68 protein-coding genes (1 of these 68 running past the window's edge) are annotated in these 56,231 nt (G+C 41.4%); 22 read left to right on the top strand and 46 right to left on the bottom strand.

Features of this window, described 5'->3' with window-relative positions:
- From rpsA to ESA94_RS20640, 3 genes are all read left to right on the top strand, one after another.
- A protein-coding gene (gene rpsA, locus ESA94_RS20650; RefSeq protein ID WP_129132860.1) for a 30S ribosomal protein S1 crosses the window boundary here: on the top strand, positions 1-109 show its final stretch. 1,790 nt of this gene lie to the left of the window's left edge; 109 of the gene's 1,899 nt are visible here — the last part of the coding sequence; the start codon falls outside the window, past its left edge; it ends in the stop codon at positions 107-109.
- 219 nt (positions 110-328) lie between these two features.
- The gene (locus ESA94_RS20645) at positions 329-835 is read left to right on the top strand and encodes a shikimate kinase (RefSeq protein ID WP_164972815.1); all 507 of its coding nucleotides are present in this window, start codon (positions 329-331) and stop codon (positions 833-835) included.
- The gene (locus ESA94_RS20640; protein ID WP_129132858.1) at positions 828-1,211 is read left to right on the top strand and encodes a DUF423 domain-containing protein; all 384 of its coding nucleotides are present in this window, start codon (positions 828-830) and stop codon (positions 1,209-1,211) included. Before ESA94_RS20645 ends, ESA94_RS20640 begins: the two co-directional genes overlap by 8 nt.
- Positions 1,212-1,215: 4 nt before the next feature.
- On the opposite strand, the gene ESA94_RS20635 is transcribed toward ESA94_RS20640, so the two are convergent.
- Positions 1,216-3,129, bottom strand: coding sequence for a sensor histidine kinase (locus ESA94_RS20635; RefSeq protein WP_129132857.1), 1,914 nt, complete (start codon positions 3,127-3,129; stop codon positions 1,216-1,218).
- A gap of 102 nt (positions 3,130-3,231) precedes the next feature.
- Here ESA94_RS20635 and ESA94_RS20630 point away from each other — a divergent pair, with 102 nt between their 5' ends.
- Positions 3,232-5,778, top strand: a complete 2,547-nt coding sequence (locus ESA94_RS20630; RefSeq protein ID WP_129132856.1) for an FtsK/SpoIIIE family DNA translocase — start codon at positions 3,232-3,234, stop codon at positions 5,776-5,778.
- A gap of 177 nt (positions 5,779-5,955) precedes the next feature.
- The gene (locus ESA94_RS20625; protein WP_240671116.1) at positions 5,956-6,621 is read left to right on the top strand and encodes a LolA family protein; all 666 of its coding nucleotides are present in this window, start codon (positions 5,956-5,958) and stop codon (positions 6,619-6,621) included.
- A gap of 75 nt (positions 6,622-6,696) precedes the next feature.
- Here ESA94_RS20625 and ESA94_RS20620 read toward each other — a convergent pair whose 3' ends face one another.
- Positions 6,697-7,953 (bottom strand): aminotransferase class I/II-fold pyridoxal phosphate-dependent enzyme, encoded by a 1,257-nt coding sequence (locus tag ESA94_RS20620; protein ID WP_129132855.1) that lies wholly within the window; start codon positions 7,951-7,953, stop codon positions 6,697-6,699.
- Positions 7,954-8,096: 143 nt separating this feature from the next.
- On the opposite strand from ESA94_RS20620, the gene pafA reads away from it, so the two are divergent.
- From pafA to ESA94_RS20600, 4 genes are all read left to right on the top strand, one after another.
- Positions 8,097-9,749: an alkaline phosphatase PafA gene (gene pafA, locus ESA94_RS20615; protein WP_129132854.1), complete on the top strand. Its 1,653-nt coding sequence runs from the start codon at positions 8,097-8,099 to the stop codon at positions 9,747-9,749.
- Positions 9,750-9,868: 119 nt separating this feature from the next.
- Positions 9,869-12,274, top strand: a complete 2,406-nt coding sequence (gene lon / locus ESA94_RS20610) for an endopeptidase La (RefSeq protein WP_129132853.1) — start codon at positions 9,869-9,871, stop codon at positions 12,272-12,274.
- A gap of 179 nt (positions 12,275-12,453) precedes the next feature.
- Positions 12,454-13,518 (top strand): type IX secretion system protein PorQ, encoded by a 1,065-nt coding sequence (porQ, locus tag ESA94_RS20605; RefSeq protein WP_164972814.1) that lies wholly within the window; start codon positions 12,454-12,456, stop codon positions 13,516-13,518.
- 57 nt (positions 13,519-13,575) lie between these two features.
- Positions 13,576-14,109, top strand: a complete 534-nt coding sequence (locus ESA94_RS20600) for a hypothetical protein (protein ID WP_129132851.1) — start codon at positions 13,576-13,578, stop codon at positions 14,107-14,109.
- Between the two features lie 56 nt (positions 14,110-14,165).
- Here ESA94_RS20600 and ESA94_RS20595 read toward each other — a convergent pair whose 3' ends face one another.
- From ESA94_RS20595 to nusB, 5 genes are all read right to left on the bottom strand, one after another.
- On the bottom strand, positions 14,166-14,858 hold the full coding sequence (locus ESA94_RS20595; protein ID WP_129132850.1) for a CPBP family intramembrane glutamic endopeptidase: 693 nt from the start codon (positions 14,856-14,858) through the stop codon (positions 14,166-14,168).
- Positions 14,855-15,457, bottom strand: a complete 603-nt coding sequence (gene coaE / locus ESA94_RS20590) for a dephospho-CoA kinase (RefSeq protein WP_129132849.1) — start codon at positions 15,455-15,457, stop codon at positions 14,855-14,857. The genes ESA94_RS20595 and coaE overlap by 4 nt, the downstream gene beginning before the upstream one ends.
- 96 nt (positions 15,458-15,553) lie before the next feature.
- Complete coding sequence (gene yajC / locus ESA94_RS20585; protein ID WP_129132848.1) at positions 15,554-15,886, bottom strand: preprotein translocase subunit YajC; 333 nt, start codon at positions 15,884-15,886, stop codon at positions 15,554-15,556.
- Positions 15,887-15,897: 11 nt separating this feature from the next.
- Positions 15,898-16,347: a DUF1573 domain-containing protein gene (locus tag ESA94_RS20580; RefSeq protein ID WP_129132847.1), complete on the bottom strand. Its 450-nt coding sequence runs from the start codon at positions 16,345-16,347 to the stop codon at positions 15,898-15,900.
- A 49-nt stretch (positions 16,348-16,396) separates the two neighbouring features.
- Positions 16,397-17,287 carry a transcription antitermination factor NusB gene (gene nusB, locus ESA94_RS20575; protein WP_240671115.1) on the bottom strand — a complete coding sequence of 297 codons (891 nt, stop codon included), beginning with the start codon at positions 17,285-17,287 and terminating at the stop codon, positions 16,397-16,399.
- 178 nt (positions 17,288-17,465) lie between these two features.
- On the opposite strand from nusB, the gene ESA94_RS20570 reads away from it, so the two are divergent.
- From ESA94_RS20570 to groL, 4 genes are all read left to right on the top strand, one after another.
- Positions 17,466-21,527 carry a T9SS type A sorting domain-containing protein gene (locus ESA94_RS20570; protein WP_129132845.1) on the top strand — a complete coding sequence of 1,354 codons (4,062 nt, stop codon included), beginning with the start codon at positions 17,466-17,468 and terminating at the stop codon, positions 21,525-21,527.
- Positions 21,528-21,584: 57 nt separating this feature from the next.
- Positions 21,585-22,130 carry a hypothetical protein gene (locus ESA94_RS20565; RefSeq protein WP_129132844.1) on the top strand — a complete coding sequence of 182 codons (546 nt, stop codon included), beginning with the start codon at positions 21,585-21,587 and terminating at the stop codon, positions 22,128-22,130.
- 175 nt (positions 22,131-22,305) lie between these two features.
- The gene (locus ESA94_RS20560; RefSeq protein ID WP_129132843.1) at positions 22,306-22,587 is read left to right on the top strand and encodes a co-chaperone GroES; all 282 of its coding nucleotides are present in this window, start codon (positions 22,306-22,308) and stop codon (positions 22,585-22,587) included.
- Positions 22,588-22,723: 136 nt separating this feature from the next.
- Positions 22,724-24,361, top strand: coding sequence for a chaperonin GroEL (gene groL / locus ESA94_RS20555; RefSeq protein WP_129132842.1), 1,638 nt, complete (start codon positions 22,724-22,726; stop codon positions 24,359-24,361).
- Between the two features lie 195 nt (positions 24,362-24,556).
- Here groL and ESA94_RS20550 read toward each other — a convergent pair whose 3' ends face one another.
- A complete protein-coding gene (locus tag ESA94_RS20550; protein ID WP_129132841.1) occupies positions 24,557-24,928 on the bottom strand; it encodes a VOC family protein in 372 nt (123 codons plus the stop codon).
- A 169-nt stretch (positions 24,929-25,097) separates the two neighbouring features.
- Here ESA94_RS20550 and ESA94_RS20545 point away from each other — a divergent pair, with 169 nt between their 5' ends.
- A complete protein-coding gene (locus tag ESA94_RS20545) occupies positions 25,098-26,777 on the top strand; it encodes a tetratricopeptide repeat protein (protein ID WP_129132840.1) in 1,680 nt (559 codons plus the stop codon).
- A 189-nt stretch (positions 26,778-26,966) separates the two neighbouring features.
- Entirely contained in the window at positions 26,967-27,110 is a 144-nt protein-coding gene (locus tag ESA94_RS21540) for a hypothetical protein (RefSeq protein ID WP_164972813.1), read from the top strand.
- 145 nt (positions 27,111-27,255) lie between these two features.
- Here the strand turns inward: ESA94_RS21540 and ESA94_RS20540 are convergent, their stop codons facing one another.
- The 27 genes from ESA94_RS20540 to ESA94_RS20410 all read right to left on the bottom strand — a co-directional run bounded on the left by ESA94_RS20540 (position 27,256) and on the right by ESA94_RS20410 (position 45,521).
- Complete coding sequence (locus ESA94_RS20540; protein ID WP_205756032.1) at positions 27,256-27,732, bottom strand: DNA adenine methylase; 477 nt, start codon at positions 27,730-27,732, stop codon at positions 27,256-27,258.
- Between the two features lie 93 nt (positions 27,733-27,825).
- The gene (locus tag ESA94_RS20535) at positions 27,826-28,158 is read right to left on the bottom strand and encodes a hypothetical protein (RefSeq protein WP_129132839.1); all 333 of its coding nucleotides are present in this window, start codon (positions 28,156-28,158) and stop codon (positions 27,826-27,828) included.
- Positions 28,155-28,517: a hypothetical protein gene (locus ESA94_RS20530; RefSeq protein ID WP_129132838.1), complete on the bottom strand. Its 363-nt coding sequence runs from the start codon at positions 28,515-28,517 to the stop codon at positions 28,155-28,157. Before ESA94_RS20530 ends, ESA94_RS20535 begins: the two co-directional genes overlap by 4 nt.
- A 63-nt stretch (positions 28,518-28,580) precedes the next feature.
- Positions 28,581-29,324, bottom strand: coding sequence for a hypothetical protein (locus ESA94_RS20525; RefSeq protein ID WP_129132837.1), 744 nt, complete (start codon positions 29,322-29,324; stop codon positions 28,581-28,583).
- A complete protein-coding gene (locus ESA94_RS20520; RefSeq protein ID WP_129132836.1) occupies positions 29,324-29,566 on the bottom strand; it encodes a hypothetical protein in 243 nt (80 codons plus the stop codon). The genes ESA94_RS20525 and ESA94_RS20520 overlap by 1 nt, the downstream gene beginning before the upstream one ends.
- Before the next feature lies 1 nt (position 29,567).
- Complete coding sequence (locus ESA94_RS20515; protein ID WP_129132835.1) at positions 29,568-29,753, bottom strand: hypothetical protein; 186 nt, start codon at positions 29,751-29,753, stop codon at positions 29,568-29,570.
- A 22-nt stretch (positions 29,754-29,775) separates the two neighbouring features.
- Positions 29,776-30,159, bottom strand: coding sequence for a hypothetical protein (locus ESA94_RS20510; protein WP_129132834.1), 384 nt, complete (start codon positions 30,157-30,159; stop codon positions 29,776-29,778).
- A gap of 4 nt (positions 30,160-30,163) precedes the next feature.
- Positions 30,164-31,546 carry a hypothetical protein gene (locus tag ESA94_RS20505; RefSeq protein WP_129132833.1) on the bottom strand — a complete coding sequence of 461 codons (1,383 nt, stop codon included), beginning with the start codon at positions 31,544-31,546 and terminating at the stop codon, positions 30,164-30,166.
- Positions 31,546-31,971: a hypothetical protein gene (locus ESA94_RS20500; RefSeq protein ID WP_129132832.1), complete on the bottom strand. Its 426-nt coding sequence runs from the start codon at positions 31,969-31,971 to the stop codon at positions 31,546-31,548. The genes ESA94_RS20505 and ESA94_RS20500 overlap by 1 nt, the downstream gene beginning before the upstream one ends.
- Complete coding sequence (locus ESA94_RS20495; RefSeq protein WP_129132831.1) at positions 31,971-33,074, bottom strand: hypothetical protein; 1,104 nt, start codon at positions 33,072-33,074, stop codon at positions 31,971-31,973. Before ESA94_RS20495 ends, ESA94_RS20500 begins: the two co-directional genes overlap by 1 nt.
- Positions 33,071-33,562 (bottom strand): hypothetical protein, encoded by a 492-nt coding sequence (locus ESA94_RS20490; RefSeq protein ID WP_129132830.1) that lies wholly within the window; start codon positions 33,560-33,562, stop codon positions 33,071-33,073. The genes ESA94_RS20495 and ESA94_RS20490 overlap by 4 nt, the downstream gene beginning before the upstream one ends.
- A complete protein-coding gene (locus tag ESA94_RS20485) occupies positions 33,562-34,419 on the bottom strand; it encodes a nucleotidyltransferase (protein ID WP_129132829.1) in 858 nt (285 codons plus the stop codon). Before ESA94_RS20485 ends, ESA94_RS20490 begins: the two co-directional genes overlap by 1 nt.
- A gap of 2 nt (positions 34,420-34,421) precedes the next feature.
- A complete protein-coding gene (locus tag ESA94_RS20480) occupies positions 34,422-34,919 on the bottom strand; it encodes a LysM peptidoglycan-binding domain-containing protein (RefSeq protein ID WP_129132828.1) in 498 nt (165 codons plus the stop codon).
- Complete coding sequence (locus ESA94_RS20475; RefSeq protein WP_129132827.1) at positions 34,916-35,203, bottom strand: hypothetical protein; 288 nt, start codon at positions 35,201-35,203, stop codon at positions 34,916-34,918. The genes ESA94_RS20480 and ESA94_RS20475 overlap by 4 nt, the downstream gene beginning before the upstream one ends.
- Positions 35,203-35,427, bottom strand: a complete 225-nt coding sequence (locus ESA94_RS20470; protein WP_129132826.1) for a hypothetical protein — start codon at positions 35,425-35,427, stop codon at positions 35,203-35,205. Before ESA94_RS20470 ends, ESA94_RS20475 begins: the two co-directional genes overlap by 1 nt.
- Positions 35,417-35,887, bottom strand: a complete 471-nt coding sequence (locus ESA94_RS20465; RefSeq protein ID WP_129132825.1) for a hypothetical protein — start codon at positions 35,885-35,887, stop codon at positions 35,417-35,419. Before ESA94_RS20465 ends, ESA94_RS20470 begins: the two co-directional genes overlap by 11 nt.
- Positions 35,884-36,855 carry a hypothetical protein gene (locus ESA94_RS20460; RefSeq protein ID WP_129132824.1) on the bottom strand — a complete coding sequence of 324 codons (972 nt, stop codon included), beginning with the start codon at positions 36,853-36,855 and terminating at the stop codon, positions 35,884-35,886. Before ESA94_RS20460 ends, ESA94_RS20465 begins: the two co-directional genes overlap by 4 nt.
- A gap of 8 nt (positions 36,856-36,863) precedes the next feature.
- Complete coding sequence (locus ESA94_RS20455; protein ID WP_129132823.1) at positions 36,864-37,481, bottom strand: DUF6046 domain-containing protein; 618 nt, start codon at positions 37,479-37,481, stop codon at positions 36,864-36,866.
- Positions 37,481-39,178 (bottom strand): tape measure protein, encoded by a 1,698-nt coding sequence (locus ESA94_RS20450; protein WP_129132822.1) that lies wholly within the window; start codon positions 39,176-39,178, stop codon positions 37,481-37,483. The genes ESA94_RS20455 and ESA94_RS20450 overlap by 1 nt, the downstream gene beginning before the upstream one ends.
- Positions 39,179-39,337: 159 nt before the next feature.
- Entirely contained in the window at positions 39,338-39,766 is a 429-nt protein-coding gene (locus ESA94_RS20445; RefSeq protein WP_129132821.1) for a hypothetical protein, read from the bottom strand.
- 20 nt (positions 39,767-39,786) lie between these two features.
- Positions 39,787-40,230, bottom strand: a complete 444-nt coding sequence (locus tag ESA94_RS20440) for a hypothetical protein (RefSeq protein ID WP_129132820.1) — start codon at positions 40,228-40,230, stop codon at positions 39,787-39,789.
- A gap of 30 nt (positions 40,231-40,260) precedes the next feature.
- Positions 40,261-41,397 (bottom strand): DUF2586 family protein, encoded by a 1,137-nt coding sequence (locus ESA94_RS20435; protein ID WP_129132819.1) that lies wholly within the window; start codon positions 41,395-41,397, stop codon positions 40,261-40,263.
- 96 nt (positions 41,398-41,493) lie between these two features.
- Complete coding sequence (locus tag ESA94_RS20430; RefSeq protein ID WP_129132818.1) at positions 41,494-42,219, bottom strand: hypothetical protein; 726 nt, start codon at positions 42,217-42,219, stop codon at positions 41,494-41,496.
- Between the two features lie 8 nt (positions 42,220-42,227).
- Positions 42,228-42,698, bottom strand: a complete 471-nt coding sequence (locus ESA94_RS20425; RefSeq protein WP_129132817.1) for a CHAP domain-containing protein — start codon at positions 42,696-42,698, stop codon at positions 42,228-42,230.
- A 34-nt stretch (positions 42,699-42,732) separates the two neighbouring features.
- A complete protein-coding gene (locus ESA94_RS20420) occupies positions 42,733-43,119 on the bottom strand; it encodes a hypothetical protein (protein ID WP_129132816.1) in 387 nt (128 codons plus the stop codon).
- 88 nt (positions 43,120-43,207) lie between these two features.
- Positions 43,208-44,278 (bottom strand): hypothetical protein, encoded by a 1,071-nt coding sequence (locus ESA94_RS20415; protein WP_129132815.1) that lies wholly within the window; start codon positions 44,276-44,278, stop codon positions 43,208-43,210.
- A 64-nt stretch (positions 44,279-44,342) separates the two neighbouring features.
- Positions 44,343-45,521 (bottom strand): head maturation protease, ClpP-related, encoded by a 1,179-nt coding sequence (locus ESA94_RS20410; protein WP_129132814.1) that lies wholly within the window; start codon positions 45,519-45,521, stop codon positions 44,343-44,345.
- Between the two features lie 157 nt (positions 45,522-45,678).
- Here ESA94_RS20410 and ESA94_RS20405 point away from each other — a divergent pair, with 157 nt between their 5' ends.
- The 7 genes from ESA94_RS20405 to ESA94_RS20375 all read left to right on the top strand — a co-directional run bounded on the left by ESA94_RS20405 (position 45,679) and on the right by ESA94_RS20375 (position 52,068).
- Positions 45,679-46,134 (top strand): hypothetical protein, encoded by a 456-nt coding sequence (locus ESA94_RS20405; protein ID WP_129132813.1) that lies wholly within the window; start codon positions 45,679-45,681, stop codon positions 46,132-46,134.
- On the top strand, positions 46,131-47,705 hold the full coding sequence (locus ESA94_RS20400; RefSeq protein ID WP_129132812.1) for a hypothetical protein: 1,575 nt from the start codon (positions 46,131-46,133) through the stop codon (positions 47,703-47,705). The genes ESA94_RS20405 and ESA94_RS20400 overlap by 4 nt, the downstream gene beginning before the upstream one ends.
- 1 nt (position 47,706) lies before the next feature.
- Positions 47,707-48,144: a phage protein Gp36 family protein gene (locus ESA94_RS20395; protein WP_129132811.1), complete on the top strand. Its 438-nt coding sequence runs from the start codon at positions 47,707-47,709 to the stop codon at positions 48,142-48,144.
- A 109-nt stretch (positions 48,145-48,253) separates the two neighbouring features.
- Positions 48,254-49,600 (top strand): phage portal protein family protein, encoded by a 1,347-nt coding sequence (locus ESA94_RS20390; protein WP_129132810.1) that lies wholly within the window; start codon positions 48,254-48,256, stop codon positions 49,598-49,600.
- 23 nt (positions 49,601-49,623) lie between these two features.
- Complete coding sequence (locus ESA94_RS20385; protein ID WP_129132809.1) at positions 49,624-50,910, top strand: minor capsid protein; 1,287 nt, start codon at positions 49,624-49,626, stop codon at positions 50,908-50,910.
- 67 nt (positions 50,911-50,977) lie between these two features.
- Complete coding sequence (locus tag ESA94_RS20380) at positions 50,978-51,538, top strand: hypothetical protein (RefSeq protein WP_129132808.1); 561 nt, start codon at positions 50,978-50,980, stop codon at positions 51,536-51,538.
- The gene (locus ESA94_RS20375) at positions 51,538-52,068 is read left to right on the top strand and encodes a hypothetical protein (RefSeq protein ID WP_129132807.1); all 531 of its coding nucleotides are present in this window, start codon (positions 51,538-51,540) and stop codon (positions 52,066-52,068) included. The genes ESA94_RS20380 and ESA94_RS20375 overlap by 1 nt, the downstream gene beginning before the upstream one ends.
- Here the strand turns inward: ESA94_RS20375 and ESA94_RS20370 are convergent.
- The 11 genes from ESA94_RS20370 to ESA94_RS21635 all read right to left on the bottom strand — a co-directional run.
- A complete protein-coding gene (locus tag ESA94_RS20370) occupies positions 52,065-52,313 on the bottom strand; it encodes a hypothetical protein (protein ID WP_129132806.1) in 249 nt (82 codons plus the stop codon). The two genes, ESA94_RS20375 and ESA94_RS20370, sit on opposite strands and share 4 nt — an antisense overlap.
- Positions 52,314-52,322: 9 nt before the next feature.
- The gene (locus ESA94_RS20365) at positions 52,323-52,646 is read right to left on the bottom strand and encodes a hypothetical protein (protein WP_129132805.1); all 324 of its coding nucleotides are present in this window, start codon (positions 52,644-52,646) and stop codon (positions 52,323-52,325) included.
- Positions 52,647-52,719: 73 nt separating this feature from the next.
- A complete protein-coding gene (locus ESA94_RS20360; RefSeq protein WP_129132804.1) occupies positions 52,720-53,049 on the bottom strand; it encodes a hypothetical protein in 330 nt (109 codons plus the stop codon).
- A 112-nt stretch (positions 53,050-53,161) separates the two neighbouring features.
- Positions 53,162-53,599: a hypothetical protein gene (locus tag ESA94_RS20355; protein ID WP_129132803.1), complete on the bottom strand. Its 438-nt coding sequence runs from the start codon at positions 53,597-53,599 to the stop codon at positions 53,162-53,164.
- Positions 53,592-53,813 carry a hypothetical protein gene (locus ESA94_RS20350; RefSeq protein ID WP_129132802.1) on the bottom strand — a complete coding sequence of 74 codons (222 nt, stop codon included), beginning with the start codon at positions 53,811-53,813 and terminating at the stop codon, positions 53,592-53,594. Before ESA94_RS20350 ends, ESA94_RS20355 begins: the two co-directional genes overlap by 8 nt.
- Positions 53,814-53,849: 36 nt before the next feature.
- Positions 53,850-54,575, bottom strand: a complete 726-nt coding sequence (locus tag ESA94_RS20345) for a hypothetical protein (RefSeq protein WP_129132801.1) — start codon at positions 54,573-54,575, stop codon at positions 53,850-53,852.
- Entirely contained in the window at positions 54,550-54,840 is a 291-nt protein-coding gene (locus ESA94_RS20340) for a hypothetical protein (protein ID WP_129132800.1), read from the bottom strand. The genes ESA94_RS20345 and ESA94_RS20340 overlap by 26 nt, the downstream gene beginning before the upstream one ends.
- A 192-nt stretch (positions 54,841-55,032) precedes the next feature.
- Complete coding sequence (locus ESA94_RS20335) at positions 55,033-55,293, bottom strand: hypothetical protein (protein WP_129132799.1); 261 nt, start codon at positions 55,291-55,293, stop codon at positions 55,033-55,035.
- Between the two features lie 12 nt (positions 55,294-55,305).
- Positions 55,306-55,731 (bottom strand): hypothetical protein, encoded by a 426-nt coding sequence (locus ESA94_RS20330; RefSeq protein WP_129132798.1) that lies wholly within the window; start codon positions 55,729-55,731, stop codon positions 55,306-55,308.
- Positions 55,728-56,024 carry a hypothetical protein gene (locus ESA94_RS20325; RefSeq protein WP_129132797.1) on the bottom strand — a complete coding sequence of 99 codons (297 nt, stop codon included), beginning with the start codon at positions 56,022-56,024 and terminating at the stop codon, positions 55,728-55,730. Before ESA94_RS20325 ends, ESA94_RS20330 begins: the two co-directional genes overlap by 4 nt.
- A gap of 25 nt (positions 56,025-56,049) precedes the next feature.
- Positions 56,050-56,231 (bottom strand): hypothetical protein (locus ESA94_RS21635; RefSeq protein WP_205756031.1); only part of this gene is annotated, 182 nt, incomplete at its 5' end.

The raw sequence follows: 56,231 nt of genomic DNA, 5'->3' as shown, positions 1-56,231 counted from the left end.
AGTAAAAGACGTACAGAGCAAAGTTGAGAAAGCTACACTTGGTGATCTGGGTGTTCTTGCTGATCTTAAGAAAAAGCTCGATGGCGGTTCTGATGCTGCTGCTGAGTAAGACAGTAACAACTGATCTTTATACAGGCCCATCGTTGAAAAACGATGGGCTTTTTTTATGGTGAATAGAGAATTGTGAATGGTGAGTTGCAGTGTTGCCGATCGTTGCAGTTCACTCACTATGCACCATTCACTTGCACATGATAAAATATGTAAGCTGAACTCACCATTCACAATTCACTCATCCCTCCATATCTTCGCAACAAACAACAACATCTTCATGCGGTACTTCATTATTGGGTTTATGGGCAGTGGAAAAACGTATTGGGGTAAGCAATGGAGTGAAGCAAGTGAATTGCCTTTCTTTGATCTTGACGAAGAAATTGAAAAGAAAGAAGGCAAATCCATATCAGCGATTTTTGCTGAGAAAGGCGAAGAAGCTTTTCGAAAAATGGAAGCCGATATGCTTGCTGTGTTTTATAAAAAAGACAATTTTATTTTAAGCTGCGGTGGAGGAACGCCCTGCTTTCATAACAATATGAAGCAGATGAATAAACATGGTGCAACCATTTATCTGCAGAGCACAGTAGCAGAGTTAGTGCAACGCCTACATGCAGAAAAAGAAACAAGACCGTTGATTGCTGGTATGAACGATGATGTGCTGGCCGAGTTCATTAGCAATAAACTGAACGAACGGAGTTCGGTTTACAGCCAGGCCATGTATCATTTACCAACACGGTATATGCACACCGATAACTTTCAAAAAATTATACGCAGACATGGGTAAGCCAACTTTATCACTTGCATTTTTACTGGGTGCGCTTGCTGTTGCATTGGGTGCATTTGGTGCACACGCTTTAAAGGAAATGGTGGATGAAAAATCCATTCAAACTTATCAAACAGCAGTACAGTATCATTTCTACCATGTAATTGCACTCGCACTAACCGGAGTATTGTTGAACAGTAATGCAAACGGCTGGTACAGGCGTGCAGCAGGTTTATTTATTGCAGGTATTATATTTTTCAGCGGATCGCTTTATACGCTTACTTTTTTAAAAGCAGCAGGTGTAACCGGCATGAACTGGTTGGGAGCAATTACACCAATAGGTGGTGTATGTTTTATTGCCGGCTGGCTTTGTTTGTTTGCAGGAACAAGAAAGTAAACAGTTACAACGGTACTTCCAGTATAACACGGGTTCCGTTTGTGGCACTGATGTTGAAGCTGCCTCCAATGCTTTCCATGCGTCGTTTCATATTTTTTAAACCATTGCCAAACTGGTTTAATTTTTCTGCATCAATACCTTTTCCATTGTCTGCAATTTCAACAATCAGTTGATTCCTGTCGGTGAAATGAACATCCACCGTAACTTCTGTTGCTCCCGAATGCTTCATTACATTGTTGATGGATTCCTTCAAAACAAGGAAGATATTTCTACGCTTTACACCAGAAACTTCCAGCTTAGGTAAATCAACAGGTGTATTAATACGGTACAACATATCGAAGTTATCGAGATACTCCGATGCATAAGAGCGGATATAAGCAACAAGACTATCAACAGTATCGTTGCCGGGGTTCATACTCCAGATGATGGCATTCATCTTCGTCATCAGTTCATTGGCGTTGTAAGAGATACGGTCTATCTCTTCTACGGGACGATCCTTTGTCTTCTTCCGTGCAATTTCGCTCAGCAGACGAATGGCAGTTACACCACTTCCAAGTTCATCGTGCATATCTGCGGAAATACGGCTTCGCTCATCTTGCTGTGCACTTAATACCGCAAGTTGTTTTGCGTACTCCTGTTTTTCTGCTTCAAGCTTCATTGCTTCATCCATCTTCACTTTTTCAATCAGTTCAATTTTGTTTTTATACACGAGGCCTAACAGGAAAAAGATCAGTTCAAGAAAAACACCCAACTCAAAATAAATAAGCGATTGACGGAAGAGGGGTGCATCGGGAAACAGATTAGAGCTTGGGTTACTTATTAAATATTGCGACATGCCGCCAAACAGCAGATTCGAAATGTTTCCCGCCAGCAAATAGTTCATTAACTTATTACGCTTTACAATACCGAGTATGAGGTACATGATGCCGAGGAAAATAAGAAAGTACTTACTTGAATTTTCTACTGCCACAAGGTTTGGATAGGCCGATCCTGTAAAGTACAAGATAGAAAACACGGCAAGGAATACAACAAGTGCAATTTCTGCAATAACAAACATCTTGTTAAGTGTAGGGTACTGTTTTGGTGTATTTAAAAACATGCGTGTAAAGCCGATGTAAAAAACATAACCGCTTATCTGTAAAAAATAATCTAAGTACTCTTCGTAAAAAAAGTTAAACGGAGTTGATCGTTCGTGCAAGGCAGCTTTTAAAAACAACAACGATCCAATAAGCAATGCATAAATAGAGTAGTAGAGAAACGAGCGTTTAAGGTTTTGTACATAGTTGGCAAACGAATACAACATCATCATCAGCAACAAACCGCAAAGCAGGTATGTAAACACATTTACACCATACCATTCGTTGTGGTTGTTACTTATATGGTCATCTAAATAAATCGGATTAATCAGGTAAGGCTTAAAAAGAATAACATTGGTGCGGGCATAGCGGCAACTTACCAGTATCTGCATTTCGGTTCCCGGCTGTACAGTAAAATACCGGTAAGCGTTTTCATTTTTATCAGGCACAACCTGGCCCGGAAGTTCCTTCCACGGATAATCGTTGTTAAGCCGGGTATAAAGAATACATTCTTTGGCATAAATACCGGGAGTAATAAAAAAGTCACGGGGCTTGTCTTCATCATTTTTGATCCAGAAAAGAAGGTACACTTTCGAATCGATCATGTATTGTTTAGCAACCCTGCGCTTTGGTTTTTCGTTAAGGTGCATAAACATGATGCCACGTAAAATCTGCAGATCTGTGTTATTGTTAGAGTCGATAAATACATGCATGTTCTTATCGAGGTAATGCAGGTTTTTTACCGCAGAGGTGTAGATAACAGAGAGGCTCGTATCCTCATGGGCAAAGCTTTTTGTAAGTGATACAAAACAGAGGAGAATGAGCAGCCAGTATTGTTTCATGAAAAGTGAGCAGTAAGTTGTGTGGTAAGATAGAAATTTTTTGCAGAAACAGACCGAGTTTTGGCAGTTGTTGGGTTACGGGCATTCTTTATCTTTGTTTTTATGGCCGGAAACCGCATGAAAGAGAAGAAGAAAAAGGAAAACCCTGTGCAGGAACTGAAACAGGAAAAAGAGGAGCAGGTATCTGTAAAAGAACTTGTGAAAGATGAACGCACCCATAAGATTGCAGGGATTGCCTTTTTAATTGTTTCTCTTATTTTATTTTTTGCATTTACATCTTACCTCTTTACCTGGAAGGAAGACCAGGATAAAGTATTGCAAAATGCCGCAGGTGTTTTGTTTAACGATGAATTGTTTGTGTCGAATCTGCTTGGTCGATTTGGTGCATGGATTTCGCACCTGTTTTTTTACAAGGGATTTGGTGTTGCATCGTATCTTATTTGCAGTATCTTTTTTATTGCCGGCGTAAATTTTCTATTCGGTAAAAAAATCTTTTCACTGCCACGCAATTTGAAATATGTGCTGGTTGGTTTGTTAGTGTTACCGGTGAGTTTTTCTTTTTTTCTCAATGCATCCGGCTTTCCATGGGGCGGCGCATTTGGTAATTATGCTGCCGGTTGGTTAAGTGGGTTTCTAGGTAAAACAGGTACCGGATTGTTATTATCATTAGCTGCTATTTCTTACATCATCTGGCGTTTTAACCCTGTATTTAGTTTGCCTGCACGTAAACCAAAAGAAGTAACTGTAGAGCCGCTACCCGAAGATATTATTGAACGTATCGATTTAAATGAAGCCCCGGTAAAAGAGAAGCCGGCACCCGTTAATCAATTAAAGAAAGAATCGGGTTTTACGCCATTGCCGTTAACGCAGGAAGAGGAAAATCCACTACATACTTTTTCTGTTACAGAAAAAGAAGAGTTGCCTGCTTATGATGAGGAGGAAGAAGAATACGAAGAAGAAGAGACAGAAGAAGCAGATGAGCCTGTTGAAATGACGATTCCTGTTGCTGATAAACCGGTACGGCAGGCAAAAACGGAAATACCGGTTGAAGGACCGGCATTGGAAATTAAAAATGTAGCGGAAGAGGAAGAAGAGGATGACGGTGTTGATGAGCCCGGTGAAAAAAGAATAGTAGAAAATCTGCCTCCTTACGATCCGTTTCTTGATCTGAAAGATTATAAATTTCCATCCCTCAATTTGCTGGAGAACCACGGGAGCGAAAAAATTGTACAGGATCCGCACGAGCTGGAGAATTATAAAAACCAGATCATTACTACTCTCCGCAATTACGATATTGAAATACAGAAAATATTTGCAACGGTTGGTCCAACTGTAACCTTGTATGAAATTGTTCCTGCAGCAGGGGTACGTATCTCCCGTATTAAAAACCTGGAAGATGATATTGCATTGAGTCTTGCTGCGTTGGGTATACGTATCATTGCACCAATACCCGGTAAGGGAACCATTGGTATTGAAGTACCGAATGTGAAGAAGACAGTGGTAAGCATGAAAACCTTATTGTCTTCCGAAAAATTTCAGCACAACAACTTTGGGTTGCCGATTGCCATTGGTAAAAAGATCGATAATGAAAACTTTATTGTTGATCTTACAACTATGCCGCACTTGCTCATGGCGGGTGCAACGGGCCAGGGTAAATCTGTTGGGTTGAATGCGATACTTGTTTCACTGTTATACAAAAAGCATCCATCACAATTAAAGTTGGTGTTGGTCGATCCGAAGAAAGTGGAGTTGAGTTTGTACCGGCATATCGAAAAACATTTCTTAGCCAAACTGCCGGGCGAAGATGAAGCCATCATTACCGATACCAAGAAAGTGATCAACACACTCAATGCGCTATGTATTGAAATGGATAACCGCTACGATCTGCTGAAAGAAGCCGGTTGCCGTAACCTGCGGGAGTACAATGAAAAGTTTGTGGCCCGTAAACTCAATCCGCAAAAAGGGCATCAATACCTGCCGTTTATTGTATTGGTGGTGGATGAGTTTGCCGATCTGATTATGACGGCGGGTAAAGAAGTTGAAATGCCCATTGCCCGTTTGGCACAGCTGGCCCGTGCAGTTGGTATACACCTCATCATTGCAACACAACGTCCATCTGTAAATATCATTACCGGTACAATTAAGGCCAACTTCCCTGCAAGGATTGCGTTTAAGGTATCGTCTAAAGTCGACAGCCGAACCATTCTTGATACGGGTGGAGCCGAACAGCTGATTGGTAAAGGTGATATGCTTATCAGTTACAATGGCGAGTTAACCCGTTTGCAGTGTGCTTTTGTTGATACACCCGAAGTGGACGAAATTGTTTCATTCATCAGCAAACAAAGAGGTTATCCGCAGGCATTTTTGTTGCCGGAGTATGTGGATGAAAAGGATCTGGAAGGAAAGGATTTCGACTTGAGCGACAGGGATGCGTTGTTTGAAGATGCGGCCCGTTTAATTGTACAGAACCAGGTAGGTTCAACATCGCTGTTACAACGCCGGATGAAGCTGGGCTATAACCGTGCCGGCCGTTTAATGGATCAGCTGGAAGCTGCAGGCATAGTTGGACCCAGCCAGGGCAGCAAAGCAAGGGATGTGTTAATTAAAACCGAGGCCGAGCTGGACCAGCATTTGCAAATGATGGGGTAAGGGGTTGAAACAAAATCTTTTCTCCTGCAGATGCCTATCTTTGCAATCGCCTTTGAAACAATCACCTTTAGAAATTATTAAGTTTTAGCATTGCAACCAACGCAGCTTTAAATAAATCTGAAGCTGAAACAGGATGCACAATCGATCCATAAAATAAAACAGATAATGAACGTTAGAATGAAGACAATTGCAACAGTATTGGTGAGCGCATTTATTACAGTTGCGGGAATGGCACAAACCCAAACCCTGGGTAAAAGCGATCCTGCTGCTAAAAAAATTCTCGATGCAGTAAGCGCCAAGTTTAAAACATACAAAGCAGTACAAGCTACGTTTACTTTTAAAAGTGAAGATGCTAAAGGCAAAGTGCTTGGTGTTAAAAAAGGCACGCTTTACACAAAAGGAAACAAGTATCGTGTAAGCATTACAGGAGGTCAGGATATTTTTTGTGATGGCGTAACCGTATCTACTTACGACAAAGCGGCAAACGAAGTAACCATTTCAAAGTTTGAAGCTTCTGCAAGTTCAATTACACCGCAAAAACTCTTTACTAATTTTTACGATAAAGATTTTCTGTACAAATTAAATGGCGAGAAAAAAGAAGCAGGTAAAACACTGCAGGAAATTGAATTAACGCCCGTTGATAAATCGAAATCGTTCTTTAAAGTATTGGTATGGGTTGATAAAGCAACACAAACCATTTACAGTACAAGAGTAATGGAAAAGAGTGGTAACAAATACACGTACACTGTTGGTTCACTTAATGGCAATGCCAACATTACCGATGCACAGTTTGTGTTTAATAAAGCAAAATACCCCGGCGTTGAGGTAGTTGATCTGCGATAACAAATTCAGCGTTTGAATAAAAAGAAAAGAGGCGGTTGCATTGCAACCGCCTCTTTTTATGTTGTAGCATGATGATTATGCATTTGCCATATCAGGTATAGCTTCTACTTTGTAAGCACCTGCATCGAGCTTGGCTTTTGTTTCGGAGAATGCTGTAAGTGTTTCTTCAATGTCTGCATCGGTATGTGCAGCAGAAGGAATTAAACGGTAAATGATGTGGCCTTTTGGAATTACAGGATACACAACAATGGATGCGAAGATGTTGTAGTTCTCACGCAGATCCATTACCATTGCTGTTGCTTCTTCAACACCACCTTTCATGTAAACCGGCGTAACAGGGCTATCGGTTTTGCCAATATCAAAACCTCTTTCTTTTAAACCATTTTGCAGTTTCAGTGCATTGCTCCAGAGTTTTTCTTTTAACTCAGGCATTGTACGTAACATTTCCAAACGCTTAAGGTTACCAACAACAATCGGCATTGGTAAGCTCTTTGCAAATATTTGTGAGCGGATGTTGTAACGGATATAATCAATAATTACACGTGGGCCTGCTAAAAAAGCACCAATTGATGCCATTGATTTTGCAAATGTGCTGAAGTAAAGATCAATACCATCCTGGCAACCTTGTTCTTCACCTGCACCGGCACCTGTTTTACCAAGTGTACCAAAACCATGTGCATCATCAACCAACAAACGGAATTCGTATTTCGCTTTTAAATCACAAATTTCTTTCAATCTGCCCTGGTCGCCCGCCATACCAAACACACCTTCGGTAATTACAAGAATACCACCCGCACCTTGTTTTTCAATCAAAGCACTTGCACGTTGCAATTGTTTTTCGCAATCTTCAACATCGTTGTGCTTAAACACATAACGATGGCCGGGATGTAAACGCAAACCATCAATGATACATGCATGACTTTCGGCATCGTACACAATTACATCATGGCGGCCGCATACGGCATCAATGGCACTCATAATACCCTGGTAACCGAAATTCATCAGGATGGCATCTTCCTTCATTTCAAATTCTGCCAGTTCTTTTTCCAGTTGTTCGTGCAGGTTTGAGTTACCACTCATCATACGTGCACCCATTGGGTAAGCAAGGCCCCATTGCTGAGCCGCTTCGGCATCAACTTTTCTTATTTCGGGGTGGTTGGCAAGACCCAGATAGTTATTAAGACTCCAAACGATTTTCTCTTTGCCACGGAACTTCATTCTGCTGTGAATTTCGCCTTCCAGCTTGGGGAACGCAAAGTAACCATGTGCACGTTCTCTGTGCTGGCCAATAGGTCCATAGTTCTTAATAAGCTTCTCAAAGATATCTGCCATATAAAGAAATTGTTAAGTGTGAAAAATTGCCGCAAAGGTAAGGATTTAACCCCGATTGATGAAGCGATTCAACAGCTTCCCTTCCTGTAAAAATGCTTTGTTTTGAAGCTGCCAACGGTATATTTGCCTTTCAAATCAATCATATGCGTTTTTTCTCTTTTATTGCTGTTTTTACATTTGTATTTCAGCTTCAGGCACAGCAAACTGCAACGTCTAAAACTCCATCTGCAACCACTGTACAACGCCCCAAATTGGTAGTGGGTATAATGGTTGATCAGATGCGTTGGGATTATCTCTATCGTTATTACGACCGCTATGCTGCAAACGGCGGTTTTAAGCGGATGCTTAACCAGGGTTTCAGTTGCGAAAACACGTTTATTCCTTACACGCCCACAATTACCGCTTGCGGGCATACCAGTGTTTACACCGGAAGCGTACCCGCAGTGCATGGTATTACAGGAAATAGTTGGTACGATTATGAGGTTGGCCGTATGATGTATTGCAGCGAAGACAAATTGGTTAAAACGGTTGGCAGCACTTCTAATGCAGGCGAAATGAGTCCACGTAATATGCTTACAACAACCATCTGCGACGAATTACGTTTAGCCACCAACTTTCGCAGCAAAGTAATTGGTATTGCTATTAAAGATCGTGGAGGTATTTTACCCGCAGGGCATAGCGCTAATGCAGCATACTGGTACGATTCTAAAAATGGTAACTGGATCACTTCTACTTATTACATGAACGATTTGCCACAGTGGGTAAAAAATTTCAACGATAAAAAGTATGTTGATGCATTTTATGAAAAAGGATGGAACACTGTTTTTCCAATAAACACGTATGCGCAAAGCACCAAAGATGAAAACGAATATGAAGCCAAACCATTTGGCAGCGATCAGAAAGGGTTTCCGTACGATTTTAAAAAGTTTGTTGGCAAAAATTATGGAGCCATTTCATCAACACCTTACGGTAACACTTTAACAATGATGATGGCAAAAGAAGCTGTTGCAAGTGAAGAATTGGGCAAAGATGCCATCACCGATTTTCTTGCAGTAAGTTTTTCATCATCCGATTATATTGGCCATGCATTTGGCCCAAATTCAATTGAAGCAGAGGATGGTTTTTTACGTTTGGATAAAGACCTTGGCGAACTCTTCGATTATCTTGATAAAACAGTAGGTAAAGGACAGTATGTAAGTTTTCTTACTGCCGATCATGGTGTGGCACATGTGCCCGGTTTTTCTATCGAACATAAATTGCCCGGCGGAGTAGTGGATGATAATAAACTTGTAAGCGATCTAAACAAACAGTTATCTGCAGCTTACGGTGCAAACAATATTATTTTGGGTGTTGCTAATTACCAGGTAAGTCTTAATCATAAATTAATTGATTCTGCTAAACTTGATCGTTCGGCTATTGTACAAATAGTAATGAACTATGCAAGAGCAATTAAAGGTGTTGATCGTGTATTTGAAATAGATGAATTAACAGAGCAGCCGATGAATGCAGTGGTGAAAGACCGTTTAAGTAATGGCTGGCATCCAAAACGCAGTGGTGATATTCAAATTATTTTAGCGCCAGGCTGGATCGATGGTGGTGCTACAGGAACAACACATGGTTTGTGGAATCCGTACGACAGTCATATTCCTCTTGTATGGTATGGTTGGGGTATTAAGCCGGGCAAGAGCAACCAGGAAGTGTATATGACAGATATTGCGCCAACCATAGCCGCAATGTTACGCATACAAATGCCGAGCGGTTGTGTTGGAAAGCCTATTTTACCTGTTCTGCAATAGCAGTAAGCATGAAGATTTTGCAGTTGCCGGATGGCTGGCATTAATATTGGCAGTATACAGAAATTATAAGAGAGCCCCTTTATAAGGGGCTTATCTGTCAAATTGACTAAAAGAATTGTATGAACGAAAAGAGTTTGTTTTTGAGGCCGGGCGATGAAGATGTTGATTTTTTACCCATCATCCCATTAAACGAAGCAGAGTCCGATGGCGACGATATAGCAGATTTTCCCGCAGAACTGCCGATTCTTCCATTACGAAATACCGTGTTATTTCCGGGTGTTGTATTGCCCATTACTGTTGGCAGAGATAAAAGTATACAGGCTGTAAATGAAGCGTACAAAACAGATAAACTGGTTGGTGTTGTTGCACAAAAAGACAGCAATGTTGAAGACCCTACCGTTAATGATCTGGAAGATGTTGGTACAATTGCCAAAGTTGTAAAGCTTATTAAAATGCCCGATGGCGGCACAACGGTTATTATACAGGGTAAAAAGCGTTTCAGCATCAACAGCATTACTGCAGAAGATCCGTTTTTTAAAGCAAGCATCGAAGTGTTGAGCGAAGAAGCAACACCGGAAGATGATAACTTTAAAGCAATAGCAGGTTCAATTAAAGATATGGCGGCGCAGATCATTCAACTTTCGCCGAATATTCCAAGTGAAGCTTCGATCATTCTGAAGAATATTGAGAACCCTGCTTTTCTTGTACACTTTGTAAGCAATAATCTTAACAGCGATATTAAAGAGAAACAACAGTTACTCGAAACGCAGAATATCCGTCAGCGTGCAGAATTGTTGTTATCGTTATTGCAAAAAGAATTGCAATACACCGAGCTGAAGAATAAAGTAACCAACAAAACAAGAACAGAGTTAGATAAACAGCAACGTGATTACTTTTTACAGCAGCAGTTAAAAAGTATTAAAGAAGAATTAGGCGGCGACAGCAACGACCTGGAGATACAGGAAATGAAGAAGAAGGCCGAAATAAAACAGTGGAGCGAAGCTGCAAAAGAAATGTTCCGCAAAGGTGTTGAAAAGCTGGAGCGCATGCATTCATCAACGCCTGATTATTCGGTGGTGTACAATCATCTTGATCTGATGCTTGATTTGCCCTGGGGCGAATACAGCAATGATCAATACGATCTGAAAAAAGCAAAGAAAGTTTTAGACCACGATCATTACGGTATTCAAAAAGTAAAAGAACGTATTCTTGAATACCTGGCTGTATTAAAACTGAAGGGCGATATGAAAAGCCCCATCCTTTGTTTGCTTGGCCCTCCCGGTATTGGTAAAACATCGTTGGGTAAAAGTATTGCAAGTGCACTTGGCCGTAAGTATGTACGTATAAGTTTGGGTGGTTTGCACGACGAAAGTGAAGTACGTGGTCATCGCAAAACATATATTGGTGCAATGCCCGGTCGCATCTTACAATCGTTGCGCAAAGTAAAAACATCGAACCCGGTAATGATCCTAGATGAGATCGATAAGATCGGTAACGATTTTCGTGGCGATCCTTCAAGTGCATTGCTGGAGTTACTGGATCCTGAACAGAACCATACCTTTTACGATAACTATCTCGAATTGGAATATGATCTGAGTAAAGTATTGTTTATTGCTACAGCAAACAGTCTTGCATCTATACAACCTGCTTTGCGTGATCGTTTGGAAATAATTGATCTGAGTGGTTATGCAGTGGAAGAGAAGATAGAGATCGCCAAAAACTATCTTGTTCCCAAACAAAAAGAAGCACATGGCTTGCAGAGGTTTTCGTTTAAAATAAGTGATGCTGTACTGCGTAAAGTAATTGAAGAGTACACAAGAGAAAGTGGTGTGCGTGAGTTAGACAGACAGCTGGCTTCTATTATGCGTTCGCAGGCGAAAGAATATGCATTGAAAGAAAAGCTGAAACCTACACTTACAGCTAACGATATTGAACGCATATTGGGCAAAGCACGTTACAGTAACGAGCTGTACAAAACCGCAAACATGGCTGGTGTAGCCGTTGGTTTAGCATGGACTGCTGTTGGTGGCGATATTCTGTTTATTGAAACAAGTTTAACCGATGGCAAAGGTGAGTTGCGCTTAACCGGTAATCTCGGTAATGTAATGAAGGAAAGTGCTACAACAGCATTGAGCTATTTGCAGGCGAATTATAAAAAGCTCGGCATTGATCCCGAAGATTTTCAGAAGAAAAATATTCATCTGCATGTGCCAGAAGGTGCAGTGCCGAAAGATGGACCGAGTGCAGGCATTACCATGTTGTCGGCTATCAGCAGTGCGTTTACTGGCCGCCGGGTAAAACCATTTCTTGCAATGACCGGAGAGATTACGTTGCGAGGGCAAGTGTTACCTGTTGGAGGTATTAAAGAAAAAATTCTGGCAGCAAAACGTGCCGGCATTAAAGAAGTGATTCTTTGCTGGCAAAACGAAAAGGATGTACAGGAGATCAATTCGCAATACATTAAGGGTATGAAGTTTCATTATGTAAAAACAATGCAGCAGGTGCTCGATCTTGCATTACTGTAATTTTTTTAGGGGTTAATGAACCAATTCTTCTCCGTCCTGTTATAAATACAAACGAACACGAAGTTCATTCATGTTGGTTGTTTTAAGGATCAAAAGCATTCCCCCATTTTCATGGGGGATTTTTTATGTCAACTTCTAACCGTACGGTTTTCTGTTTAAATTACAGCATTATAAATGCTATGCGTGCTGCTGTTTGTTTAATCTTTTTACTGTGTATTACTGCTCACCTACCTGCACAAACGCTGGGCGGGCAGAGTGCTTATAACTTTTTAAAGTTTCCGGCATCGCCACAGGTTTCGGCATTGGGTGGTATTAATGTAAGTAATGAGTCGAACGATCTTTCACTGGCATTCAGCAATCCTGCACAACTCGATTCGGCTATGCACACGCAGATGGTTGCCAACTTTAATGCATTATATGCCGGCGTAAAAAATCTGCATTGGATGTTTGCGTATCGTAATCAGAAACTGCAAACAAATTTTGCAGCAGGTATTCTTTATTTCGATTATGGTGCTACCCAGCAAACCGATGCTTCGGGCAATGTTGAAGGCGTGTACCGCCCACGGGATTTTGTTGTACAGTTGATGGCAAGCAGGGAATATCTTACCCGTTGGAAGTATGGAGTTGCATTGAAGTTTTTAGCAAGCAATTATGGTCCATACCGTTCTTCCGCAATAGCAGCTGATGTTGCGGTTTTGTATAAAGACACAGCCAATTTGCTGCAGGCAAGTGTTGTTGCTGTAAATATGGGTGGACAGTTGAAGCGATATAATCCTGCTGAACCGGAAGAGCTTCCTTTCGATTTGCAGGTTGGTATTTCAAAACGATTGGCAAAAGCGCCGATCCGTTTTTCATTAACAGCACATCATCTGCATCGGTTCAACATTATGTATAACGATACATTGTTTAATAATGAGAATGGTTTTGAAAATGCATCAGCAAAGAAATTTACATTCGACAAACTGTTTCAGCATTTTGTTTTTTCAACACAACTTTTAATTGGTGGAAGGGTAGAAGTAACTGCAGGTTTTAATGTATTACGAAGCCAGGAGTTGAAAGTAAGTACAGGCGGTAACGGCTTAACCGGCTTTTCATTAGGTGCAGGTGTGTTGTTTTCGAAACTGCAGCTGCGTTATGCACGAACTTATTTCCAAAATAATGTTGCTTATAATCAGTTAGGATTAACGATGCCGTTAAATCAATATTTCGGTTTGGGCAGTTGGGGAGAGAAGGCTGGATGGTGAGGGCGTTTTGAGTTTTTAGATGGTAGCAGCTGTGTCAAAATCAATAATGAATGTCAGATGAAGAAAAAAGTAGTTTCAACGTCGTACATGAAATGCATATTGACGGTATTAGTATTAATTACCTGCTATGAACAATTGCTTGCTCAGAAGCAACTGAAAAAGGAATGTTTTGAGGCAGAAATTAATTCAGAGAATGTATTTACAAAAATAGAAATTGTTCCTTCTTTCATTGGAGGTTCTAATACATTTAAAAGTTATTTAAATAGCTCAGGTGGATTTGGTTTTCTTTCCAATGAATTATTGAATAAGGATTCAATTTATTTTGATACTGCTCGTGTGAGATTCATAATCAGTAAGTATGGTGTGATGAGTAATTTGTCGGTTACAAAGTGTCATTCGGAATCGTATAAGAAAGAGGTTTATCAGGTCATAAGAGGGTCGGCATGTGGTTGGATTCCGGGAAATTTCAGCGGCAGAAACATTAATGGGTGGGTGCAGATTGACATATATTTTCAGTTAAAACGATGCCAGGATAATTCTATACAAAAAACTGTATCATATAAGCAATATGACTACAAAACAGACGATTAAAATGCTTGCTGAAAAAGGTATTATAGTCAAATAAGTCAAGGCTGTACTTGGGAATCTCACCCTTCGGGGGAGTTTGAGGGGGCTGCATCTTTCTTTATCTTATCCCCGAACAGTAACTCCACAAGTACGTTGTAAATAAAATGAGCGATCATGGGCAGTAGCAATCCTCCGCTGAGTAACACCAGCAATTGAAAACCGATGGCAAATGGAATGATTTGTACAATTGCTTTTTCGCCTTGTGTACCATGGCCGAAAGCAAATACCACTGCACTGAGTACTGCAGCTATCCACCACACATTCTCTACATAACTTCCAACCATTTGAAACAACACGCCACGATAAATATACTCTTCGCAAAATGCAGCTACCACGCAAGCAAGAATCCAAACAAAACGTTCAAGGTTTGTATCGGGTAAAATATGATGAAGCGTTCCACTGTCTTCTTTCTCTTTCGAAAATTTTTGCGATAGCCATGCAATCGTCAATGCAATAGCAATTAAACCAACTGCTGCGCCAACCGATTGCAACGTAAACGAACTTTTAAACACAATGATGATTTCTTCACTACGTGCCGCAAAAAAAGCAAGCGTACACAAAATAACCTGCATAATAACAGACTGCAGATACACCGGAATTTTCGCCAGTTGCGCACCTTCCATTTCTGCTTCCATCTTACGGATGTTCTTATAGCTCTGTGCTGTAAGAAACGGAAGTCCTGCTGCAATAATGATCATGAAGAGTAAACTCATAGGGTAGCCTCCTTTGCTTTTTGCAGCAGATGGTTGTGCAACGCTGTAACCTGTGGTAGTAATAACTGCTGCTCGTTGTTGTGTACTGCAAAATCGCAGAGTTTCATTTTTAATTGCTCATCTATTTGATTCGCCATTCTTCTTTTTACTTCTTCTGCAGGCACATGATCCCGATTCATTACACGTTTTAAACGAATAGTTAGCGGAGCTGTAACACCAATAATATAATCAAGTCCTTCTGCAGTGCCACTTTCAAAAAGCAATGCTGCTTCTTTTACAACATAGGGTGCAGTTTGTTTGCTGAACCATTCCTGCGCATCGGCAATGGTAGCAGGGTGTACAAAACTGTTTAGCAATGCAAGTTTTTCTTTGCTGTTAAAAACAATGGCTGCAAGATGTTTGCGGTTAAGTTCTCCGTTTTCGAAGTAGGTTTCTTTACCAAAATTGCTGATGAGTTGTTGCTTCAATGCTTCATTGGTATTCATCAGTTGCTTTGCAGCATCATCAGCATAATAAACAGGAACGCCCAGCACTTCCAGTACTTTGGCTACAGTGGTTTTGCCACTGCCAATACCTCCTGTTAAACCGATTTTCAACATACTGAAAACAAATTTGCGATTTCAGATTTACGATTGCAGATTTATGGAACCCCCAATCGCTTAATCTAAAATCGCAAATCGTAAATCTGAAATAAATTATTTCTTTTCTTCTACAGTTTTATTGATCTGTTTTGTCCAATCTAAACTGATCGAACTTTTTTCAATCTTAATATAACTGCCGGGGTTAATTTCCAATGAAAGTGTACCGTCTTCGTTTACCTTGTTAATTACACCGTGAATACCTGCAATGGTTACAACTTTATCGCCTTTTTGCAAATCGTCAATAAATTTCTTTTGCTCTTTTGCTTTTTTAGCCTGTGGACGAATCATGAATAACCAGAAAACGACAATCATTAATCCAAGAAATACTAACTGAATGCTGCCGCCACCTGATTTTGGATCGCCTGCAAATAATAAAAATTGATACATGTTTGTTTGTTTTATTTTTTAGGAAGAACCTCGCCTTCAAAGAATAAATTGGTTACACCTTCTTTCGTGTTTGCTGTTACAGTTAAGTTTTTGTTTGCTTTACCAACACGTCCTTCGCTGTTAAACTCTGCTGTAATTTTTCCTTCTGCACCGGGAGCAATCGGCTCTTCGGGTTTAGATGGTACCGTACAACCGCAACTTGCCTGTACACTTGAAATGATTAATGGCTTTGTACCTGTGTTCTTAAAATGGAATGTGATGATCACTTTTTCACCATCGATCACTTTGCCAAAGTTCTGGGCCGAATCGAGCCACTGTACAGTGGTTAAATTTTCTGCATCAGCCGCAGCAGGAACGGTTCCTGTGGTTGATGCAGCATCTGTTGATGCAACTTTTTTATCGTTATTGCCACAGGATGCAAGCAATAAAACCAATGCGGATAAAACAATCAGTTGTTTCATACTTAAATACAGTTTTTGAGAGTGCAAATGTAGTGGAAAGCTTTTACTACTATTTCTTAAAACTAACTTTATGCAGCTTGTTTTGCGTAGCCAGATCTTTATGAATACTGTCCAGGATACCGTTTACGAAATGACCACTTTGCGGTGTGCTGTAGTCTTTTGCCAGATCGATGTATTCGTTAATGGTAACTTTTGGCGGAATAGTCTCAAAAAAGAGGAACTCACAAATACCCATACGCATCAAAATCATATCAAGAACGGCAGTACGTTCAGGATCCCAGTTCTGCAGTTTATCCTTGATGTAATCGTTACATACTTCTTCTTTTTCAATTACGCTCAGCAACAGGTCTTTTGCAAACTTCAGTTTATCATTGCCTACAAATTGCTGAAAATCGCCACTCTGTGGTTTTTGCAGCAGGTTCAGCATCAGCAAATTCATCATATCTGCATCATCTTCCCAATGTAAAAAGCGTTCTTCTACAGAACTGATGAAGTCTTCGTTGGGTAACATCAGATCGGTAAAAATGAATTCGATGATCTCTTTTTCCTTTTTCTTTTCACGGCCTTCGATCTGGATATATTCTTTGTACAGATCGCTGTTAACCAGTTCGGCATACAGTTTTTTGATCCATTCTTCGCCTCCCAGTAATTCGGGTTTTATTTCGGCCATTACTTTTACAAACGAAGGTTGTTCCAGCAGTTGCCATAAAAGCAGGTTACCTGCAATTTTTGTGTTTACACTCAAATCGGCAGCGGTAGGCAAATGCTTCGAAGCCCGTTGTCTTGCATCGGTTTCTGCGTAACGTGCTGTTTCAGTAAGTATGTAAATGAGAAAAACAAATAACTGGCGGCTTTGGTCGATATGCTTGTCGAGCGTACGGATGGCTTCCTCTTTGGTAATATCGCCTTCTCTTGTAAAACAGGTATAAAGTGTTTGCATAACCTTTACCCTTATATTTCTTCTGCTGATCATTCTGAAAGAACTTTGATAATAAAAGGACAAAGATAAGCAATGGTTTCCCTTAAATTTGACAGATAGCGATTTTTTAAATTTCACCACCAACGTAAAAGCAAGCGGGTTCATGTATTTTAATTCCTGAACCTGCAAACCAAAAAGCATGAAAAAACTCATTGGCGTTTCTTTCGCCTTTCTGGCTATCAGTACATTCTTTGGCTGCAATTTTACGAAGCAGCATGCAAACAACACATCTGCACCCGTTGAAAACCCAGGATGGTCGAAAGACCGCACAAAACAGAAGTACGATGGTATCAAGGAGGCAATGAATCTGGAGTTTGAACAAACAAAAGATGTGAAATTAGGATATGTGCCTGCATCAAACCTGGTTAACGAAGTGTACAGGCATGAGTTAGGAAGACGATCGGGCAGGCTTGCAAGACTTTCTGCGCTCACATGGGTAGAGCGTGGACCCAATACGAATTCTGTTGGGCCCAGCAACGGAAATATTCGTGGCCCGGCAAATAATGCTGTTACCAGTGGCAGAACAAGGGCGCTTTGGTTTGATTTAAATGATCCCTCTCGTAAAACAGTTTGGCTTGGGGCTGTAAGCGGTGGCTTATGGAAAACCACCGATATTTCAGCTTCACCAGCAAATTGGACATTAATCAGCGATTTTTTTGGCAACCTTGCTGTAACAGCTATTTGCCAGGATCCTCTAAATAAGAATATCCTCTACTTTGGCACAGGAGAAAAAACATTTAATGCAGATGCAGTTAGAGGGGGAGGGGTATGGAAAAGTACAGACAATGGTGTTACCTGGAATTTACTTACAAACACAGTCAATTTCTACAACGTTTCAAGAGTGGTTTGTGATGCGACAGGAAATGTATATGTAGCAACAATTGGAGGAGGTAGTGGTATTCAACGTTCTTCGGATGGTGGGGCTACCTGGGTAAATATTACACCTTCAGGCTTAACTACCCGGGTTACAGAAATGCGCCTTAGCAGTACGGGCAGATTACATATTGTTTGCGGTTACAGAAACAGCGGAATATCTGGACACAGGTTTGCAGACAATCCTTCGACAGTTACTGCCGGTACTTGGACAGAGCCTTTAACAACCTACCCCACGACCTACAACACAGAACTCACGGTTGCAGGTAATACATTGTATGCTTTACCGGCTGATGCGAATTATCGTACACCTGTCATCTATAAATCTACCGATGGTGGACTTAACTGGGCTCAAACAATTACATCGCCACCAAGCGGAACATCTGATTCTGATGCGAGTCCTTCAATCAATACCGGACAAGGTTGGTACGATTTAGCCATCGGGGCAGATCCTGCAAATCCGGATTTAGTAATAGCAGGTGGACTGAATTATTTTAAATCGGAAAACGGTGGTGTTTCGTGGGCAAGAATATCACGTTGGGTAGGAAACACAGTTATGTACGTCCATGCCGATCACCATGCTGTTGTATGGGATGGTAACCAGGTATTATTGGGAACAGATGGCGGAGTGTTTTATTCATCGGACAATGGATTCAGTTTTACCGACAGAAATGTTGGTGTACGAACCAAACAGTTTTATTCCTGCGCTATTCATCCTTCACAAACAAACTATTTTTTAGGGGGTACACAAGATAACGGAACACACCAGTTAAACAGTCCGGGATTGGGTGCAAGTGTGGAAGTGTTAGGAGGCGATGGTGGGTTTGTACACATTGATGAAAATGAACCACAATATCAGTTTGGCGCCACAACATATGCCAATTACAGGCGTAGTGTAAATGGTGGTGCGGCCTGGTCATCTGTAAGCTACTCCAGCAGTATCGGCCAATTTATTAACCCGACCGATTACGACGATATGAATAATAAAATGTACACAAGTGCTTCTGTTGGTTCTTATGTACGTTGGGACGATCCGCAAACCGGTGCAACCTTTCGTTCGGTTTCTATTTCTTCAGGCACTTCCTCTGCGGTTACAAGTATCAAAGTTTCTCCATCGGTTAATAACAGAGTCTATTTTGGCTCATCTGAAGCAAGAGTGGTAAGGGTAGATAATGCACACCAGAATTTTCCAACGGTAACAAATATTTCGGGTTCTAATTTCCCGGCTTCCGGTAATACTGTTTCCTGCATTAACACAGGTACAACGGATGATTACTTGTTGGCAACTTTCAGTAACTATAACGTGGCGCATGTGTTTGTAAGCACAACCGGTGGCGGTGCTTCCGGCTGGGCGGATATTACCGGTAACCTTCCAAATGTTCCGGTACGTTGGGCTATGTTTTACCCGGAAGATAATGATAAGGCAATTATAGCAACTGAGATGGGGATTTTTGAAACGGATGATATTAACGGATCTTCTACAGACTGGGTACGTAACAGCACATTTCCTGTGGTACGTACAAATATGTTGCAGTACAGGCATAGCGATAAAACTTTGCTTGCGGCAACACATGGTCGGGGAATGTGGACAACGCAGTTGCCCCTTTCAACACCTTATATCCGTTTTGCCGGTTCGTACAAGTACACTTCTGCTGCGGAAGGTACTACTGCATCTGGTGAAGTTTGCCGAAACTATCGTGACATAACTATCCCTATGCGTATTGATGCAGCCCCAACAGGAAATGCTACTGTAACATTGAGTATACAGGCCGGTGGTACTGCAATACAGGGATTGGATTATGATTTTACCACAAACGGAAATTTTGCATCTCCATCAAGCACTTTATTATTCAATAGCGGAGCAACTGCCGATCAGAATATAACCGTTCGTATTTATAACGATGCGGAAGTAGAAGGAGCAGAGTCATTTACTTTTAATTATGCAATAAGCGGAAGCACAAATGCAATTGCCGCACCTAGCAGTCAGAGTTATACTGTTACGTTTACAGATGATGATGTAGCCCCTGTTGCTTCTTTATACAGTGGTAATTTTAATATCGGTCAAAGTGAAACCACACTTTCAGATAATTCACCTTTTCGAACAGACCGTAGCCGTTTTCGTGTACAGTATTTGTTTACGGCTTCCGAGTTAACAAGTGCCGGTATGAGTGCTGAGGGTTTTATTCGTTCAATGACGATTAGTGTAATTACGAAAAACAGTACACAGCCATTTACAGGGTTTACTATTTCAATGGCAAATACCACTGCAACAACACTTAATACAGGATTTAATGGTACGCCCCTAACACAAGTTTATTCGGCTAATTACAGTACATCAGTTGGAGTAAATCTATTTAATTTCACAACTCCGTTTTATTGGGATGGAGTTTCCAATTTGCTTGTAAATATTTGTTATGATAAAGCAACAGCAGAAAGTTCGGCCGATCTTGTGGATGCAACTTCTGCTCCGTTTGGAAATTCGAATTCAGCTGTAAGAGCATCAACCTGGTCAAATGCGATAAGCAGTTCCGGATGTTCTTTAGCTGCGGCATACATCGATTACAATCGTATTACAACAACCTTCAATGCGGTTTCGGGTAATTCCATTGCAAGCACTGCCGGAACAAACCGTTCTGAGTATGTTGGAGGAAGTGGTGTCTACAGTTTTTATAATGGTTTTGATATTATTGCCCGTATGGGAGCTGCCTCAAGGAATTTTGGTTGTGTAAATGCTGCTGTTGCTGAAGCGGGTAACAGTTGGCAAACCTTCTTTGCAGGTACACGTTCTCAAAAAATATTTAACATCAATTATAGCGGAGCTCCGGATAACAGCAGTTATCAATTGAGCGCTTACTTTACTTCGGCAGAACTTGGAGGTAAAGATCCAAACAGTATTCGGTTGGCCGGAACGATAGCCGGAACAATAGCAGGAGCAAATAGCAGTAATACGAACGTATATAACTCATCTGTTACAAACTTTGGTACTGGCTATGTGTTTACAGCAACTGTTTACGGACCAGGATTGTATTTTCTTACAGAAGCAGCTGTTACACCTGTTCGCATCTTTACAAGAACAACTGATCTGATAAAGCTTTTGCAAAATCCTGTCGGTAGTTATATTCCTGTGCAAATAGGTAATGCAGCAAGAGTAAATGTAGGGGCTACACTGCTGGGCAGCAATGGCCAGGTATTGCAACGCTGGAACCTTGGCAGGGCAGATGGCGTATACCAGTTATCTTTTGGCAAAGCAACAATAGCAGCAGGAGTTTATATATTACGCATTGATGCGGGTACTAAAACCCAAAGCATAAAACTTGTTAAACAGTAACTATTCAGCCCCTGCAAAAGCAGGGGCTGTTTTTTTGTACACGTATTACAGGCTCAAATGAAAAAGGCAAATAAGAAGAAACAATATCAAAAAAACAGAAGACCTGTTATTGTTTCAATTCTGTTTTTATTTAGCTTTTTACAGTTGCTGATAAGCTCTTGCAACACAGAAAAAAAACTGGTTAAAAAAGTATATGCTTTTCAAAGTCCACGGCAGCAAGGCAATATACCGGTAGACCCTTCAGGCAATGAATTACCGCTGTTGCCCGATACTTTTTATACGGCTTATGTTGTAACGGTTAAAAAAGTAACCCGGTTCGATTCTGCCTGGTATCGTGGAAAGCGGTTTTCGGTTTCTGCCAACCTTATAACGGGTAACAGTGCAGAAGTTGGGTTAGAAAAGGGCAGTCTTACAAAACCATTGCTTATTACTACAGAAAATACATCTGCACTATATAGCCTGCAGTTAACGGTTGACAGATCGGCAATCTCGCCGCAAAAAACAGAGGATGGTGTTATGTTAATCCGCTTTTTTAAAGGTAAACGTGCTTTTTATCAGCAGATAGAAAGGGTAGAAGCAGTGGAGCAGCTGCCTGCGAATTAAAACTGCCTGTTAAAATGTCTTTCCGCATCTGTCAGTTTACGGGCTTATTTGACCTTTATTTTGCCATTCCTGAAAATTTTGCACATTTCGGCCCCACGGCACTGTATTCGCTTACCTTCGCATGCCCGTCAAAGCGGGTGAAATCATTTTCATTAAAAACCAAAAAAGAATAATTATGGCTAAGAAGGTAAGTGTTACCCCTTTACACGACAGGGTAATTGTGAAGCCTGCCCCGGCTGAAGAAAAAACAGCAGGTGGTATCATCATCCCCGACACAGCAAAAGAAAAACCCCAGCGTGGTACTGTAGTGGCTGCCGGCCCCGGTAAAAAAGACGAACCCGTTACTGTAAAAGTTGGCGACGTTGTTCTTTATGGTAAATACGCCGGTACTGAAATCTCTATTGATGGCGCAGACCTGCTCATCATGCGTGAAAGCGACATTTTAGCAATTGTATAAAACAGCTGCGAGCTATTAGCTGCAAGCCAAGCACCATGCAGATTTAACTGTACAATGGTGCGACGCAACTGCAGATGATAGTGTTACAAAAGCTTGTAACAAAAAACTACAAACTAAAAACTTAAAACTATTTCATATGGCAAAGCAAATCTTCTTTGATATCGAAGGAAGAAATAAAATGAAGAAAGGTGTTGACGTATTGGCCAACGCTGTAAAAGTTACCCTCGGTCCTAAAGGTCGCAACGTGGTAATTGAAAAGAAATTCGGTGCACCAGCTGTTACAAAAGATGGTGTTACTGTAGCAAAAGAAATTGAACTGGAAGACCCGATTGAAAACATGGGTGCACAGATGGTGAAAGAAGTAGCTTCTAAAACTGCAGACATTGCAGGCGATGGTACTACTACTGCAACTGTATTGGCACAAAGCATTATTGCTGAAGGTTTGAAAATGGTGGCTGCCGGTGCAAACCCAATGGATCTGAAACGTGGTATTGATAAAGCAGTACGTCTTGTGGTTGAAAACCTGAAAGGTCAATCACAAACTGTTGGTAACGACAGCAAAAAAATTCAGCAGGTTGCTTCTATCTCTGCAAACAACGATGAAACAATCGGCAAGCTGATCGCTGAAGCATTTGCAAAAGTTGGTAAAGAAGGTGTAATTACTGTTGAAGAAGCAAAAGGTACCGATACTACTGTTGATGTAGTAGAAGGCATGCAATTCGATCGTGGTTATATTTCTCCATACTTCGTTACAAACAGCGAAAAAATGGAAGCTGAATTGCAGAACCCATACATCCTTATCTATGATAAGAAGATCTCTGCAATGAAAGATATCCTCCACATCCTGGAGAAAGTTGCACAAAGCGGTCGTCCTTTAGTGATCATCTCTGAAGATCTGGAAGGTGAAGCATTGGCAACATTGGTTGTAAACAAACTCCGTGGTACACTGAAAGTGGCTGCTGTAAAAGCTCCGGGCTTTGGCGACCGTCGTAAAGAAATGCTCACTGATATTGCGATCCTCACTGCAGGTACAGTTATCAGCGAAGAACAAGGTTACAAATTAGAGAATGCTGATTTGACTTACTTAGGTCAGGCTTCTTCTGTAACTATTGATAAAGACAACACAACAATTGTTGGTGGTAAAGGAAAGAAAACCGAGATCACTGCACGTGTTAACCAGATCAAAGCACAGGTTGAAAACACAACTTCTGACTACGATAAAGAAAAATTACAAGAGCGTTTAGCGAAGTTAGCAGGTGGTGTTGCAGTATTGTACATCGGTGCTGCTACTGAAGTGGAAATGAAAGAAAAGAAAGACCGTGTTGATGATGCGTTGCATGCAACACGTGCTGCTGTTGAAGAAGGTATCGTTCCTGGTGGTGGCGTAGCTTACATTCGTGCACTGGATGCATTGGAAGCAAAAGTTCGTGGACAGATTGAAGACGAGCAAACAGGTATGCAAATCATCCGTCGTGCTTTGGAAGAACCTATCCGCACATTAACTGCCAACGCAGGTATTGACGGTTCTATCGTTGTACAAAAAATTAAAGAAGGCAAAGGCGACTTTGGTTTCAATGCACGCACTGAAACATATGAAAATATGTTTAAGGCTGGTGTAATTGATCCTACAAAAGTGAGCCGTGTTGCTTTGGAAAATGCAGCTTCTATCGCTGGTATGTTGTTAACTACTGAGTGTGTAATTGCTGACAAACCAAAGAAAGAAGAACCGCATGCACATGGCGCTCCTGATATGGGCGGTATGGGTGGTTACTAATTTTGAAGTACGAGATAAGAAGTTAGAAGTACGAAGTGCATTAACTTCAATCGCTTCAAAAACTGGTAACGGTTTGAAGATAAAAACAAAGTCCTCCGGGTTTCCGGGGGACTTTGTTTTTAAATCAATATAAGATTCAACATTTCTTATCGGTTGGAGGAGGCACCAACCGATAAGAAAAAATCAAGTGTTCCGTTATTGTTTTTTCACCTCACAAGAAAACGAAACCACAAACCCATCAAGATCTTTAAACGAAACAACGCTTCTTCCATAAAATGTTTCAGCTTCAAATTCTGTTTCAATTCCTTGTTGGATAAGTGTTGCAAAAATCGCATCAATAGAAACTACATTAAACCATAGACCGGTATCTTTTTTATCTGCAATCACAGATCTTTCATCAGGACCGATCATAAAGGCAGCGCCATCCCATTCAATTCTTGCCCAGTTGATTTCACAGTCAGGCTCCCAAATAAGATTGGTGGCCACACAGGAAAAGCCCAACTGCTCATACCATGCAATGGCAGCAGGAATATTTTTCACCAACAGGAAAGGAACACATTCGGTCATATAATAATGATTGAAGATTGATACTGCTATTTACATGTCGGCACCTGGTCTTTCAGCAGTATCCTTAAAGATATAAATCAGCAGGCAGATTACAGAACCGCCACTGCAACAGAAACTCATCAACAGATAATGTAAAAAAATCCATTTATTACTTATTTTAAAGGTCTCAATGAAAGTCGCTCAGCTTATATCTGCATGTCTGCTCATTACCCTGTGTGCTGCTGCACAAAAAAAACTTCCGATAGATGAGTGGGTAAACCGTTTAAAAGATGAAAGCAAACAACAGGTAGCAAAACACTATAGCGTTTACTACGATATTACCAAGATAGATTCCACATCAAAGATCAAAGCCGCTACAGAAATTGAAGCAGCCTGTGCCAAAGGAAACAAACGGTTACAGTTGCTGGGCAGGAGTGTAAAGGCAAAATTGTTTTTCTATCATTTGAAAGAAGGCGATTCATTGTATGCTGCACAAATGAAAGTATGCCTTAATGAGGCAGTTGAAATGGAAGATCCTTACCTGCAGGCAGAGTTTGGCCGATGGTACAGTGAAATGCTCAACTCCATGAACAAGTATGAACTGGCTGTGCAATATGCCATCACTTCACTTCGACTGCATGACTATCTTGGTGTAGAAAATTTTGCAGCAGTCAGTATTTTTTATTTGTGGGTGGGTGAGGCATTGCTGGTGGCCGGTTATCCGCAGGATGCGATTGATCATTTGCGTACAGGATTGAAGCTGGCCGATACATTGGTGAAGCCTTTCCGTTTTATGTACACCTATAACAACCTGGGGCTGGCGTATCGTAAGTTGCAGAAACATGATTCGGCTATTTATTACTTTGAAAAGCTGCAGAACTATTGCATCGAAATAAACAAACCGGTGTGGCAGGAGATCGCTTACAAAAACCGGCTGCCATCATTTGTTGCATTGGGAATGCTGGATAGTGCAAAGATGGTTGATGCCCGTTTGTTTGAAATTGCAAAAGCAAGTAAAGAGCCCGATGATCTGTTGATCGCTTATGAAATGAAGGGTAAAATTGCGATGCAGGAAAACGATCATCAAACAGCTATTGCTGCATTGCTGAAAAGTGCCGAGCTGAACAATGGAAAAAATAAAGAACTGCTCAACCGTGTGTATGAAGCATTAGCTGCCTGTTATGAAACAATGGGGCAACCGGAAAAAGCTTATCCGTATTTAAAACTCATCCGTACTTATAACGATAGTGTGAGTCTTGCACGTGAAGCAAGCAACAACCGTTATGTGTTTGTAAAAGCGGAATATGAAAAAGAACAACTGGCATTAAAAAGAATGACGGAGGAAAAAAGCAATGCCGTCAATAAACGGAATATCGGCATTGCCTTGCTTGTGCTCATTGCTGCCATTGCCATTTGGTGGCTCAACAGCAGAAGAAAAAAAGCAGAGCAACAACAACTGCAGGCGGCCAAAGAACTGGAATTGTTCAAACACGAGATCATTAACAAGAACAGTCGTATTGAAGAACTGCAGGCAAGTATCGAACATCAGCAGCATAAGCAACACGATGCACAAACCATAGGAGAACTCAGCCGGCAGATGATCCTCACTGAAGCTGACTGGCAAAACTTTAAATCGCTGTTTGAAAAAACATATCCTTCCTTTTTTAAACTGCTTCGGGAGAAAGCCCCCGGCATTACCGAAGCTGAGCAACGGATGGCTGCACTCCTGAAAATTCAACTCAACACCAAACAGATCGCTGCCATGCAGGGCATTGGTTTGGATAGTGTACACAAAACCCGCCACCGTCTTCGTCAGCGATTTGGCACAGGAACAACGGTGGAGTTAGAAACGATCATTGCAGGCATTTGATGCAAGTGAAAAGTTGAAAGTTAAAAATCGAAAATAAAGCCGCTTACAACTTTTACTTCCCACTTTCAACTTTCGATTTTCCATTTTCTATTCATTGACAGGTTTTTGACAGGTACCTGACAGGCATTTGCCAGCCCAAAAAATTGCAATCCACCTCTCCCCGGAAGTAGTTTAGATGAAACATGCTGCATGCCCATCATTAAAAAATACACAGACCTTATTATCCTCCTGTTGCTTGTACTTGTGCTTATTCTGCTGCTCATCATTTTTACGGATATGCATGTGGCAAAAATTAACCGAAACATTCAACAAACTGCAATCATTCAACTTTAAATAACAACTATTATGCGAAAGCTTTTATTACCACTACTGTCTGTTATACTCATAAAGGCGCAAAAACGCCCCGTATAAATTAAAAAAACGTAGCGTATATATTTTAACACTTTTCAAAAGTCGGGGTTTTGTGCAAAAATCGGCTTCAAATATCGCTCAATAGCCGCAATAATCTTTTCGTAAGCAGCCCGGTTGTTGAGCTTACCTTCTTACTGGTAGTGTTGCTCTTTTTATCGTAGCCCCAAGAGCCATCGATAATACTGCTGAAGCTTTGAGTAGCCAGTACCCACCAAGCCCATGCCCGTTTTACTTCATCAAACAAATGAGGATTGTTATAAACTACTGATGCATCGGCATGCAGCCTTCTACTATGAAGCGTGACACGGATCATCGTCTCCAAGTCAACAAACTTATTCTTAACAACCTGGTAGAAGTTGATCAGTTCTTTATTCGTGTCGTTCAACACTTCCGAATCGCTCGGCTCTTTTCCAAAGAAAACAGCACCACCGTCAACAAACGATTCACAGTAAAGAAGATGAGGAGGAATAATTGAAAGAATTTTACTACATAATTTTTGCTTGCCACCATAATAGGTGATCGGGGTCTTTAACTGAATTTTCATACTTGTTTATTTGAGTGTTACTTGCCTGTACTCCCAAATAAACGGCCCGCTGTAGATACAGCAGGCCAACCAAAACCAACTGCATGAGAAAAATTATTGTTTAAACAGCCTGTTATACATAAGGTTAAACGTAATATTCCAAACAAGGCCATAAATACATAAGTCAGCAAACCATCCAACAACCGGCACATAGGTTAGTGCAGTCAATGCACAAAAGATCACCATCACACTTTTTGCAATATGCCACGCATCAGCTTTCCAACCGAAGAACCGCTTCGCATGCTTCCAGCTTTCTGTTTTCAGCCAGTATTTCGCATCGTTATAGCGGAAAACAGATTTGTAAAAAGCAGGTTCGTTTTCAACCCTGTCCATTACAGCACTGCATGCTGCTGCTATTGCAAAAAACAAGAGAGAGAGGATAATCATTTCTTAGCATTTGGATTAGTAATACCTGTTAGCTCGTTGCGCTCCCATTTCTCCAGCCAGTATGTGTCGAAGGTGGGGTCTTTCTTCATCCAATATTCATACTCAGCACGGCTCAGCTGCTTTCGGTTGTTATCACTTAAATCAGCAGGGGTATGTTGTATCATCCAAATAAACCAACCGAGGGTAAATACAAAAGCGCATGCAGCACCAAAGCTCAACCCACTGATGTGCCAGCCGTTTTTGTATAAGGTGTAAATCGTCATTGAAAGGAAAACAACAATAAGCACAATGCCGGGTAAAGCCTGCTTAGGAAAGTAATCGATAAACTGCATAAACTGCTTTACATGCCTTGAACTCATTTGAATCCAAAAAGTACTTTTAGCAATTTTCTTCTGCACCTTAAAAGTTGTATCGATCTGTACCTACGTGCCTTTACCATTCACCTGTTTCAACACAGCATATTTGCCCACACTGTCAACATATACATGCTCCCAATCCAGCGGATTATCAGGCCGCATGAGCGATTGCCGTTCCTCAACTTTTGTATTGGTTTTATCGGGTGCTACACCACAGCCGAATAAGAACAGCCCTGTAATGGCTACTAAAAAGAACTTCTTCATAATTATAATTTTTGATTTGATGAATGCAAGTATTGGTTTTCGGTAACGGTACAGTACAAGTAGCAATGCCAGCAACAGAAACAAATACCACCACCACGATACTACCACACGCTTTTTAACTAAATCAACTTCTTTTGCTTTAGCAACTTCACTTACAGCAACCTTGCTGTCTGTATTGGTTTTTACAGCACTCGTTTGTTGTTGTTCAGTTTGCTTTTTTTGCTGCTGCTTGTACTTAATGCCTTTCGGCTTACTGCTTGTTTTTACCTGTATAGTTTGAGGTATATAATCATCAGCGGTTACCGGATAAGTAACAATCTCAATAGTAACAGCTGTGTCCTTACTACCTGGTTCAAATTCAACCTGTACATCAATGCCGCTTTGTTCATCGGTTTTACTTACAGTTGTGCCGGTGCTGTCAACAGTTTGCGTCTGTACTGCAACAGAATCACTTTTATAACTATACTTAAAGTTGCTTTTAAGTTTGCGCAAAGTGCCGCAGCTGCATAGCATGGCAAGGAGTAAAAAGGCAGTCAGTAGTTTCATTAGTCTTTGTTTTCGGTATCGTTCTTTTGGTTACGGCCAAAGAAGTACAGTAGTACAATCATTACTGTATCCTTAACAATGTCCAGCATCTTAATATTAATGCGCTCAAAAGCATCTACCCCAAGCATATTGCTTAAATAGTAAATAGCAATGCTGTTGAGGATGATTTGTATAATAAGTAAGATGAGCACTGCACCTGCTGCGAGGTGCATAAATTTTTGTCGGTTAAGTTTATCCCACATATTAATTTTCTCCTTTTTTGTTTCGTTTATAAATCTGATCGATGTGGTTGATCAACGCCGCTACTGATGCCAGCCCACCCAATATGGCTAATGCTGTATGGCCGGTAAAAATTGCACCGATGAAAGTAGTGCCGCTTATAAAATCCAGCGCATAGGTAATTGCCTTGTGTATCATTCGTATTTCCATTGCGTATATTTTTTATCTGTCACTATGCTTCAACTTTATCTGCATTGATAAATATTTCGTCCACCTGTGCATCTGTTAACTGCAAAACAGATTGAATAAACAGCGTTGTTGGGCTATTCCGTAAAACAGTGTTGCTGTATTCCAAACCTTCTTCTGCTGCTATCTTCAAATTACTTTCAGGCATGGCCGCAATGGTATCTTTAACCGTTTGAAGCAACCCCAACGAACGCAATACTGTTCGCAAACACCACAACGGTACTTTTTCAGGAATAATTACAACAGGTGGCTGTTCTGCTTCCTCGAACTGTTCAATCGTTCCACCGTTACTTTTTTGATAAGAAATTGCTTCCTGCTGATTTGTAAACTCAACACGACTGTTTTTATTTATCACTGCGTACTTTATCATACCATTATTTTTGAGTTGCGAAAATTTTTCTAAACCAGAAATAATCCCAATACAAAAAACGCTCTGTTGTTCCTGCTGTTTTTGTTATACGGTTATCTTGCCCAAGCCACCCTGTAGGAATATTAGTTGTGTGGTTCGCTACTTCAACTCCATCTATGTAAAATATTGCTCTGTTAGATGTGGCTTTAATCGTTAAACGATACCATGTATCAGCAGCTACCGTTACGCTTGTAGTCGTCCATGTACGTGAACCTCCGTTTGCAGTGGCGCATTGCCAATTCCCCGATGCTGCACTACCTGTATATGCGCCTGATGGAGTGTAGTAAAATTTTATCTGGTCGTTGTAATTGATACCAGATACCGAAGAGCCGGAAGGGCCTGCAATACAGTAAAATGTATTTGTTCCATCGCTTAAGTCTTCAACACGATAACGGTATTCATACATAACTGTGTCTGTGCCGAGTAAAACATCTGAATAGTTTGTGTAATATACAGAACCGCCAAATGTTGTAGTTCCTGTTGTAAGCCTTACAATTCCAATATCACTTTCTGAAAATCCAGATACATTAGCCGAATATGCCCCAGTACCATTATAAGATGCTTGAAAAATAGAACGTGGGTAATATGAATTGTTTGATATGCCTGTATTGATACCTCCCATAAATTCATCAATAATTTCAACACCTGCACGGGGCATAGGTGCAGGGCCAGCAGATAGCGTTGCAGGGTTGGCAATCGTTATGCTATCTCCGTTATCTGTAATGGTAATTGTACCACCTGCTTTAAATCGTTTGAAACGCAAATCAACACCACTTTTGTCTTTAAAAATACCAACGCCTGTGCCGCTAAGGTTAGAGGCTGTGTTTACTTCGCCACCGCTAACTGTCCAACTTCTATTTGCGCTCATATCAAATTCAACACCGTTGATTGTTATAGTTCGGGAACTGGGTACAGCATCGGTAATTCCATAACCACCTAATGTGGATGGCGCACCGATTATCTTACTCCATGCCAGCTGGTTTATCCACGATGGGTTGTTGTAAGTGCCGCTTAAAACAGGATAAAACGCACTATAATCAGCTTCTAAAGCTGTTACCGCACCCATACGGCCAAAAACGCTGCTTACTGCACCAGCACCACCGCCACCAATAACGGGTGTCCATTTAGGGCCTGTAAGTACATTAAAATACTGGTAAATAATACCATTAGCTGGCCGTTGTGTTATTGCACCGTTTCGGCTGGGTGTCCAGGTTGTATCTCTTTCAGGCAGGTAAAACCGTTCATTTGCAAACAGGTAATCTGCAGTAACCGTTGTTGCTTTAATTGTTTGTGCTTCTGCTGTAAAGGCAGCTGCAGAAAAAAGCAGTAAAACAAATATCCGTTTCATTATCGCTTGAAAATTTTAATGACTGTTGAAGCTGTTATGCCTGTGAAATAATAAGTGGTGCCTGCAGTTACATCAATCAACTGCAGCAGTAACCGGTTAGCAGCTGTAATTTCTTCACCGTTCCACACTTCGCCACCGCCAACGGTTGTGCCCATTTTAAATGTGATGGTTGCAGGATCGTACACACGTATAAATTCAATCACCATATCAACCGGTGCCGTCCAGCTGGCCGCTCCTGGATTGAGTGTTATAGGAAAGCCGCTGACGCTGTTTATGTCATTTTGTAACGAAGGAGTAAGATCAGAAAACGCAATCTTCTCATCTCTATGACGAAATGAATCAAGCCAATCCCAAAATTGACTTTGTAACGGTTTTACACCTGTTACAAACCAGCTTTTTAATATTGATACACTTCTGATTGCCATTACGCTACTCTTTTAGCATACACCACCACGGTTGATGGTTGCATGTTATTATGTGGGTCGCCATCGCCAAGGCTTTCTGTTTCCATATATCCACTGGCTAAGGAGTTATCATTATCACCTTTTAAACTCACATTTGCACCACCGCCAGCAGTATCATTTACATAATATCCGCCGCCAGCCTTTTCAATTTTTAATTTTACATCAGGCAACTGTTGCTGTAAAAGAGTATTTGTTCTTTCGCCATATTGGCTTCCTTCAATACTGTTTAAAGCATCGCTCACGTTAGCAACAGGAATGCCATCGTACCATAAACCAACGGGAACCCTATTTTGTAATGCTGATACCAATTCATACCCTTTCATTTCCCAACGACCAACTTCTGCAACAAACCTGTCGTTTAAGGTTTCCATCATTACAATGCGGCCTGCCGGTGTCATTGCCCGGTCAAGAACATTAACATATCGTTGAGAGGTGTATGGATCAAACTTGATAAATAACCCTGCGACTGGCTCAGCAGTAACCCATGCACCATCATCTTTCAAGTATGCAGGGTATACACCGTTATAAGTTTCAGAAACCAGTAGCGAACCATTGAACAATACAAGACCTGCACCTATAGCTAACTCTCCGGGCACCACATCAACATCAGTTACTTCACAACCGCTAAGTATTACTTCAGCTTCAAACTGAAGAATGCTATCGAAAATGTTTTTTACCTGCGCAGTAAAGTCCTTAAGGCTTGTTAAGCCAAATGGAAGCCGCTTTAAATCTGCGTATGGAAAACCACCAATACCCAGCGTGGCTGTTTTAGTATAGTAAACATCTTTTAACGAGGCATCTTCAAAACCCTCTTGTCCCACCGCTTCGCTAACAACAACTGTTGCTGCTAATGCACCGCCTGTAAATGGTATCAATTCACCACTCACACATATCCATCCGTCAGTTACGTTCACTCCATTATCAATACAACCGCTCACCACAAACTTGTCACCAAGTAATGCAGCCAGTGAAGCAAGTGAGTTGCGGTAACTGTCCTGCATAAATTCCAAAGTATCCTGGTAGGTATGCAAGCCACCTAATTTGGTAAAGTCAATACGTTTCATATAAATTGAACGGTGTAAGTTTTTGTTACAAGTTTATAGCTGTCAACATAAGCCCTCAGCTCCGGCATATCAATTGCAATACTTACAGGTATTACAATCAGAAAATCAACACTAAAAACTGAGGTCTCATTTTTACGGTATAATACCAGCTCCGTTGCTTCACTTTTCCTGTACAGCACCTGCTTTTTTGCTTCCGTTTTACGGTATAATGGAATTGCTTGTTTTTCCGGCGGCTCATCAATGTAAATACGCCTCAGCTCCACATCATATTTATCGTTCAACGCCTTTTCTAAGAAGCACACCTGCGGAGTGATCTGCAATTTGTATCGTTGTGTATTACGATAAATAACAAACAATGAGTACAGAGTAACCAACGGCTGCAATACTGCCTTTATCCAACCATTATGCTTTGCCTTGCGCCAATGCTCATACATGGTCTGCAAACCCAGCTTCTTAAAATCAACGTTATATGCCTGATAGTAAGCCACTATACAATTGGTGTTTGAGCGATGTAAGTAATATTTAAGTCCGCATCATCAGCAAAGCGCAGATAACCGCTGTCAGGTGTTGTCTTTACATTTACATTGGTGAATGGGAGCAAGCCGTATTTTGTTTGCGCCAAATCAATGATTGGAATAGTGATCCCTTCTACCTGTTGCAATGCATCAATGTGATATTGCAAAACATAAACACCGTTAAATGGCAAGTTCTTCAGGTAATCTTTGATGGCATTCTTTACAACATCAGCGGCAGTGCCATCGGTGCGGCTACCTGTGCTGTCAAGGATTAACGGATCGTAATAAATACGCCAGTTCATTTTAATGCTATCAGCAGCTATACTTTCAATTACCAGTTTAACACCGGCATCCTTAATGCGTGCAAAATATTCCTGCACACCTGCAAGCTGTGGAGCAGTGAGCGGAGCAAGATCACCACCGTTTATCCTTGCAAGTTTTATTCGTAAGAACACACGGCCATATTGGTCTGTTTGTTCAACAACAGCGGCATAGGCAACAACCCTGCTTTCTTCAATTTGCGTATCAGTATAACCTGTGTTATCAAATTGATCACTATCCTCTTTTAACGGAAAACCATGCTGGTAAGCCAATGCTTTGCTTGCATACCATTTTGCAGTATGTGGTTTAAGCGTAGCAATGGTTTCAGATACTTCCTGCTTGAACAGATCAAAGAGCTTTTCATGAACCCAAATAGCAAAAGAAACAATGTAGCTCCATGTGCGCCACTTACTCACACGGCTTGTACTGGTAAGTTCAGCCCCTAAAGTGGCATCAGCTTGTACTGCCGCAATGATCTCGTTATGTATTTCTGCAATTGTTCTTGCCATTATTAAGAAACTTTAAAATCATCCTGTATAATCCAGTAACCAATTCCTTCCAGCACTTCACCTTGGTCATTTGTTTCTTGATAGTAACTGGCAGGTGCTGTTGCCGGATTGTTGAACACAGTTACTATTCGCTGCTTTTGTATATCTGCAACCGGCATCTTTATCATTTGGCCGGGTATCAGCATTTCTGTTGTTGAAATGTTGTTGAGTGCCGCCAGCTCCACCACACGTTCAGCATCACCTAAATACTGCACTGCTAAATCGCTTACTGTTTGGTTTTTCAACACCTTTACCTCATTCGTAAGCGGCTTTGCCACACCGCTGTTAAATGCAGCCGTATTTTTCTTTATTGCATCCGGCACTATCAGTATAGTTCCTGCAACCAAGTCATCCGTTATTCCAATATTGTTTAAAAGAGCTATGTCATACGCCGCAGCCGCATTACCAAGTCTTGCAGCTATATCAGCCAATGTTTCGCCGTATAATACTTTCGTTGTCATTTGTAAGGTGCATCAAACACCAGCTTTCCCTGTTCGTTAAAAGCCACATATTTCACATTCATTCCATCAGCATTGAACTGCACTTTTATTTCACGCAACAAGCCACTGCGGTCTTCATTTTCTAAATGCATAAACAATCCAACACCCAATTCAGGAAATTCTTTACTGCCACCTTTATCAATCAACAACAGATCGCTTTGATGTTGCTGATTGCTGAAGCCGATAACGAGATCGCCTTGTTCAATACGTAAATCACCATCCTCATCTAATAAAAAATCCTTCATTAGTTTACTGTATGTGTTATCGTTCCTGTTACTGCACCCCCGCCACTTGGAGCTACCAACCCTGCACTGTACTGTATCCGCAACTCTTTTATCTCATCAATCAGCACCTTTGCCAGTTCACCGCAAAACCAATCCAATTGCTCATCTCTGGTATCGCCGTTGGCTTCCATGTTTTCAAACAGGGTTTTCAAATTGCCTTTTAATCGTGCGTTACTAAGAGCCACTTAACAATGTTTTAAGTCGTGTTTGTATTGCTGTTATACCTGCGCTGTTCTTTGGTGCGTAAATAGCCTGTATTTCAATTATCAGATCATCGAGGCACTTGCCCAGGTTCTGCGCACCACTTTCAATCAAAAACTTCCCGTTGTGCATTTCAAACAACATTGTGCCATTTACAATACGGTACTTTTCAATTTCATCAACTGCTATCACCATCCATTCTTCATCATCTTCAAGCCTTGTGATGGCTACGTAACTGTTAACCTTTGGAATAATGGTTACGCTTTCATTAGTGTTAATCACCGGGCGCAATCGAACATCATTTATCTCTATACCATCCTCATCCACAACACAGGTAAATTCATCCTCATTTACACTCACCACCTTAGCAATAATGGTAGCATCAGGGCCATACTTCTTTGCCAGCTTTGCTAATTCCGATCTTATTTGTTCCTCTTTTGTCATGATCCTAAGTATGCGCCAATCGAAATTTTTTGTCGGCCACCGCTGCTGTTAAAGTCGCCCTCTACTTTTTCGCAGAAATAAGTACTTGCTCTCTCCGGGTAACGAACATCATCAATTTGAGAAGCCATACCTGGTTCAACCACAGGAAACAGAAATGTTGTAATCACACCTTCATATCCTTTAAACAACAGTTTCTTTCGTTCCTCTTCTGCTATCTGCTGCATCAATGCCTCACTGTCAATATGCCGCACCTTCAATATTTTCAACATGCCATCTTTCGGGCCGTTTTTTGATTTTGTTTTTGTGCCATCCTTTCCACGTTTCTCTAACTGGATGGTAACTTTTGCCAGCTCCCTGTTCTGTTCAAACTTCAGCTGATCATCCTTCAGTACATTCCAGTTCAATCGATGCTTAACAGTTGTCTGCGCCTCAGTCATTTTTAATCCGCAATACAGCACTTCATAATTGAAGTAGATAGTAAGGAGGCATTTGCTTTTTAAATAATCAAGCACATCCGTTCCTTTTACATTTTTGAAGTAAATGTTCTTTAAAGGAATATCCGGTATGCTGTCGCTCAGCACAATGTCAGTTCCCGCACAGAGATCACGCAAAAGCTGCTTTACGGTTGTAGATGCATAGCTTTTGGTGTAACCCTCTTTCTTACGCAGCTGGTAACTGTAACCCTCGCACTCAATCTCTAACGGCACACTAAAATTTACCCTGCGGATAAAGCCTTTAAACCGCAATGGATTATTACCATCGTAACCGCAGTATGCTTCCACCTTCATGCCTTCGGCAAACTGCAGCCCGGTTTGTACTTGTTTATACTGATCGCCAACTCTACGAACCACTGCAACCGCAGGTATCTTTATAACAGCACTGTCAGTATAACTGTCAATACTCCTTTTCCATGAAAAGGAATGAGGCTTAAACGGCTTATAAGGCCCAACAATAATATCGGCAGTCATTAAAAACATTACTTCAACTCCAGTGTAAAAACAGTATCGCTTTTCAGTTGCATGGTAAACGGGCGAACATGCTCACGGCCTCCCTGCACTTCATCAATGTTCAACCGGTATATCACCACACGTCTTTGCTCACTTGGTTCCAAATTTTTATTACTTAAAAAAATATTTGAAAGAGCATTATCCAGTGTCACAGCTTTTTGCGCTTCATACAACTCACGCAACTGGCTTATTTCTTCTTCAGGAAACAACCTGTTTTCACTAATGAGAAATCCTTTTATGTTGATCTCGTAATCGCCAATGCTCCACTGTTCTTTTACGGTTCCTACACGCTCCGGCAAAGAAGTTTCAACAATGGTCTTGCTGTTGTTCATGCTTATGACTGCATAAGGCATATACATCAGCAATTCGCTTCCATCGTAAAAGCGGAGTGGTAACATAATCTCCACACCACGGTACCGCTCTTTTACAAGAGATCCACGCTGGGTAAACTCCTGTTCGGCCTGTATAAGCTGGGGAGTAACCTGGTATGCGTTGGTTTCGGCACCATACACTACTTCAGGTACCACCGGCTTTTTACCAAAGCGTTGTTTATACAACTCTGCTATATCTACAACCAGATAATTCATTACTGCACGCTTGCCCCGCTGTTTAATATGCGCAGGAACATTTCCTGAAACTTCTGTTCAATCGTATTCCAGTCGCCTTGATTGTTGATGTCTACTTTATCTGCAAGCTTTTGCATAAACGTTACTCCGTTTATGTTTATAGTACGTGGGCCACCTCCGGTAATTCCACTTGCAACGCTGCCATCTTTCTTATCCTTCTTATCACCACCACCAAGAGCTTTAAACGGATTGTCCTTTCCAATATCTGTTGCTGTTGTTTTGGCAACATTGTTTTTTGCTGCCATCGCACTCAAAAACGGATTCACCATCGCATTAAAATCACGTGGCTTAACGTATTCAGATGGGCCACCGGCAGCATCAAATGTGTTCGGTAATTCGTCCTTGAAGCCTAACAGTTTTTTGGCAACACGATAGATACTTTCAAACGTGTTCATTATAGGCTCTAAAACAAACTTGCTTAAAACAGTAAAGGAGTTTACAACACCATTGTATAGCAGATCAAAAACAGTGAAGGTTACTTTAATCGCCGTCATAGCATCATGAACAAGTCGGGAGTTCTTAGCCCATTCACCCGATTGATCTGCCAAATATTTCATTGGTGCCATTGTACCTTTTACTAACGTGTTAATAACCGGCAGCGTAAACTCAGCCAGCTGTAACAAAGGCTCTGCAAAATCCATAGCCATTGTTGCAAGCGGCATTAACGTTTCCCCTAAGCGGGTTTGAAAACTTTCCCATCTGCCTTGCAGCTGTGCCAGCTTACCGGCTGGCGTTTCGGCCATCTTGTTCAGCATATCGTGGTACAAACCACCTTGCCCGGTTGCACTTTTAAATGCAGCGGTAATCATGTCGGCACTAATAGCACCTTCCTCCATTTTCTTTTTCAACACACCAATAGAAAGCCCTGTTTTTTTGCTGATCTCATTTAAGGGGTTAAACCCTGCGTTAATGAATTGAAGCAAATCCTGCCCGGTTAAACGGCCTGCAGCACGCACCTGGCTGTAAGCCAGTGTAAGGGCATTCAGCTTTTCGGTATTACCCATACTCACATCGCCCAGCATCTTAAGGTTACCGATCACTTCACGCTGATCGATACCAAAGCCCATCATCGTTTGTGCGTTCTGAAAAACAGAAGGCCCGAGTATAGTATCCTGTTGGAGTTTGTTGAGATCACCGGCAAGCCTTTGGCCACGGCCTGCATCACCAGTTAAGACTTCAAAGCTTTTAACAGTACTGCCGTACTCCATTGCTTTGTTAATACTGTTATTAGCAAAGGAGAAAGCTGTTGTAAATAAGCCAATAGCAACTGTAGCAAGACCGAGTTTTTTAATCCATCCTCCTATACCTGATCCACTGGAAACTTCACTGTTAAAGTCAAGATTACCACCATGCATCCGGGCTGCTCTGTTAAGGCCATCAAGCTCTGTCCGTAATTGCCGTATATGTGATCGGGATGTACTTGAAGCAATAGGAGCCTCAACTTCTTTTATCTTCCTTCTTACGCCATCGTAACTAAGTGCAAGTTTATCGTTGGTTTTTGCAGCAGCCGTATTTGCGCCTGTAACAGTATCAGCCATCTTCTTTGCATTAGATGCCACCTTGCTCAAGCCGGAGCTTGCAAGGTCTTTCATCTTTACAAAAAATTCGAGTACACTGTTATTCACCGCTAAAAATTTTATTGAGTGTTTTGGTAACATTATCTGCCTGTTCCATTTTTCTTATAACAAGCAGGTAAGCCACCTCTTTTATAAATTCCTCGTCCGTCAGGGAAGAAACATCAAGACCTGGTCTGTAATGCTGCAACAGAGCTTGCAAAAAGCCGATGCTGTTTACATCGGCTTTATCTGCTGTTTCTTTTATCTCTTTACCATGAAGGCTTTTTTACCTTCCAGTATTTTATTGAACTTGTTTGCAGCCGGTATGAAGTATTCGTCTTCCGTAATTACATCCATGTCGCTGTGTTCTTTTATAACACACTCATTCATGGCCGCTTCAAGGAAGATGTACAAACCTTCATCTTCAATTTTTGTACTGGCATACGAAAGGATGTGCCTGTCAATTGGTTTTAAAATCAGAAGCTTAATAATTTCTTCTTCATTCTCATCCAATATGGGCAAGTACCATAATCCTTTGTACTTATTACTTAGTTGAACCAGGGCTTCTTTTGAACCAAGCTTTTGTATTGCCAGCTCTTCACACTTACTTTTAATCAGGTCTTCTTTTTCCTTACGTTCTCTTTCCCTGATTTCTTTAATGGTTGATTTGTTGGTATTGGTTTGAAACATATTTGCGGTTTTAGTTTACGTTATAATGTACCTGCACGTAAAGTGAGTTCTTGTGCTATCCACGGCAATGGCACTTCCATCATTTTGGCATTTTGCGCCATTGCAAGTGTTTGATCGGTGATGGCAATACCCATCGGTGCTTCAATAATGCGGATGGGTGTTTGTGGGTTGAGCTTAAAAGCTACTGTAAGCAGAATGGCCGGGTGAGGAACATGAAGAATGTTCTTATAACCTGCTGCCTGTGCTGCATCGGTAATCTTATCAAATTCAAATTTCAAAAGAGTAAGCGTACCGCTGGCACTTTCATTACCCATTGTAATATCAATGGCTTTTTTACCGGCTGCATAAATCAACTCCTTTTCAAGATTCTCTTTGAACTCAAAACTGCGCAAGCCGATAATGTTTGCTCCAAGCAATTTCATTGATACTTGCGCCCAGGCGCATTCTTTTGTACTAAAGCTCATAGTGTAGTATGTTGTTTAATGGAAAGAGGTTTATGCAGCTGCAAGCCCTAAATCCACTTCAATAAATGTTGTATATCCTTTTGGTACAATGCGTACTCGTACCACCAGTTTACCAGTATTTACAATGTCCTGCGCAGGGCTGATGTATATCTTCACATCGCTAATCTGATCGCCCATGCCTGCACGTACCTGTGCTTCAAGTTTTCCTTCAAGTGCAGCAATATCCAGTTCGCTGATCTTGCCATCAACAATATCAACTTCACTTTCCAGCTCATCCACATAAGTGCCTAATACAATTACAGCAGCTTTATCAATGATGCGGCCATGTACACTGATGCGGAAATCGCCGGTGTTAGCCATACGATCAACACCAATGTAAAAACCTGCTTTAGTTGGGTGGTTCATAAAGCTGATGATACCGGTACCATGAAGCGTTTCGAGGTTCAGCATTTCACTGATCTTCTTTGTACCGATGTACACTTCGCTCAATTGTAATGGCCCGTTGGCAACCTTACCCGGTTTAATATGTGCGCCATACTTAACCATGCGACCGAGAGCTGTGCCAATGCTTGCACTTCCATCGTCATTACTTCCACCTACAACCAATCCTGCATAATCGCTTTCAATGGTTTTAGGTTCAAGAATATTTACACTTTCCTCATTAGCCACACGGCCTTCAACAAAGCAACGGAGGTAAGAGTATTTTGTATGCTGATCCTGTACAAACGTGATTGTTTTGGTTAATGCAGTTTCAACATCTGCATCATAAAAATCTTCACCGGCATCGTAACCGGCATCGGGCTTGCGAAATACACCCAGCAAACGCACACGGCCCTTTGCAGCAGCCAGTAATTTTTTTGCACCATCCTCATTGTCCTTATCCAGCATCTGCGTCATGCTCATCGTATCTTCTACGCCCATAATGTGCAGCTCCTGGTTACCTGCCAGCTCTGCATAAAACTCACGCAGGTGGCGGTGGAAATCCGGCTCAGCAAGTGCTGTATATCCTTTGTCTTCTGCATCCTTCAAACTGTAAACCACGTTATGTATGCCAATAAGGCCAACTGTTTGCACAGTGCCAACAATACCGGCAATACCATCTATGGCAGCAATGTCTTTTAACAAATTGCCATCAGAAAAAAGGATCGTTACTTTAGGAAAAGACATCTTACTGTTTTTTTGTTCTTTTGAAATTGGGGAGGCTTAAGCCGCCGTTGTGTACGGCATCGGCCTCCCCGGTTGCTTGCTTATCTGAGGGGGTGGTTATTGTGGGTTGTGATCGATTGGTGCAGGTATTTGAATCACCTCCCCAACAGCTGCACCCAAATCGGGATTGCTTATGAGATCTTCTTCAGTTACTACATGGTCAATCATTACAGGTGCTGTAGCTTCTTCCTTTGCAGGCTCGGCAGGTAATTGCACTTTCAATGCTTCCAGCTCAGCATTCAGTGTTTTTAAGCGGTTGGTGAGCTTTGTTTTTTCTGCACCTTTCGCCTTTTCACGTTTCGCTTCTGCACTGGCAATTTCTTTTTCCTTAGCCGCAATTTTCTTTGCTAATGCCTCAGGATCAGTATTACCAGGCTTTTCAGTTTTTGGCGGGGCAACCTCTTTTTTATGGCCTTGCTTTGCTGCATCTTTTTTCTCTTCAATGCGCTGCTTGTTAAAGTCATGCTCCAGCTGTTTAAGTGTATCCTGTGCAGCCTTCCATTCGCTCATAGCCTGTTGCTTTTCTACACCAGGCGCATTTTCATAGGCGAGCTGTTTTTCGTTGATCACGTTTTGCTGGTTCAGCATTGCGTGATAAATTTCTTCGCTCTTTGTTTCATGCTTTACACCATTACGTGTGTAGGTGGTAACGGCTTTACCGTTTACACCGGCAAGAAACTTTTGCGCTACCTCTTTATGGGTAAACAAACGTCCGAGAGCTTCATGTACTTCGTTGGCTTTGGGATGAGTTTCAAAGAACTCAGAAAGTTTTTGTTCCAGCATATTGCTTGTTATGGTAGTTGAATAATTGCATGAATGCTGCTGATGCTGCGTTGCCTGCGGCATACTTCGTAACCTTCACGGCTTCCTTCATCGTTTGTATTGCCTTCAATGGTGATGAAATAACCATTCTTCACTTCTTCAATAAAACCGGTATGGCCTGCACCTTTGCTGCCAATTTTCATAATGAAGATGTCGCCCGGTTTAACAGCACTGCTGCGTGCAGGTATGCGTTTGCAGCTGGTGTTGTTGTATTGATGCAGTACATGTCCTGTCCGCAACAATGGATTTTTGAGGTTAAGATCAGCACAAGCCTTATTCACATTCCAGTAAACAAAAGCCATGCACCAAGGGTGACCGGCACCCAAACCAACAGACTTCAGGTATTGTGTAACCTGCGGCCCGCCGTTGCTGCCAATTGGCTCTTCTTTAACTCCCAGTTGAGAAATGGCGTAGCGTAATGAGGCTTGTGCTAATAACATCTTTATTGCTTTTTAGTGATCTTACTATGGAGGCTTACTCATCTGTTCTTCGCAACCAGGCTGCACGTATAGTACCTGTTGCGCTGGATGTATTGGTATTTCGGAAACGATAACTGAGATAGGTTGTACCGTTACTTGATAAAATGGGAAACACTTTTGTTTGTGCAGTTGTAACATCAGTAAGTGTAAGCGAATCAACACCCACCCATGTACCGTTTACGGTACCTTCAAAAATTACCTTACCGGCAGTGGTACCACTTGTTTCGGTGAATGTGTACTGAAAGGCTACAAGCTTACTCGGTACGTTGCTGAACGTTACCGTATCGGCAGTTGTAATTGTTTTGGTTACAAGCTTTGAACTTTGTGCTGATACAGTAAGCGTAGCAAATGCTACAGCAATTACAGAAAGAAACTTTTTCATATTGTGTTTAAGAATTTGATTAGGAAAGAAAGCCCGGCTCATCACACCGGGCTTTTGATAATTATCCGGTAAACAAAAGGTTTAGAACTTATGCGCCGAGTGCTTCCACTACAGCATACACACCACTTGCACGGCGTTGGCGACCACCAAAGCGCAGGCTCATTGAATACACATCACCAAAGTATTCTGCCTGGTTAGGGTTGTCGAACATTTTAACAGAGCCTAATGCACGCTCAACGCAGTCTTTCTGCCAAAACAGAGATGCTGCACGATCTTCTCCATCAGCTGCAAAATCTTCTGCCAACTCATCTACTACAGCAACTGCATTATCTGCACCACGGTAGCGGAGTACGGTACTACGCATCATAATGGTAATGCCGAGGTATTTACCAACAATACCGGTTTCAAGGTTTGCTACACGGCCCACATCGGTACGCTCAGCATCGCTAAGACTTTCGAGGAAGTCGTTGTAGTGATCTGCTGTGAGCAAACACACACGACCTTGTACAGGAATATCTGCACGATCCCATTTCTTCTTAATATCCTTGAAAGCTTTTTTGGTAAACTTCTTACGGTTACCTGCACCACCGCTGATGGCAGCAGGTGCATCATCGCCCTCTGTTAAGATGGTATTGGCAACAGCCGGTGCCCAGCGGTACAACAGATTTGTCATACCATCCTGAATAAGCTTGGCCTGATCTTCGCCCACCATGCTTTGGCGTTTATTGTAGCTGTTTTCGTACTTCTCAATATCCTCTACGTGGCGAGGCAATAAGTACAGCGTATCGATGTTGTAAGTGATCTCAGTATCTGCACGCTTTGCAGCAGTTTGAGGAAACACTGTAAGGTTTTTCTTAATAGTGCCGGGGCTTCCTGCAACAGGAATATGCACCACTTTACCCATTAACACATACTGGTCGGCATTTACGCTCCACTGTGCAAACTGGTTATCCTTATAAAGGTTATCAACCACATCCTTTTGCCAAATCTCTACCTGTAAGGCCATACGCAAAACGCCCTGTGGCATAGGTACTAAAGAGGCAATCATCAAAATAGCGAATGGCAATGCTGCGGGAATGAAGCCTTCAGATGCTACTTCGATTGCCATAGAGAAGATAGCGGCTAAGAGAATAGAGGTGAGTAAACGAACTGTTTTCATTGTATGTGTTCTTTTTGTGAGAGAGTTTGTGTGTTGTTTTTCCTGTATGTTGGTGGTGGTTAGCTTATCGTTTGTCTTCGTTATGCGGTTTGCCAAACTCCTCTTTAAACTTGTCGTAGTAGGCATTTTTATCGGCAGCTTTCAACGCATCCAGTTTGCCTTGTTTGTCCAGCTCACTCCAAGAGAGCTCAGCCAATTCTTTACCGCCTTCGTTCTTCAGGTTTTTTACTATGCTTTGCTGTGGCAGCATTACATCCAGTACAGCTTTTAAACCGGCAGGGTTATCTTTAAACTGCTCTTTCAGTTTATTGGCACCATCAACAGTAACCTTCTTATCATCCTTTGCTTTATTCAGCAAATCCTCTACTTCTTTTTCAGTGGTTTGCTTTTGCAGGTTTGCGAGTTTTGTTTCTGCATCGGCTTTTGCAGTTTCGGCAGCAGTCTTTGCATTTTCAGCAGTAGTAAGCTTGTTTTGCAAATCATCAACCTTCGCAGCTTTCGCAACCAGGTCGGCAATCTTTGTATCAACTGCTGTTGATTCAGCATTATCAGCAAGTCCGAGTGCTGTCATAGCAGCAGGAGAAAGAAAGAGTTGTTTCATATTCTGATTTTCGTTTTGAGGATTGAGTACCGCAGCAAAGCGGTTGTTGTATGCGTTCCACATTTCTTTTTCAGTAGAAGCGTTCTTAGGCACTTCAACAGGATCACTGTCGTAAACACTATCGATCAGCTTTTCTGCAAGAGCTTCCTCAGCAGAAAACCATTTGTCTGCATTACCGAGGTATTTCTTTTTGCAGTCTTCAACCGATTTGCCGGTCTTACTGGCATACACTGCACAAATACTGTTTTCCAAACCTTCGAGTAGTTCAGCATTCTGCCGCATTTCATCTGCATTACCAATTGCAAAACCACTTGCACGGTGTGTCATAAAGCGTGCAACCTTGCTCATGTGAACTTTGCGGCCACTTAAAGCCAGCACTGTTCCCATACTTGCAGCCACACCATCAACATAAGTTTCAATCCATGCCTTGCTACTCTTAACTGCATTGTACATAGTGAAGCCTTCGAAGATGCTGCCGCCACCGGAGTTGATGCGGATGTTTACATTAGTGTATTGTTTTTCGAGTGATCTTAATTCTTTTACAAAGTCAGATGCTGTAACATCATCCATACCGATATAACCATACACCAGTATTTCTGCTGTGTTATCATTCAACTTATTTGTAACAAAGAATTTTTGCATTTGCGCTGTTGTGAGTGTAAAAATGCAAACGGCTGAAACCCGTGCCAAATGCGGGTTTGAGCATTACACCGAAATTGTATAAACACTATACAGCGGCAGTATTATCATATATTTTCAATTGGGCATACAGCGTAGCTGTGGGGGATATTTGTGCTGTATGAGTGCAGCACAAACAATAGCAGACAAGCAGTTCCTTGCTAAAATCTTATTTACTACACAAAAGCTCGATCAAAAGATTGTTGCAAAACGTGTAGGTATAAGCGAAACAACCATGAGTAAATGGGTGAATGAATTTGGCTGGAAAAATTTGCGCAACCGCTTACTGGTTGGTAAAGAACAAATACTCAGCGATTTTTATGAAGAGTTGGAAGAGATCAACGAATCTATCAAGGATAAACCTAAAGGCAAACGATATGCCGATACGAAGCTGGGCGATGTGCGCATCAAATTAACTGCCTCTATACGCAACCTTGAAACTGAAATGTCCATAGCGGATATTGTTGGTGCTGGTATGCGCTTCATAAAGTTTCTGCAATACAAAGGCGATATGAACCAGGTGAATGATTTCACCGAATTGTGGAACGATTTTATTCACGCTGAATTAAAGAAATGAGCATCAAACTTGTACTTGCTAATAAAACAGACCGGCAGGCATTGGAAGATTGGGAAGAATTTCTTCAATCCATCCGTGACAGTACGCCTGTTGATATAAACGAAACGGAAGAGGAAAAACAAAAGCGTATTAAATGGCTTGAAAAACCCGGCAATGAAGAAGAGTGGTTTGCCTATTACTTTCCTCAATACTGTTTCTGCAAACCGGCATTATTTCATAAAAAAAGTACTAAGGCTTTTTTAAATGCAAAACGTATTTATCATGCACGTGCATGGGCAAGAGGATTGAGTAAGAGTACACGCCGCATGTTCGAGATATTTTATCAAATGTTTGTTCTCAAAATACGTGTCAACAAACTGCTGATAAGTAAAACGGAAGACAATGCAATTCGTTTGCTTGCTCCATACCGTGGCAACCTCGAAACCAACCAGCGTATTATTAATGATTACGGGCCTCAAAAGAGGAGTGGCAAATGGAAGGAAGATGAATTTGTAACAAAGAGTAAATGTGTATTTCGTGCCGTTGGTGTTGAACAAAACCCACGTGGTGCAAGGCTTGATGAATTGCGTGTAACACACGTTGGGTTTGACGATGCGGATGATGATGAAGTATGCCGAAATGAAGAAAGGCTTGAAGCTCGCTGGAAGTGGATAGAACGAGCTGTTATCCCTACTATTGACATTAGTGCTGATTACTGGATATACTTTGACAACAACATCATTGCCGAGGATTGCCTTGCATTGAGGGCGCAGGAAAAAGCAACAGTAAAAGAAGTTGTAAACATCCGGGATGACTTTGGTAAATCTACATGGCCCGAAAAGAACAGCGAACAGGACATTGATGATATACTTAATTCGATCAGCTGGGAAAGCGGACAGCAAGAGTATTTCAACAACCCGATGAGCCAGGGTAAAACATTTAAAGAAATGAAATGGGGAAAATGTCCTCCGCTTAAAAAGCTTCAGTTCGTTGTAGCATATGCCGATCCTGCCACGAGCAACAAGGATAAACCAACAGTAAAAAGCGGTGCGAAAAACTCTGCTAAATCGCTAACGCTTATTGGCGCATTAAACAACACTTACTACGTGTACAAAGCATGGTTAGATAATACTTCAAACGCCAATTTTATTGAGTGGTTCTATTTGGCAAAAGATTATGTGGGCATACAAACAACAGCATTTTTTGTAATTGAGAATAACAAACTGCAAGACCCATTTTACGAGCAGGTTTTCTTGCCGTTGTTTGCAAGCAAGGCAAAAGAGCTAAACAAACTACTTGTACCCATAACACCGGATACAAGAGAGAAGCCCGACAAATGGGTACGTATTGAAGCCGCACTGGAGCCAGTAGTAAGGCAAGGCAGATTTATACTAAATATAGATGAGAAGGATGATCCGCATATGAAGCGCTTGGAAAAACAATTTCTGAATGCTAAACCAACCTCTAAGAATCTCGACGGCCCCGACTGTTGCGAGGGTGGTAAATACATCATCGATCAAAAATTAATCTTTATGAATCACGGCGCAGATGTTGAAGCTGTGTTTATAGAAAAAAGTTCAAAACACTGGTAATATGCCCTACTTATTATCGGGTGATCTCGACACCCACATTTACAGCGAGAACAAAGAAGAGATTGTGCGTGAAGATGCTGCAATTATTGCCAGCTGCATTGCCGCTGCAATTGCTGAAGCAAAAAGCTATCTCAGCCGGTTTGATCTGTTGGCCATTTTTGGTACAGATGAAATTGAACCAACCCACAGAGATGAGAACCTCAAAAACAAAGTAAAAGACATTGCTGTATGGCAACTGGTATGCCTTGCCAACCCAAATATAAAAATGGAAGTTGCACGTACCCGTTATGAGGATGCTATTAAGTGGCTTACAATGGTGCAGAGTGGCAAAAGCGATCCGAAGCTGCCAATGCCGGTTGATGAAGATGATGAGGATGGTTACGATGAGAGCAGTAACATACAGTGGGACAGTAATCCAAAACGCAATAACTACTACTGATGACAGATAAAGAATACCAGCAGGAGATTTTTAACAGGCTGCAATTTGGAGCCTGCCAGTACTTTTTTTCAACACTACTTGCACAACCCTTTTTAATACACTTGAACTAATGGCTAAAGTAAAACGAGTTACAGCACCCGAACAACAGAAGGTTGTTGTTACAATGACAGAACTTATTCTGCAAACAATTGACCGCAGCAGGGCCGACATCAGTAAATGGTGGAATTCCTTGCAAAGGGCTGAGCAAATCAGTTATCCAAATCGTACAAACCTTTATGATTTGTATGAGCGCATCATACTTGATGGTCACTTAACTGGCATCATGGATAAGCGTGTTAAAAGTGTAAAAAACAAAAAGCTTCATTACAAGGTAAATGGGAATAGTGTTAAGGAATTGGATGATCTGATTAAAAGTATCAAGTTCAGAGAATTTATTGAACTACTTTTTGAAAAGAAATCACACGGCCTTGTAGGCTTTGAATTTACTATTGGCACAGGGTTCGATTACCAGGTTATTCCACGAAAGCATATTAAACCGGAAGCCAAAATCATTGCAACAGAACAGAATGGATGGACGGGCACTTCGTATGAGGGTGTTTGGAATGTAATGGTACTGGAGGATATAAAACGTTTTGGATTCTTGTTGCGCTGCTGCCCCTATGCTATTTTAAAAAGCGGGAGCCTTAGCGATCTTGCACAGTACATTGAATTGTATGGACAACCTATTCGTGTTGGTAAATACGATGCCGCTGATGTTGAAACAAAAAAAGAACTTAAACGTGCATTAAAAGAGGCTGGAGCATCACTCAGCATCACCATACCATCGCAGGCGCAAATAGAGATTATTGGTGATAATGTAACCAATGGAAATGGCGAGGTACATAAGGTAATGTTTAACACCTGTAACAACGAAATGAGTATTGTTGTTCTTGGTAACACAGAAACAACCAGTAACGATAACGGTGGCAGCAATGCAAAGAGTAAGGAGCATGGCAAACAGCAAAAAGAAATCCATAAAGATGACATTGCTGAAATGGCTAACATTCTAAGCAGCGATGCATTCAAAGTTATTTTGCAATCCTATGGTTATCCAGTTGCTCCGGGTGATGGTGGTAGTTTTGTTTTTGAAATGGATATTGATCTTGATGAACTCAAAACAAAAAGCGAAATATGGAGTGTGGTAAGTGCGAAAGTGCCTGTGGCAGATGATGACTGGTACACAACATTCAACATTCCAAAGCCTGCCAACTACGATGCTATGCGCAAAAAAATGGATGAAGAAAAAGCAGCGCAACAACAGCCAGCTCCTGCACCTACACCTACACGCAAACCAAAGCCAAAAGTAAACAACCAGGCGTTTGAAGAATTTGAAGAGCTGGAAGATGATGAGCCGATTGTAAAACGTGTGAAGGGTGCAGCACGTGCATTTTTACAACGGTTTGGTTTTTTCGAGTAAGCCCCGATGATCTTTCGGGGCGTGTGTACAAACAGCTTACAGCCAGTTACGGCAGCGTATGCCCTAACTGTGGCGGTCATATATCGCTTCCTTCCTTAGCAGATAATGGTGGGCCTTACGATGCTATACTCGATCAACTGGCGGCTGATCTGTGGGAACGTAAAGTAAAGACCGGCACTATACCCAAAGAATTGTTTGAGCAAACCAGTAAGGACATTCTAAAAACCATTGACGAAGGTTTAGGTGGTAAAGCATTTGATATTACCGATGGACGTAACACACTTAAAGCATATTATCAGCAAAACTTAAGCGCATTCAGTGCGGCTAAAAGTTATACTGAAATGCTGCACATGCGAAGCTTAATGGCCGATGCTGCAGACTTTACCGACTTCCGCAACAAATGCCTCGATGCCGGTATCCAGTTCAACCAAACATGGTTGAAAACAGAGTATGAAACATTTACTGCTGCTGCGCAAATGGGTAAACAGTATGATGACTTTGTAAAGAACGGTATTGATGTATTAGAGTTTACTACTGTAGGCGATGATCGTGTACGTCCGGCACATGCGGAGCTTGATGGATTAACATTTCGTATTGATGCACCGTATGTAAAACAAATATGGCCTCCGCTCGATTGGGCCTGCCGTTGCCATTTAATACCGGGCATTGATGCAAAGATTACCGATGATGCTACTGCCGGTCGTATGGTAAAAGATGCTGTTAGGAACCCATTATTCAAACAACATGCAGGTATTGATAAAGTGGTGGTAAGTAATGATCATCCCTATTTCAACGCAGCACCAAAAGAGCTTACTGCAACCAAGAATTACGGTTTACCAAGTGTAAAGCATCAATACAATCAAAACAGTTTTCCCGCACGTATAGAAATGGCAAGCGAACAGGAATACCGTGCATGGTGGAAAGACCAGGTGAACATTGAACGCAGCGACAACTTTGTGTTGAAAGATAAAACAGGTGTGCATATTCTCTTTGATAGTCCTGAAACACCGGGCAACAACAAAGCAATTACTTCTTACTTCAAAGAACACATTCTCAAAAACAGTAATGAAGAACGATGGATGTATGCAGCCAATTTAACAGAGATCATTACCAAGCCCGATGAGCTGTGGAGTGTAAGACGTAGCGGAAACAAAATTGCAAGGCATTACATCAAGTATTACAACGATGCGCCGATTCTTGTGATGGTTGAAGACAAGGAAGGTGTAATGACTGCACAAACCATGTACGAGCTTACTGAAGAACGAGCCACAGAGTTCAGGCGTGGCGAATTACTGTATATAAACAGATAACCGGAGGAACTACAGCCACAGGTGATTAGCCTGCCTATATGAACCTCCGGTTACCGCACAAAGATACATGACACCGGAACAATTTCAAACAGAGCTGAAGAAAAAACAAACGGAACTGAAGCATTATGTAAATGCTGTTTTTCCGCAACGGGCCGGTGTTATATCTGTACGCTTCGTAAACGGCAATTTCCGGGCGCAAGGCTGGCAAGGCAGAACATTCCAACGCTGGAAAAAGAACGCAAGGAAGGGCACCGTATTGGTTAAAACGGGCCGTGGGCGGCGTGGCACCAGTTTTACTACAGGTGTGGCGCAAACGAGGGTGTATAACGATGTACTGTATATGGCCGTGCATAACCGTGGTTTCAGTGGCACCGTAAAGGTAAAACAACACCAGCGGCGCATTATGGGCAAAGAAAAACAAGGCACCGGCAGGTTTAGTGTTAAAACAAGAAAAGAACGGATGAAGACGGTGAGCGTTGTAAAGGGCATTAGCACAGTAAAAGAGCATACCCGGAAAATGAACATACCTAAACGCAAGTTTATGCCGGAGAGCATGCAGGACAGCCCTGTGCTGGCAAATGCATTGCAAAGAGAAATAACACGATCACTCAACAAAATTTTTCAATAATGGCAGAGCAGGAATTTTTAAGTTTTGAAGCAACGTTTTTTGAACGCCTGGTTGCTTACCTGAAAGAACAGGTACCGGAGCTGCAATACCTCAATTGGGATTTAGGGCAACTGGAGAACTATGAAATAAGTCCGCCGGTTGCATGGCCCTGTGCATTGATTGATATTGATGACACCAACTTTACCGATCAGCTGCAATTGGTGCAGGAAGCAAACACTGTTGTAATGATCCGTATTGGCTTTAACCCCTTCAGCAATACGAGTAACCTGCAACCGGCAGCGGTACGTGCCAAAGGCAATTACTATTGGGAGCTGGAGCAGAAAGTGTACAAAGCATTACAAGGCTGGGATGCTGATGGACTTTGCAGCCCGTTAACAAGAATACGCAAAGTAAAAGAGCGGCGTGAAGAAGACAGCTTTCGTGTGCGGGTGCTGCTGTTTGCAACAAGGTACGACGATGATAGTGCAATGAAAGAAAGTTACAAACTGCAAGTACCGATGGAGCTGGATGCGGAGATTGATATCGATTAACGATTCTTTAATCGATACATTACACGCATTGCCCTTCGAATATTTTGAAGACAAGAAGGGTATAAACGAGCTGCGGAATAAATTGTAGGAAATGACTTTTGGGGAATTGCTTGTTTTTCAAAACGCTTTTTTGCAGTTACTAAGTCTTCCATAGTAAATGGTTTTGGCTCATGCACAACAGTTTCCCCTTTATGCTTAAAGCTTATTATTGCTGCATGCCACTCTCTTGTTCCTGGATTACTCATTGGTTAAAATTAAGCAGCCCACTTAATATGCGGCCATTTTTTTTCAAAATGTTGCTTGGTAGGTTGTTCCATTTTAAGGCGGCGCAGGTACAGTTGATTGTCGGGCTTTTCCATGATCTGCGGAATGGTGCTGATGCAAAGAAAAAATTCACTTTCGAGCATTTCAAGCACTTTGGGGTAATTGTAGCCAATTAGTTTGGCGTAGAAGAAGTACCGATCAATAAGGCATTCGTTACGTTTTACCTGCAACGTATTGTTACGGCCTTTCCTCTCTTTTGGAGGAAGGGTATCGTTAAAAACGATGTCAGCAAAAAGAGATTGTGAACCCCGCATGACTGCAAATTAATAAAAAAGCCAAAATATTTGACATGAAAAAGCCCCGGCGATGTGCCGGGGCGGGAGTTTCTTATTGTCCATTTTGAATACTATCCCATTTACGTTTGCCTTCTTTCATCTGGTCATTGCTTTCTTTTAGTCCTTCAAAAGCCTCAACAGCATCTTTCTGAAATTCAGCTTTATCTCTTACAGCCATAACTTTTCCAGCAACAAATGAAACAACATGTGTTTCATACATCCAAATATCGCCGAAGACAATATTTTGCTTTTGCTCAGGTTCTCCAACTACTTTAACAACTTCATCTGTTGTCATTCCTTCAGTTACTTTGGTAAAGTCTTTCTTTTGATTGCCACAAGCCATTAAAATTGGCAACAGGAATAACATGGTGATCTTTTTCATTTTTGATTTTTATTATTTATTTAAAAAAAGGGTGTACAGGTACTTTAGGCCGTAGAAAATTAGAATGATAATGACTATTACCAAGCCCATCATTGCGTTTTCTTTATGGTAGTTATTTCTGCGCATTAAGTTTTGAAAGATATACATTTTTAAAAGCGGTTACAAGGGTTGGCAGCTCTTCGTAGGTATAGTCGTTTAGCTTTTTATGCAGGTAGCCGTATTTAAGTATCCATGCATGCAGGTCGGTATAATCTCGCACCATTTTAAGTTTACCATCGGCACCTACTTTTTGCACCCATTTTACAAAGCCAATTTCGGTGGCCATTGCTATAATGTGCTTCACCATCCGCTGCCGTGGATCTTCCTTCGGTTTCTTCTGTTCATTCATCGCTTTTATCCAATCCTGTGCTTCTTTAAATGTTAACTGGCTGGCACTGCATGTGCGGTTGTTGGTTATGTTGCGCACAATGTCTTCTTTATCGTCTCTTAAACCATGCTCGGTAAGCAGTGCATAAAAGGCTGCAAGCTGGTTGCGGGTGATGTTACTCATTATCAATTACAAATTTTACATTGAATATTTTCTTTACATGCCTGTACTTTTTCACTCCGTTATAACTCATATTATTCTGTTTCGCATAGTTGGGAACAGTCGCAATATTGAGGTAAGCACCGATGTGTTCAATAATTTGCACCATGTCGGTATTTGACAGCTCGCCATTTTCAATTCGAAGGCTCAAATGTTCGCATATCTTATTGACTAACATGATTGTTCAATTTATTGAATGACGCATAATACTGTGTTATGGGCAATTGCTACCTGACGTGCTAAAAATGGACTTCATCCCCATTAACACTTTGGTTTCGCCCTTATATCCTCTTTCAAAATGGAAGTTGCCAACCGAAAACCCAAAAGGGAAATCTATTAATTGACCGCTTCCGTAAATGATTATGCTTTTTATCCCTCCGTATTTGTTAATCATTTCCATAATTATTTGCCTTTGAAATATTTTGTTTGTAGGCACTAAGTAGCTTACATTGTCAGCAATCTCAAAGCCTTTTTTTAAGAAGTCCTCAAATATGCTGTAGGGTGGGTTTCCAATTACCCAATCTACTTTGCCTTCATATAAAAAAAAGTCTTTGCCTTCTCGTATTTCACAATAGTCTTTTCCTTCAGGCAAATAATTAAAAAAAGCTCCATCGCCTTTGCAAGGGTCTAAGCATTTCCCTTTTGGGTTTAGCCAACGCACAATGTGTTCACTAACATAGTTCGGTGTATAAACTATGTCTGCTTCTAAAACGGGCTTCTCCCAAAATGTAGTTTGTATATCCATTTTTACTTTCTCGTTATTAAACCGCAACTGCCCATAACAGGGGTTTTGTTCTATTTGGGCTGATGTACTAAATTGAACATTGGGATTTCTATTAAACATTTGTGCTAAACTGAACTTTTGTGCCTTGAAATCCCAAACAGCACAAAGCCCTAATCCGTTGTAGGCAATACTACCTTTCATTAAATTCAAACTCATCGTAATCTTCACTGACCATTATTCCTGAATACGGTTCTTCTGTTGGTTTACGACCATTATAGCCGACATAGCCAACACCTTCAACCATTCCATCTGTTCCGAAACGGGTAACGTAAAATGCAGTATGCTTTAGCATATCTTCCTTAGTGCCTGTTTTGTCAATACATTTTTTATACCCTTCCAACGCTTCTTTAAACTCAGTTGAGTTTTCATCATAGATAAGCTCTATGTAGCCTGTAATTTCAAATTCTGTTCTGCTATTCATATTTATAATTTTAAAAGTTTACTTTTTATACCCGTACTGCCTACAACAAACGGTTTGGCAGCAGTCGGGGGACAAGTGCATATCCTCGTCATTGTGCTACTATCGGCTGCATCGGTTGTTCATCTGCGGTTTTTCAAATACCGCCCGACCGCCAAGCCGCACCGTTTCATGTTTGTATTTTTTGATGAATAATTATTTATCGTCCATGCTTGCTTCTATAAGTGGATTAATCACTTGAACCAGATAATTCAAGTCAGAAAAAGAAAGCTGTTCGATTTGTTCATAGGAATATTGTTGCCCTTCGAAGCGAACAATATTTTTGATCAGCGATTTCATAAACAAACCAAGGTCACCTTTCGACTCTGTCATTACCATAAAGAATACAGGGCCGTTTGGTTCGTAAATTGTAACCAGAATACCTGAAGGCAGCTTTACTGTTGTATATAGTTTCATGCTGTATATTTTTTATTGCCATTGATTCTCCCAAGCTCTCAGCTTCAGGTAGTTTTCAGGATCGAGTTTTTTACGGCCCGGCTGTGTAGCTAAAAATGTATTGTACGGATCAATACCCTGTACAGCGGCAACCTTATCGGCAGCGTTCATTTTTTCCCACATTGGCAGGCAACGCACTTTGTTAATCTTCTTGCCGTACTTGCTCCAAAAGGTATCGAACGGTACTTCGTAAGTGCCTTGTACAATGGTTACCTGTGTGCCGCTAAAGCTTTCGCTGAGCGATTGTTCAAACGCACTTACACGCTCCTTAAACTTCTGCACCTGGTTAAGGTTCATGTTGGTATTGCTGAGATCGATGCGGATGAGTTTACCTTCTGCATCGTACAGCACTTCGGCATTGCCGGTAAAGGCCGGTGAGGATATGTAATAGAGGTTCATTTTTTTAAGAGTGGTTTTAGTTCGTTTGGTAATTGGTAGAGCGTAATAAGCCGGTTATCGGTAAACAAAAACACTACTTGCCCGTAGATGCGAATGTTGTTGCAGAGTTCTTTTTGCATAAATAACCCATCAACATACCGTTTGAGTTTTGGTGCAAGGCGTTTATGCTGCAAGCCTGCAACGTATGCTTTCATTACGGTGCGGTTGGTTGCCTTACGATCCCAGCCGAGGCGTTCTTTTGCCCGATCATACGCATGCTCGGTTATGTGTATGTGTATTTGAACTTTTGTCATTGTGCGTGTCTTACAAAAATTACTTCTAACAAATTGCCTGCTTTGCCTTTGCTGCCGTTGGGCTGTACAATGGTGTAAAATGGAAAATCCACTCAAATTGACCCCCTGCTACCGGCTTAATGTGACCCCCATTCGCCAGACCAATGTGACCCCCTGCGGCCATTTCAAACTGACCCCCTGAAGTTGATAAAAAGATTAGTTGTTTTT

The organism is Lacibacter luteus, assembly GCF_004118265.1.
Taxonomy (GTDB): Bacteria; Bacteroidota; Bacteroidia; order Chitinophagales; family Chitinophagaceae; genus Lacibacter; species Lacibacter luteus.
This window is presented reverse-complemented; position numbering and strand designations above follow the sequence as displayed.

Coding starts and splice junctions, on each gene's coding strand:
- ESA94_RS20640 (WP_129132858.1), top strand. CDS start 828: ATGGGTAAGCCAACTTTATCACTTGCATTTTTACTGGGTGCGCTTGCT.
- ESA94_RS20455 (WP_129132823.1), bottom strand. CDS start 37,481: ATGAATTATCTGGTTGTAGATATAGCAGAGTTGTATAAACAACGCTTT.
- ESA94_RS20500 (WP_129132832.1), bottom strand. CDS start 31,971: ATGGCAATCAGAAGTGTATCAATATTAAAAAGCTGGTTTGTAACAGGT.
- ESA94_RS20370 (WP_129132806.1), bottom strand. CDS start 52,313: ATGAGTAATCCAGGAACAAGAGAGTGGCATGCAGCAATAATAAGCTTT.
- ESA94_RS20420 (WP_129132816.1), bottom strand. CDS start 43,119: ATGAAAAAGTTTCTTTCTGTAATTGCTGTAGCATTTGCTACGCTTACT.
- ESA94_RS20480 (WP_129132828.1), bottom strand. CDS start 34,919: ATGACAACGAAAGTATTATACGGCGAAACATTGGCTGATATAGCTGCA.
- porQ (WP_164972814.1), top strand. CDS start 12,454: ATGCGTGCTGCTGTTTGTTTAATCTTTTTACTGTGTATTACTGCTCAC.
- ESA94_RS20485 (WP_129132829.1), bottom strand. CDS start 34,419: ATGGCAAGAACAATTGCAGAAATACATAACGAGATCATTGCGGCAGTA.
- ESA94_RS20625 (WP_240671116.1), top strand. CDS start 5,956: ATGAAGACAATTGCAACAGTATTGGTGAGCGCATTTATTACAGTTGCG.
- ESA94_RS20355 (WP_129132803.1), bottom strand. CDS start 53,599: ATGAGTAACATCACCCGCAACCAGCTTGCAGCCTTTTATGCACTGCTT.
- ESA94_RS20530 (WP_129132838.1), bottom strand. CDS start 28,517: ATGAGTTCAAGGCATGTAAAGCAGTTTATGCAGTTTATCGATTACTTT.
- ESA94_RS20335 (WP_129132799.1), bottom strand. CDS start 55,293: ATGAAACTATATACAACAGTAAAGCTGCCTTCAGGTATTCTGGTTACA.
- ESA94_RS20350 (WP_129132802.1), bottom strand. CDS start 53,813: ATGTTAGTCAATAAGATATGCGAACATTTGAGCCTTCGAATTGAAAAT.
- ESA94_RS20430 (WP_129132818.1), bottom strand. CDS start 42,219: ATGCTGGAACAAAAACTTTCTGAGTTCTTTGAAACTCATCCCAAAGCC.
- ESA94_RS20390 (WP_129132810.1), top strand. CDS start 48,254: ATGGCTAAAGTAAAACGAGTTACAGCACCCGAACAACAGAAGGTTGTT.
- nusB (WP_240671115.1), bottom strand. CDS start 17,287: ATGCAAACACTTTATACCTGTTTTACAAGAGAAGGCGATATTACCAAA.
- ESA94_RS20330 (WP_129132798.1), bottom strand. CDS start 55,731: ATGAACCTCTATTACATATCCTCACCGGCCTTTACCGGCAATGCCGAA.
- ESA94_RS20325 (WP_129132797.1), bottom strand. CDS start 56,024: ATGACAAAAGTTCAAATACACATACACATAACCGAGCATGCGTATGAT.
- ESA94_RS20440 (WP_129132820.1), bottom strand. CDS start 40,230: ATGAGCTTTAGTACAAAAGAATGCGCCTGGGCGCAAGTATCAATGAAA.
- ESA94_RS20505 (WP_129132833.1), bottom strand. CDS start 31,546: ATGAAACGGATATTTGTTTTACTGCTTTTTTCTGCAGCTGCCTTTACA.
- ESA94_RS20465 (WP_129132825.1), bottom strand. CDS start 35,887: ATGACAAAAGAGGAACAAATAAGATCGGAATTAGCAAAGCTGGCAAAG.
- ESA94_RS20345 (WP_129132801.1), bottom strand. CDS start 54,575: ATGAGTTTGAATTTAATGAAAGGTAGTATTGCCTACAACGGATTAGGG.
- groL (WP_129132842.1), top strand. CDS start 22,724: ATGGCAAAGCAAATCTTCTTTGATATCGAAGGAAGAAATAAAATGAAG.
- ESA94_RS20540 (WP_205756032.1), bottom strand. CDS start 27,732: ATGAAAATTCAGTTAAAGACCCCGATCACCTATTATGGTGGCAAGCAA.
- pafA (WP_129132854.1), top strand. CDS start 8,097: ATGCGTTTTTTCTCTTTTATTGCTGTTTTTACATTTGTATTTCAGCTT.
- ESA94_RS20595 (WP_129132850.1), bottom strand. CDS start 14,858: ATGAGTTTACTCTTCATGATCATTATTGCAGCAGGACTTCCGTTTCTT.
- ESA94_RS20560 (WP_129132843.1), top strand. CDS start 22,306: ATGGCTAAGAAGGTAAGTGTTACCCCTTTACACGACAGGGTAATTGTG.
- ESA94_RS20535 (WP_129132839.1), bottom strand. CDS start 28,158: ATGATTATCCTCTCTCTCTTGTTTTTTGCAATAGCAGCAGCATGCAGT.
- ESA94_RS20340 (WP_129132800.1), bottom strand. CDS start 54,840: ATGAATAGCAGAACAGAATTTGAAATTACAGGCTACATAGAGCTTATC.
- ESA94_RS20550 (WP_129132841.1), bottom strand. CDS start 24,928: ATGACCGAATGTGTTCCTTTCCTGTTGGTGAAAAATATTCCTGCTGCC.
- ESA94_RS20460 (WP_129132824.1), bottom strand. CDS start 36,855: ATGACTGCCGATATTATTGTTGGGCCTTATAAGCCGTTTAAGCCTCAT.
- ESA94_RS20450 (WP_129132822.1), bottom strand. CDS start 39,178: ATGTTACCAAAACACTCAATAAAATTTTTAGCGGTGAATAACAGTGTA.
- ESA94_RS20510 (WP_129132834.1), bottom strand. CDS start 30,159: ATGATAAAGTACGCAGTGATAAATAAAAACAGTCGTGTTGAGTTTACA.
- ESA94_RS20375 (WP_129132807.1), top strand. CDS start 51,538: ATGGCAGAGCAGGAATTTTTAAGTTTTGAAGCAACGTTTTTTGAACGC.
- ESA94_RS20645 (WP_164972815.1), top strand. CDS start 329: ATGCGGTACTTCATTATTGGGTTTATGGGCAGTGGAAAAACGTATTGG.
- ESA94_RS20360 (WP_129132804.1), bottom strand. CDS start 53,049: ATGAAAAAGATCACCATGTTATTCCTGTTGCCAATTTTAATGGCTTGT.
- ESA94_RS20435 (WP_129132819.1), bottom strand. CDS start 41,397: ATGTCTTTTCCTAAAGTAACGATCCTTTTTTCTGATGGCAATTTGTTA.
- ESA94_RS20400 (WP_129132812.1), top strand. CDS start 46,131: ATGAGCATCAAACTTGTACTTGCTAATAAAACAGACCGGCAGGCATTG.
- ESA94_RS20565 (WP_129132844.1), top strand. CDS start 21,585: ATGAAAAAGGCAAATAAGAAGAAACAATATCAAAAAAACAGAAGACCT.
- lon (WP_129132853.1), top strand. CDS start 9,869: ATGAACGAAAAGAGTTTGTTTTTGAGGCCGGGCGATGAAGATGTTGAT.
- ESA94_RS20525 (WP_129132837.1), bottom strand. CDS start 29,324: ATGAAACTACTGACTGCCTTTTTACTCCTTGCCATGCTATGCAGCTGC.
- ESA94_RS20405 (WP_129132813.1), top strand. CDS start 45,679: ATGAGTGCAGCACAAACAATAGCAGACAAGCAGTTCCTTGCTAAAATC.
- ESA94_RS20520 (WP_129132836.1), bottom strand. CDS start 29,566: ATGTGGGATAAACTTAACCGACAAAAATTTATGCACCTCGCAGCAGGT.
- ESA94_RS20425 (WP_129132817.1), bottom strand. CDS start 42,698: ATGTTATTAGCACAAGCCTCATTACGCTACGCCATTTCTCAACTGGGA.
- ESA94_RS20600 (WP_129132851.1), top strand. CDS start 13,576: ATGAAGAAAAAAGTAGTTTCAACGTCGTACATGAAATGCATATTGACG.
- ESA94_RS20445 (WP_129132821.1), bottom strand. CDS start 39,766: ATGTTTCAAACCAATACCAACAAATCAACCATTAAAGAAATCAGGGAA.
- ESA94_RS20365 (WP_129132805.1), bottom strand. CDS start 52,646: ATGCGGGGTTCACAATCTCTTTTTGCTGACATCGTTTTTAACGATACC.
- ESA94_RS20620 (WP_129132855.1), bottom strand. CDS start 7,953: ATGGCAGATATCTTTGAGAAGCTTATTAAGAACTATGGACCTATTGGC.
- yajC (WP_129132848.1), bottom strand. CDS start 15,886: ATGTATCAATTTTTATTATTTGCAGGCGATCCAAAATCAGGTGGCGGC.
- ESA94_RS20475 (WP_129132827.1), bottom strand. CDS start 35,203: ATGAAGGATTTTTTATTAGATGAGGATGGTGATTTACGTATTGAACAA.
- ESA94_RS20630 (WP_129132856.1), top strand. CDS start 3,232: ATGGCCGGAAACCGCATGAAAGAGAAGAAGAAAAAGGAAAACCCTGTG.
- ESA94_RS21540 (WP_164972813.1), top strand. CDS start 26,967: ATGCCCATCATTAAAAAATACACAGACCTTATTATCCTCCTGTTGCTT.
- ESA94_RS20395 (WP_129132811.1), top strand. CDS start 47,707: ATGCCCTACTTATTATCGGGTGATCTCGACACCCACATTTACAGCGAG.
- ESA94_RS20635 (WP_129132857.1), bottom strand. CDS start 3,129: ATGAAACAATACTGGCTGCTCATTCTCCTCTGTTTTGTATCACTTACA.
- ESA94_RS20515 (WP_129132835.1), bottom strand. CDS start 29,753: ATGGAAATACGAATGATACACAAGGCAATTACCTATGCGCTGGATTTT.
- ESA94_RS20410 (WP_129132814.1), bottom strand. CDS start 45,521: ATGCAAAAATTCTTTGTTACAAATAAGTTGAATGATAACACAGCAGAA.
- ESA94_RS20545 (WP_129132840.1), top strand. CDS start 25,098: ATGAAAGTCGCTCAGCTTATATCTGCATGTCTGCTCATTACCCTGTGT.
- ESA94_RS20415 (WP_129132815.1), bottom strand. CDS start 44,278: ATGAAAACAGTTCGTTTACTCACCTCTATTCTCTTAGCCGCTATCTTC.
- ESA94_RS20570 (WP_129132845.1), top strand. CDS start 17,466: ATGAAAAAACTCATTGGCGTTTCTTTCGCCTTTCTGGCTATCAGTACA.
- ESA94_RS20380 (WP_129132808.1), top strand. CDS start 50,978: ATGACACCGGAACAATTTCAAACAGAGCTGAAGAAAAAACAAACGGAA.
- coaE (WP_129132849.1), bottom strand. CDS start 15,457: ATGTTGAAAATCGGTTTAACAGGAGGTATTGGCAGTGGCAAAACCACT.
- ESA94_RS20580 (WP_129132847.1), bottom strand. CDS start 16,347: ATGAAACAACTGATTGTTTTATCCGCATTGGTTTTATTGCTTGCATCC.
- ESA94_RS20495 (WP_129132831.1), bottom strand. CDS start 33,074: ATGAAACGTATTGACTTTACCAAATTAGGTGGCTTGCATACCTACCAG.